The 55,184-nt window shown below is 45.8% G+C and carries 66 protein-coding genes and 1 riboswitch (2 of these 67 only partly in view); of the genes, 49 read left to right on the top strand and 17 right to left on the bottom strand.

Annotation, left to right across the window (positions count from 1 at the left end):
- Window positions 1-523, top strand: the 3' portion of a protein-coding gene (locus ACZ5LF_RS06310; protein WP_380569606.1) for an ABC transporter permease. The gene continues 440 nt to the left of window position 1, outside the view; only the last 523 of its 963 coding nucleotides appear in the window; its start codon lies beyond the left edge, outside the window; the stop codon is at window positions 521-523.
- Window positions 524-619: 96 nt separating this feature from the next.
- Here ACZ5LF_RS06310 and ACZ5LF_RS06305 read toward each other — a convergent pair whose 3' ends face one another.
- From ACZ5LF_RS06305 to ACZ5LF_RS06295, 3 genes are all read right to left on the bottom strand, one after another.
- The gene (locus ACZ5LF_RS06305) at window positions 620-1,681 is read right to left on the bottom strand and encodes an amidohydrolase family protein (protein ID WP_380569605.1); all 1,062 of its coding nucleotides are present in this window, start codon (window positions 1,679-1,681) and stop codon (window positions 620-622) included.
- Window positions 1,674-1,871: a hypothetical protein gene (locus ACZ5LF_RS06300; RefSeq protein WP_380569604.1), complete on the bottom strand. Its 198-nt coding sequence runs from the start codon at window positions 1,869-1,871 to the stop codon at window positions 1,674-1,676. The genes ACZ5LF_RS06305 and ACZ5LF_RS06300 overlap by 8 nt, the downstream gene beginning before the upstream one ends.
- A 63-nt stretch (window positions 1,872-1,934) precedes the next feature.
- The gene (locus tag ACZ5LF_RS06295) at window positions 1,935-2,294 is read right to left on the bottom strand and encodes a Lin0512 family protein (RefSeq protein WP_380569603.1); all 360 of its coding nucleotides are present in this window, start codon (window positions 2,292-2,294) and stop codon (window positions 1,935-1,937) included.
- 303 nt (window positions 2,295-2,597) lie between these two features.
- Here ACZ5LF_RS06295 and fdhA point away from each other — a divergent pair, with 303 nt between their 5' ends.
- A complete protein-coding gene (gene fdhA / locus ACZ5LF_RS06290) occupies window positions 2,598-3,806 on the top strand; it encodes a formaldehyde dehydrogenase, glutathione-independent (protein WP_380569602.1) in 1,209 nt (402 codons plus the stop codon).
- Window positions 3,807-3,899: 93 nt separating this feature from the next.
- Here the strand turns inward: fdhA and ACZ5LF_RS06285 are convergent, their stop codons facing one another.
- Complete coding sequence (locus tag ACZ5LF_RS06285; RefSeq protein WP_380569601.1) at window positions 3,900-4,388, bottom strand: small multi-drug export protein; 489 nt, start codon at window positions 4,386-4,388, stop codon at window positions 3,900-3,902.
- A gap of 168 nt (window positions 4,389-4,556) precedes the next feature.
- Here ACZ5LF_RS06285 and ACZ5LF_RS06280 point away from each other — a divergent pair, with 168 nt between their 5' ends.
- The 12 genes from ACZ5LF_RS06280 to nadX all read left to right on the top strand — a co-directional run bounded on the left by ACZ5LF_RS06280 (window position 4,557) and on the right by nadX (window position 13,581).
- The gene (locus ACZ5LF_RS06280) at window positions 4,557-4,838 is read left to right on the top strand and encodes a GNAT family N-acetyltransferase (protein WP_380569600.1); all 282 of its coding nucleotides are present in this window, start codon (window positions 4,557-4,559) and stop codon (window positions 4,836-4,838) included.
- A 78-nt stretch (window positions 4,839-4,916) separates the two neighbouring features.
- Entirely contained in the window at window positions 4,917-7,097 is a 2,181-nt protein-coding gene (locus ACZ5LF_RS06275) for a DNA topoisomerase III (protein ID WP_380569599.1), read from the top strand.
- Window positions 7,098-7,210: 113 nt separating this feature from the next.
- A complete protein-coding gene (locus ACZ5LF_RS06270) occupies window positions 7,211-7,540 on the top strand; it encodes a TIGR04104 family putative zinc finger protein (RefSeq protein WP_380569598.1) in 330 nt (109 codons plus the stop codon).
- Between the two features lie 217 nt (window positions 7,541-7,757).
- Window positions 7,758-8,159, top strand: coding sequence for a cytidine deaminase family protein (locus ACZ5LF_RS06265; protein ID WP_380569597.1), 402 nt, complete (start codon window positions 7,758-7,760; stop codon window positions 8,157-8,159).
- Window positions 8,160-8,210: 51 nt separating this feature from the next.
- Window positions 8,211-8,558 carry a carboxymuconolactone decarboxylase family protein gene (locus tag ACZ5LF_RS06260; protein ID WP_380569596.1) on the top strand — a complete coding sequence of 116 codons (348 nt, stop codon included), beginning with the start codon at window positions 8,211-8,213 and terminating at the stop codon, window positions 8,556-8,558.
- 215 nt (window positions 8,559-8,773) lie between these two features.
- Entirely contained in the window at window positions 8,774-9,718 is a 945-nt protein-coding gene (locus ACZ5LF_RS06255) for a PhoH family protein (protein ID WP_380569595.1), read from the top strand.
- 5 nt (window positions 9,719-9,723) lie between these two features.
- Window positions 9,724-10,188 (top strand): rRNA maturation RNase YbeY, encoded by a 465-nt coding sequence (gene ybeY, locus ACZ5LF_RS06250; protein ID WP_380569594.1) that lies wholly within the window; start codon window positions 9,724-9,726, stop codon window positions 10,186-10,188.
- 1 nt (window position 10,189) lies between these two features.
- On the top strand, window positions 10,190-10,534 hold the full coding sequence (locus ACZ5LF_RS06245; protein ID WP_380569593.1) for a diacylglycerol kinase family protein: 345 nt from the start codon (window positions 10,190-10,192) through the stop codon (window positions 10,532-10,534).
- A gap of 16 nt (window positions 10,535-10,550) precedes the next feature.
- The gene (cdd, locus tag ACZ5LF_RS06240) at window positions 10,551-10,961 is read left to right on the top strand and encodes a cytidine deaminase (RefSeq protein WP_380569592.1); all 411 of its coding nucleotides are present in this window, start codon (window positions 10,551-10,553) and stop codon (window positions 10,959-10,961) included.
- Complete coding sequence (gene era, locus ACZ5LF_RS06235; protein WP_344702118.1) at window positions 10,958-11,863, top strand: GTPase Era; 906 nt, start codon at window positions 10,958-10,960, stop codon at window positions 11,861-11,863. The genes cdd and era overlap by 4 nt, the downstream gene beginning before the upstream one ends.
- Before the next feature lie 6 nt (window positions 11,864-11,869).
- A complete protein-coding gene (gene recO, locus ACZ5LF_RS06230) occupies window positions 11,870-12,613 on the top strand; it encodes a DNA repair protein RecO (protein ID WP_380569591.1) in 744 nt (247 codons plus the stop codon).
- 191 nt (window positions 12,614-12,804) lie between these two features.
- Window positions 12,805-13,581: an aspartate dehydrogenase gene (gene nadX / locus ACZ5LF_RS06225; RefSeq protein WP_380569590.1), complete on the top strand. Its 777-nt coding sequence runs from the start codon at window positions 12,805-12,807 to the stop codon at window positions 13,579-13,581.
- Between the two features lie 101 nt (window positions 13,582-13,682).
- On the opposite strand, the gene ACZ5LF_RS06220 is transcribed toward nadX, so the two are convergent.
- A complete protein-coding gene (locus ACZ5LF_RS06220; RefSeq protein ID WP_344702124.1) occupies window positions 13,683-15,059 on the bottom strand; it encodes a glycine--tRNA ligase in 1,377 nt (458 codons plus the stop codon).
- A gap of 301 nt (window positions 15,060-15,360) precedes the next feature.
- Here ACZ5LF_RS06220 and ACZ5LF_RS06215 point away from each other — a divergent pair, with 301 nt between their 5' ends.
- The 7 genes from ACZ5LF_RS06215 to ACZ5LF_RS06185 all read left to right on the top strand — a co-directional run bounded on the left by ACZ5LF_RS06215 (window position 15,361) and on the right by ACZ5LF_RS06185 (window position 22,020).
- The gene (locus ACZ5LF_RS06215; RefSeq protein WP_380569589.1) at window positions 15,361-15,978 is read left to right on the top strand and encodes a helix-turn-helix transcriptional regulator; all 618 of its coding nucleotides are present in this window, start codon (window positions 15,361-15,363) and stop codon (window positions 15,976-15,978) included.
- Between the two features lie 12 nt (window positions 15,979-15,990).
- Window positions 15,991-16,815: a pyruvate, water dikinase regulatory protein gene (locus ACZ5LF_RS06210; RefSeq protein WP_380569588.1), complete on the top strand. Its 825-nt coding sequence runs from the start codon at window positions 15,991-15,993 to the stop codon at window positions 16,813-16,815.
- Window positions 16,816-16,820: 5 nt separating this feature from the next.
- Complete coding sequence (dnaG, locus tag ACZ5LF_RS06205; protein WP_380569587.1) at window positions 16,821-18,566, top strand: DNA primase; 1,746 nt, start codon at window positions 16,821-16,823, stop codon at window positions 18,564-18,566.
- 28 nt (window positions 18,567-18,594) lie between these two features.
- Window positions 18,595-19,704, top strand: a complete 1,110-nt coding sequence (gene rpoD / locus ACZ5LF_RS06200; protein WP_344702133.1) for an RNA polymerase sigma factor RpoD — start codon at window positions 18,595-18,597, stop codon at window positions 19,702-19,704.
- A gap of 112 nt (window positions 19,705-19,816) precedes the next feature.
- On the top strand, window positions 19,817-20,215 hold the full coding sequence (locus tag ACZ5LF_RS06195) for a c-type cytochrome (protein WP_380569586.1): 399 nt from the start codon (window positions 19,817-19,819) through the stop codon (window positions 20,213-20,215).
- Window positions 20,216-20,272: 57 nt separating this feature from the next.
- The gene (locus ACZ5LF_RS06190) at window positions 20,273-20,947 is read left to right on the top strand and encodes a tRNA (adenine(22)-N(1))-methyltransferase (protein WP_380569585.1); all 675 of its coding nucleotides are present in this window, start codon (window positions 20,273-20,275) and stop codon (window positions 20,945-20,947) included.
- Window positions 20,944-22,020 (top strand): Nif3-like dinuclear metal center hexameric protein, encoded by a 1,077-nt coding sequence (locus tag ACZ5LF_RS06185; protein WP_380569584.1) that lies wholly within the window; start codon window positions 20,944-20,946, stop codon window positions 22,018-22,020. The genes ACZ5LF_RS06190 and ACZ5LF_RS06185 overlap by 4 nt, the downstream gene beginning before the upstream one ends.
- 29 nt (window positions 22,021-22,049) lie before the next feature.
- On the opposite strand, the gene ACZ5LF_RS06180 is transcribed toward ACZ5LF_RS06185, so the two are convergent.
- On the bottom strand, window positions 22,050-23,012 hold the full coding sequence (locus tag ACZ5LF_RS06180; RefSeq protein ID WP_380569583.1) for a 4-hydroxy-3-methylbut-2-enyl diphosphate reductase: 963 nt from the start codon (window positions 23,010-23,012) through the stop codon (window positions 22,050-22,052).
- A 139-nt stretch (window positions 23,013-23,151) separates the two neighbouring features.
- Here ACZ5LF_RS06180 and ACZ5LF_RS06175 point away from each other — a divergent pair, with 139 nt between their 5' ends.
- The 5 genes from ACZ5LF_RS06175 (at window position 23,152) to ACZ5LF_RS06155 (ending at window position 27,540) form a co-directional block, all read left to right on the top strand.
- The gene (locus ACZ5LF_RS06175; RefSeq protein ID WP_380569582.1) at window positions 23,152-24,465 is read left to right on the top strand and encodes a DEAD/DEAH box helicase; all 1,314 of its coding nucleotides are present in this window, start codon (window positions 23,152-23,154) and stop codon (window positions 24,463-24,465) included.
- A gap of 17 nt (window positions 24,466-24,482) precedes the next feature.
- Window positions 24,483-25,394: a deoxyribonuclease IV gene (locus ACZ5LF_RS06170; RefSeq protein ID WP_380569581.1), complete on the top strand. Its 912-nt coding sequence runs from the start codon at window positions 24,483-24,485 to the stop codon at window positions 25,392-25,394.
- A gap of 112 nt (window positions 25,395-25,506) precedes the next feature.
- Window positions 25,507-26,289: a metal ABC transporter ATP-binding protein gene (locus ACZ5LF_RS06165; RefSeq protein WP_380569580.1), complete on the top strand. Its 783-nt coding sequence runs from the start codon at window positions 25,507-25,509 to the stop codon at window positions 26,287-26,289.
- The gene (locus ACZ5LF_RS06160) at window positions 26,286-27,137 is read left to right on the top strand and encodes a metal ABC transporter permease (protein WP_380569579.1); all 852 of its coding nucleotides are present in this window, start codon (window positions 26,286-26,288) and stop codon (window positions 27,135-27,137) included. Before ACZ5LF_RS06165 ends, ACZ5LF_RS06160 begins: the two co-directional genes overlap by 4 nt.
- A complete protein-coding gene (locus ACZ5LF_RS06155; protein WP_380569578.1) occupies window positions 27,112-27,540 on the top strand; it encodes a Fur family transcriptional regulator in 429 nt (142 codons plus the stop codon). The genes ACZ5LF_RS06160 and ACZ5LF_RS06155 overlap by 26 nt, the downstream gene beginning before the upstream one ends.
- A 118-nt stretch (window positions 27,541-27,658) precedes the next feature.
- Here ACZ5LF_RS06155 and ACZ5LF_RS06150 read toward each other — a convergent pair whose 3' ends face one another.
- The 4 genes from ACZ5LF_RS06150 to ACZ5LF_RS06135 form a co-directional block, all read right to left on the bottom strand.
- Entirely contained in the window at window positions 27,659-28,450 is a 792-nt protein-coding gene (locus ACZ5LF_RS06150) for an IS3 family transposase (RefSeq protein WP_380569632.1), read from the bottom strand.
- A gap of 14 nt (window positions 28,451-28,464) precedes the next feature.
- The gene (locus ACZ5LF_RS06145) at window positions 28,465-29,196 is read right to left on the bottom strand and encodes a helix-turn-helix domain-containing protein (RefSeq protein WP_115883934.1); all 732 of its coding nucleotides are present in this window, start codon (window positions 29,194-29,196) and stop codon (window positions 28,465-28,467) included.
- Window positions 29,197-29,279: 83 nt separating this feature from the next.
- Entirely contained in the window at window positions 29,280-30,395 is a 1,116-nt protein-coding gene (gene ispG, locus ACZ5LF_RS06140) for a flavodoxin-dependent (E)-4-hydroxy-3-methylbut-2-enyl-diphosphate synthase (protein ID WP_380569577.1), read from the bottom strand.
- 89 nt (window positions 30,396-30,484) lie between these two features.
- Entirely contained in the window at window positions 30,485-31,213 is a 729-nt protein-coding gene (locus tag ACZ5LF_RS06135) for a DUF1189 family protein (RefSeq protein WP_380569576.1), read from the bottom strand.
- A gap of 155 nt (window positions 31,214-31,368) precedes the next feature.
- On the opposite strand from ACZ5LF_RS06135, the gene ACZ5LF_RS06130 reads away from it, so the two are divergent.
- From ACZ5LF_RS06130 to ACZ5LF_RS06105, 6 genes are all read left to right on the top strand, one after another.
- On the top strand, window positions 31,369-31,971 hold the full coding sequence (locus ACZ5LF_RS06130; RefSeq protein ID WP_380569575.1) for a superoxide dismutase: 603 nt from the start codon (window positions 31,369-31,371) through the stop codon (window positions 31,969-31,971).
- A 117-nt stretch (window positions 31,972-32,088) separates the two neighbouring features.
- On the top strand, window positions 32,089-34,275 hold the full coding sequence (locus ACZ5LF_RS06125) for a peptidoglycan D,D-transpeptidase FtsI family protein (RefSeq protein WP_380569574.1): 2,187 nt from the start codon (window positions 32,089-32,091) through the stop codon (window positions 34,273-34,275).
- Window positions 34,276-34,422: 147 nt separating this feature from the next.
- Entirely contained in the window at window positions 34,423-34,995 is a 573-nt protein-coding gene (locus tag ACZ5LF_RS06120; protein ID WP_380569573.1) for a 5-formyltetrahydrofolate cyclo-ligase, read from the top strand.
- Complete coding sequence (locus ACZ5LF_RS06115; protein WP_380569572.1) at window positions 34,964-36,400, top strand: rhomboid family intramembrane serine protease; 1,437 nt, start codon at window positions 34,964-34,966, stop codon at window positions 36,398-36,400. Before ACZ5LF_RS06120 ends, ACZ5LF_RS06115 begins: the two co-directional genes overlap by 32 nt.
- A complete protein-coding gene (locus ACZ5LF_RS06110) occupies window positions 36,393-36,581 on the top strand; it encodes a YqgQ family protein (RefSeq protein WP_380569571.1) in 189 nt (62 codons plus the stop codon). Before ACZ5LF_RS06115 ends, ACZ5LF_RS06110 begins: the two co-directional genes overlap by 8 nt.
- 2 nt (window positions 36,582-36,583) lie before the next feature.
- Entirely contained in the window at window positions 36,584-37,543 is a 960-nt protein-coding gene (locus ACZ5LF_RS06105; protein WP_380569570.1) for an ROK family glucokinase, read from the top strand.
- Window positions 37,544-37,570: 27 nt separating this feature from the next.
- Here ACZ5LF_RS06105 and ACZ5LF_RS06100 read toward each other — a convergent pair whose 3' ends face one another.
- Complete coding sequence (locus ACZ5LF_RS06100) at window positions 37,571-38,299, bottom strand: SDR family NAD(P)-dependent oxidoreductase (RefSeq protein ID WP_380569569.1); 729 nt, start codon at window positions 38,297-38,299, stop codon at window positions 37,571-37,573.
- Between the two features lie 155 nt (window positions 38,300-38,454).
- Between ACZ5LF_RS06100 and ACZ5LF_RS06095 the strand changes: the two genes are divergently transcribed.
- Window positions 38,455-39,660 (top strand): argininosuccinate synthase, encoded by a 1,206-nt coding sequence (locus ACZ5LF_RS06095; protein ID WP_380569568.1) that lies wholly within the window; start codon window positions 38,455-38,457, stop codon window positions 39,658-39,660.
- A complete protein-coding gene (gene argH, locus ACZ5LF_RS06090; RefSeq protein WP_380569567.1) occupies window positions 39,653-41,029 on the top strand; it encodes an argininosuccinate lyase in 1,377 nt (458 codons plus the stop codon). Before ACZ5LF_RS06095 ends, argH begins: the two co-directional genes overlap by 8 nt.
- 53 nt (window positions 41,030-41,082) lie before the next feature.
- On the opposite strand, the gene ACZ5LF_RS06085 is transcribed toward argH, so the two are convergent.
- On the bottom strand, window positions 41,083-41,322 hold the full coding sequence (locus ACZ5LF_RS06085) for a DUF2759 domain-containing protein (protein WP_380569566.1): 240 nt from the start codon (window positions 41,320-41,322) through the stop codon (window positions 41,083-41,085).
- Window positions 41,323-41,412: 90 nt separating this feature from the next.
- On the opposite strand from ACZ5LF_RS06085, the gene ACZ5LF_RS06080 reads away from it, so the two are divergent.
- The gene (locus ACZ5LF_RS06080; protein WP_380569565.1) at window positions 41,413-42,036 is read left to right on the top strand and encodes an MBL fold metallo-hydrolase; all 624 of its coding nucleotides are present in this window, start codon (window positions 41,413-41,415) and stop codon (window positions 42,034-42,036) included.
- A gap of 47 nt (window positions 42,037-42,083) precedes the next feature.
- On the opposite strand, the gene ACZ5LF_RS06075 is transcribed toward ACZ5LF_RS06080, so the two are convergent.
- Window positions 42,084-42,323, bottom strand: coding sequence for a DUF2626 family protein (locus ACZ5LF_RS06075; protein WP_344702823.1), 240 nt, complete (start codon window positions 42,321-42,323; stop codon window positions 42,084-42,086).
- Between the two features lie 215 nt (window positions 42,324-42,538).
- Between ACZ5LF_RS06075 and comGA the strand changes: the two genes are divergently transcribed.
- The 11 genes from comGA to gcvPB all read left to right on the top strand — a co-directional run bounded on the left by comGA (window position 42,539) and on the right by gcvPB (window position 50,760).
- Complete coding sequence (gene comGA / locus ACZ5LF_RS06070; protein ID WP_380569564.1) at window positions 42,539-43,531, top strand: competence type IV pilus ATPase ComGA; 993 nt, start codon at window positions 42,539-42,541, stop codon at window positions 43,529-43,531.
- Window positions 43,497-44,549, top strand: a complete 1,053-nt coding sequence (gene comGB / locus ACZ5LF_RS06065) for a competence type IV pilus assembly protein ComGB (protein WP_380569563.1) — start codon at window positions 43,497-43,499, stop codon at window positions 44,547-44,549. Before comGA ends, comGB begins: the two co-directional genes overlap by 35 nt.
- Window positions 44,550-44,559: 10 nt before the next feature.
- A complete protein-coding gene (gene comGC / locus ACZ5LF_RS06060; protein WP_380569562.1) occupies window positions 44,560-44,889 on the top strand; it encodes a competence type IV pilus major pilin ComGC in 330 nt (109 codons plus the stop codon).
- The gene (gene comGD, locus ACZ5LF_RS06055; protein ID WP_380569631.1) at window positions 44,864-45,295 is read left to right on the top strand and encodes a competence type IV pilus minor pilin ComGD; all 432 of its coding nucleotides are present in this window, start codon (window positions 44,864-44,866) and stop codon (window positions 45,293-45,295) included. Before comGC ends, comGD begins: the two co-directional genes overlap by 26 nt.
- Window positions 45,285-45,557 carry a hypothetical protein gene (locus tag ACZ5LF_RS06050; RefSeq protein ID WP_380569561.1) on the top strand — a complete coding sequence of 91 codons (273 nt, stop codon included), beginning with the start codon at window positions 45,285-45,287 and terminating at the stop codon, window positions 45,555-45,557. The genes comGD and ACZ5LF_RS06050 overlap by 11 nt, the downstream gene beginning before the upstream one ends.
- Window positions 45,517-45,954, top strand: coding sequence for a competence type IV pilus minor pilin ComGF (locus ACZ5LF_RS06045; protein WP_380569560.1), 438 nt, complete (start codon window positions 45,517-45,519; stop codon window positions 45,952-45,954). Before ACZ5LF_RS06050 ends, ACZ5LF_RS06045 begins: the two co-directional genes overlap by 41 nt.
- Complete coding sequence (locus ACZ5LF_RS06040) at window positions 45,926-46,102, top strand: hypothetical protein (RefSeq protein ID WP_344702836.1); 177 nt, start codon at window positions 45,926-45,928, stop codon at window positions 46,100-46,102. Before ACZ5LF_RS06045 ends, ACZ5LF_RS06040 begins: the two co-directional genes overlap by 29 nt.
- A 4-nt stretch (window positions 46,103-46,106) precedes the next feature.
- Complete coding sequence (locus tag ACZ5LF_RS06035; RefSeq protein WP_380569559.1) at window positions 46,107-46,583, top strand: shikimate kinase; 477 nt, start codon at window positions 46,107-46,109, stop codon at window positions 46,581-46,583.
- 90 nt (window positions 46,584-46,673) lie between these two features.
- A riboswitch (glycine riboswitch) is annotated at window positions 46,674-46,762 on the top strand.
- A 74-nt stretch (window positions 46,763-46,836) separates the two neighbouring features.
- Window positions 46,837-47,922 (top strand): glycine cleavage system aminomethyltransferase GcvT, encoded by a 1,086-nt coding sequence (gene gcvT, locus ACZ5LF_RS06030; RefSeq protein ID WP_380569630.1) that lies wholly within the window; start codon window positions 46,837-46,839, stop codon window positions 47,920-47,922.
- Between the two features lie 20 nt (window positions 47,923-47,942).
- Window positions 47,943-49,286, top strand: coding sequence for an aminomethyl-transferring glycine dehydrogenase subunit GcvPA (gene gcvPA / locus ACZ5LF_RS06025; RefSeq protein ID WP_380569558.1), 1,344 nt, complete (start codon window positions 47,943-47,945; stop codon window positions 49,284-49,286).
- Window positions 49,279-50,760 carry an aminomethyl-transferring glycine dehydrogenase subunit GcvPB gene (gene gcvPB, locus ACZ5LF_RS06020; RefSeq protein ID WP_380569629.1) on the top strand — a complete coding sequence of 494 codons (1,482 nt, stop codon included), beginning with the start codon at window positions 49,279-49,281 and terminating at the stop codon, window positions 50,758-50,760. Before gcvPA ends, gcvPB begins: the two co-directional genes overlap by 8 nt.
- A gap of 37 nt (window positions 50,761-50,797) precedes the next feature.
- Here the strand turns inward: gcvPB and ACZ5LF_RS06015 are convergent, their stop codons facing one another.
- The 4 genes from ACZ5LF_RS06015 to ACZ5LF_RS06000 all read right to left on the bottom strand — a co-directional run bounded on the left by ACZ5LF_RS06015 (window position 50,798) and on the right by ACZ5LF_RS06000 (window position 53,094).
- A complete protein-coding gene (locus ACZ5LF_RS06015; protein ID WP_344702842.1) occupies window positions 50,798-51,184 on the bottom strand; it encodes a rhodanese-like domain-containing protein in 387 nt (128 codons plus the stop codon).
- Between the two features lie 203 nt (window positions 51,185-51,387).
- A complete protein-coding gene (locus ACZ5LF_RS06010; RefSeq protein ID WP_380569557.1) occupies window positions 51,388-51,609 on the bottom strand; it encodes an SA1362 family protein in 222 nt (73 codons plus the stop codon).
- Complete coding sequence (locus tag ACZ5LF_RS06005; protein WP_380569556.1) at window positions 51,610-52,515, bottom strand: DUF1385 domain-containing protein; 906 nt, start codon at window positions 52,513-52,515, stop codon at window positions 51,610-51,612.
- A gap of 18 nt (window positions 52,516-52,533) precedes the next feature.
- Window positions 52,534-53,094, bottom strand: coding sequence for a putative periplasmic lipoprotein (locus ACZ5LF_RS06000; RefSeq protein WP_380569555.1), 561 nt, complete (start codon window positions 53,092-53,094; stop codon window positions 52,534-52,536).
- A 170-nt stretch (window positions 53,095-53,264) separates the two neighbouring features.
- Between ACZ5LF_RS06000 and ACZ5LF_RS05995 the strand changes: the two genes are divergently transcribed.
- The 3 genes from ACZ5LF_RS05995 to accB all read left to right on the top strand — a co-directional run.
- Window positions 53,265-54,320 (top strand): M24 family metallopeptidase, encoded by a 1,056-nt coding sequence (locus ACZ5LF_RS05995; RefSeq protein WP_380569554.1) that lies wholly within the window; start codon window positions 53,265-53,267, stop codon window positions 54,318-54,320.
- Window positions 54,321-54,346: 26 nt separating this feature from the next.
- Window positions 54,347-54,904, top strand: coding sequence for an elongation factor P (gene efp / locus ACZ5LF_RS05990; protein ID WP_380569553.1), 558 nt, complete (start codon window positions 54,347-54,349; stop codon window positions 54,902-54,904).
- A gap of 103 nt (window positions 54,905-55,007) precedes the next feature.
- Window positions 55,008-55,184, top strand: the beginning of a protein-coding gene (gene accB, locus ACZ5LF_RS05985) for an acetyl-CoA carboxylase biotin carboxyl carrier protein (RefSeq protein WP_380569552.1). Its footprint extends 255 nt past the window's final position; the window shows 177 of its 432 coding nt (coding positions 1-177); its start codon is at window positions 55,008-55,010; the stop codon falls past the right edge of the window.

Below are 55,184 nucleotides of genomic sequence, written 5' to 3'. Positions count from 1 at the left end.
GCCTATCTCAAGACCAACGATATTGTTATCTAAATATATAGCTGTATTATTATTTGCACTGTTGACCATGCTGAGCTTGCTCTTGACGACCTTTATCATCGGTGCAATCACGTACGGATTGCCATCAGCTGGTTCGGAAGCGTTGGTGAACCGACCTGAGGGGCTGTCCCATAACGGCGTGCTGTCCGAAATAATGCTTCAATACGGGTTCAAGCTGATAAACATAATCGTGCTTGCAACTTTTGCATTTATGATATCAAGCATATTCAGAAGCAGCGCCTTGGCGATCGGCGTTTCAATGTTCCTGATGTTCGCCGGCACGACGGCCTCAGTGGCTTTATCCGAGTATGCCTGGTCTAAATTTGTACTGTTTGCCAATACCGACCTGGCGGTCTACTTCAACAGTATGGGGCCGATAAGGGAAGAGATGACCATAGGATTCTCAGTGGCGGTCATTGCCGTCTATATGCTCATCTTCATCGTTGCAGCGTGGAGTGTCTTCACTAAACGCGATGTCACATGATGAGCTGGCACCGGGCGGGATCTATTTCCCACCCGGTATTTTTATTGCATCTACCAGAAAAGGGCACCTGCCGATCGGCAGGTGCCCTTTTGGTGATTACAGGTCTTTCAGCAAATCATGCGCTACTTCATTCTTGCGCGGTGCTCTTTTGAAAAGGTATTCGCCATCACGTACAGAACACAGTACTTCTGCCCTTTCACGTATGGCTTCGTATGGGTCTCGCGCATCGAGTACGATGAAATTGGCCGGATTATCCGCTTCCAACCCGTACGCTTCAATGTTCATCACTTTCGCGCCATTATAGGTGATGAGATCGAATGCCTGGTTGATTTCATCGATGTGGGTGTAGTGGGCGAGGTGGATGCCATTATCGAGTATATTCATCATGTTCCCATTGCCGAGCGGATACCAGTAGTCGGCTATGGAGTCTTGGGCGAATGCGACCGTGTTGCCGTTTTCCAGGAGCTCTTTGACACGCGTCAGTCCCCGGCGCTTCGGATAGGAGTCCGCACGGCCCTGGAGGTGGGCGTTCTCGGTCGGACAAGAGATGAAGTTGATCTGGGAAGCCTTGAACAGCCCCATCATCTTCGACGCATATGACCCATCGACCGAGCCGAAGCTGCATGTGTGGCTCGCAGTCGTTTTAGGGCCGTACTCCCGTTCCATGACAAGTGCATTCAACACCTCCAGGAAGCGGCTGTTGGGATCATCATTTTCATCGCAGTGGATGTCTATCATGACGTCATACTTGACTGCCAGATCCACAATACGCCTCAATGATTCGACGCCATATTCATAGGAGATTTCAAAGTGGGGGATGCCACCGACGACATCTGCGCCCATGGTCAATGCTTTCTCGACCAGTTGTTCTGCGCCTTCGTAGCGGAAGAATCCTTCCTGGGGAAACGCGACAAGCTGGAGCGTGACAACATCTTTCAACTCTTCTTTGAGCTTCAGCAGTGCTTTCATGCCGGTGAGGTCGGGGGCGGTCACATCGACATGCGTCCGGATGTATTGTACGCCGTGGGCCACTTCTTTGCGGATCCCTTCCAGTGCACGCTCACGCACCATCTCCTCGGTCAATGATTTCTTGTTGTCGCTCCACCTCTGTATTCCCTCGAATAAGGTGCCTGACCGGTTCGCATTGCCTTCACCCAATCCAGAGAAAATGTAATCCAGATGCAGGTGGGGATCGACGTAGGGGGGGCAGTACGAGTTTACCTTCAAGATCGATGACGCTGTCGGCTTCCCCAACATCCGGCGCGATTGATTTGAACTTCCCGTCGTCGATCAGGATTTGCTGGAGCCCCTCTGTTTTGTAAATATTGGCGTTGATGAATTTCTTCATTGCGATTTACCTCATTTCTGTATTGCTCGATTGTATTCATCTGATGGACGTATTAATCACCGATCAATATCCGACTTCTACGACGGCATTGACGATATACATCAGATCATTTTTATCATTCTGATCTTCAAGATAGATGCCGCTTGAAGTGGCAAGGCCGCCGTCGAGCAGTTCAACTGTTACCGTCCCATATGGAATCATGTCCTTGACCGCTTCAACATCCAGGCGTTCATGATCCATTGGCAGGCCGAGCTTCACATTCACCTTCATGTTGGACAGGTTGTTCTCAGGCAGGATGTTTCTGATGCCCGGCATCGAATTATAATGAAGGGCATTCTCGACCGCGCGGCGGGTGGCCACATTGATATCCTGCCCATGCACGTCGGTGCCGGTGCCCGTTTCGATGAAAACAAGTTGTTCCATAGTCAACACTCCTTGAATCATTTTTTGTATCCACCATCACTATACCTTTTATGCTACGGCTTGGACAACTATTTCAGCAAGCGTCAGTCCCAAACAACCGCTCTATCATTTGACTGAATATTCAGAAGTGTATATGATGGATGTATGTTCCATATTTTGGACTTCTATAAAGCGGATAAAGCCATTGGGCTTATCATATAGAAACCTTGGAAAGGAGAAGAGTTCAAGCACCTTGTCGCTCTTGCATCCAGCTGTTCAACAAAACATATTACGCAGTGCATGTGCACTGTCAGGAGGGGTATCATGCAAGGAAACCGTGGTGTAGTCTATACAGGAAATGGTAAAGTGGAAGTTCAGGACATCAAGTATCCCGATCTCGTATTGAGGGATGGACCGGGTGTACCCAAGGAAAACGTCGGCAGAAAATGTGAACACGGCGTCATCCTGAAAGTGATTACAACAAACATATGCGGCAGTGACCAGCATATGGTGAGGGGGCGGACCACTGCACCGGAAGGAATGGTGCTCGGCCATGAAATATTGGGGGAAGTGATTGAGGTCGGCCGTGATGTCGAATTCGTCAAAAAAGGCGATATTGCATCCGTACCGTTCAATATAGCGTGCGGCCGTTGTGTAATGTGCCGTGAGCAGAAGACGCATATATGCCTGAATACAAACCCCGAACGGCCAGGTGCCGCATATGGCTATGTCGACATGGGCGGATGGGTCGGCGGCCAATCCGAATACGTGATGGTGCCATATGCCGACTTCCAGCTGCTGGTCTTCCCAGATCGGGAAGTCGCAATGGAGAAGGTGCTGGATCTGACGATGCTGTCGGATATATTCCCGACAGGCTATCATGGGGCATACTCTGCAGGCGTCAGGACAGGCTCGACCGTCTATATCGCCGGGGCTGGCCCTGTCGGACTGGCAGCAGCCCATTCAGCACAATTGCTCGGAGCATCCCGGGTAATTGTCGGTGACCTGCAGGACGATCGCCTCAAACAGGCAGAGAGCTTCGGCTGTGAGACAATCAACGTATCCAAGCATGACCGCCTTGGTGAACAGATCGAAAACATCCTCGGTACCGATCAAGTCGACTCCGCTGTGGATGCGGTCGGGTTCGAAGCTTACGGTCATGAAGGTGAAGATAAACCCGCAGCGGTATTAAACAGCATAATGGATGTCACCTCAGCCGGGGGCAGCCTGGGTATTCCAGGATTGTACGTTACAGAAGACCCGGGCGCAAAAGACAAAGATGCACAACAGGGCAGCCTGAAGGTCCGTTTCGGTCTGGGCTGGGCGAAGGCACATACATTCGTCACCGGACAAACGCCAGCAATGAAATATAACCGCGATCTGATGAAGGCGATACTATCAGGACGGGCGGAAATCGCGAAAGCCGTCAACGCAACCGTCATCAGCCTTGATGATGCACCAGGCGGTTATGAGGACTTCGACAAAGGGGCGGCCAAGAAGTTCGTCATCGATCCGCATGGATCACTCAAATAGATTATATTGGCTCCCATTAAAAAGACCTGGGTGAAGGTACCTTCACCCAGGTCTTTCTGCTTCTTCCGGGAGGATATGAAGCAGCCGTAATCGTTATTCGATGATTTTTTTTAGGAACTGCTTGTCTTCAAGCGCGAGGAAGTCGACGCCAAACAACACGAGGACGGAAATGCCCGCCGTCCACAGGATGACGCTGGCTGTCACCCACCAGAAGGTCGCTTTCCTGCTGCCTCCGAGAATGACCGCCATCAAAGCGGTGAAGTGACTGCCGACAAAGAAGGGCCCAATGAACGCGAGGCCCGGCAGACCATATTTATGCCAGATCTTCTCGGCACGATGTGATTTACCTGAGGTGTTTTTACCTTTGGCTTCCCGTCGTCTCAAGTACCAATTTTTGACCCGTTCGATTACTATGATGAGCAGCAGCAATGTGACCAGATTTCCTATTATGCCGATGAGCAGCGTCATCGTGAAATTCATGCCGCTCAATATGCCGAGTGGTACGATGATAAATGACTCGAAGAGTGGCACTGCAGAGAGTACAAATATGAAAAAGTAGGCAATCAGTAGAGATGGATTCATGACTTTCCTCCAAACCATGCACCACCTTACAGATGGCATCGGTATGTGTATTGCTGAAATTATACAAGAAAACATACCGGCTATCAAAAGAAGCCGCTCTGCTGCCATGCTTAACGAATTCTATAAAAGGGAATGGAGAGAGTATCATTCGGATAAGGAGGATGGATTATGGCAGTGGATATAAAAAAAGGTGAAGATATGCTGTTCGTCGAGGAGGATGAACTCAACCCCAAAGCTAAAATGGTCTTCGAAAAGGACGACGACGGAGACTATGTCGTGACACACACAGAAGTTTCAGGCGACCTGGGCGGAGAAGGCATCGGCACCCGGCTGGTAGAGACCATGGTTGATTTGGCAGCCGGGGAAAAACGCAAAATCACACCGCTCTGCTCCTTTACCAGGAGTGTCATGGAGAATGATGATAAGATGAGAAAAATGATCAAAGATTAAAATGTACGCCGGGGATGAATATTCCCCGGCATTTTATGTATAATGGAGGGCAGTGAAAAAATGAAAGGATGAAGGATAGTGGCAAAAAGTGTCGTACTCGCCGAGAAACCATCCGTAGCGCGGGATATAGGGAAAGTATTGAACTGTCATAAAAAAGGCAATGGATTTTTGGAAGGGGATAAATATATTGTGACATGGGCGCTCGGCCATCTTGTGACACTGGCCGACCCGGAAAGCTACGACCAGAAATATAAAACATGGAACCTCGATGACCTTCCGATGCTTCCGGATCCACTCAAGTTGACCGTCATCAAGAAAGCCGGCAGACAATTCAATGCTGTTAAGTCGCAACTGATGCGTAAAGACGTAGATAAAATCATCATCGCAACGGATGCTGGCCGTGAAGGGGAGCTTGTGGCCCGCTGGATCATCAAAAAAGCAAAAGTACAAAAGCCGATTGAACGGTTGTGGATCTCTTCTGTGACGGATAAGGCCATCAAGGAAGGATTCAACAACTTGAAACCCGGCAAAAATTATGAAGATCTCTATGAAGCGGCTGTAGCGCGTTCTGAAGCGGATTGGTACATCGGACTCAATGCCTCCCGGGCTTTAACGACAAAATTCAACGCGCAGTTGAATTGCGGCCGCGTCCAAACGCCGACGCTTGCGATCATTGAACGCCGCGAACAGGCAATCAAACATTTCAATCCTAAGACATACTACGGCATAGAAGCACATGCACAAGGCTTGAAGTTGACATGGCAGGATGATAAAGGCCAGACGCGCAGCTTCAATAAAGATGCTGTGGACCGTATTATGCGGGAGGTTGAAGATGAAACATTTAAAGTGGACGCCATCACACATAAAACGAAGAAATCTTCTGCACCTGGTTTGTATGACTTGACGGAACTGCAGCGCGATGCCAACAAGCAATTGGGTTTTTCGGCAAAGGAAACATTGAATGTACTGCAGAGCCTATATGAGCGTCATAAGGTCGTCACCTATCCACGTACCGACTCTAGATATATTTCTGAAGACATCATTCCCACACTTTCTGAAAGGCTCAAAGCGGCAGGCATCGGTGAATACCGGTCCATCGCAACCAAAATATTGCGCAGTGGCATAAAGGCTAATAAATCATTTGTCGATGACAGCAAAGTCAGTGATCACCATGCGATCATACCGACCGAAAATCATGTGCATCCTACAGACTTCAATGAAAGGGAAAGGCGCCTCTATGATATGATCATAAAAAGGTTCATGGCTGTGCTGCTTCCGCCATATGAATACGATCAGGTGACGGTGAAGGTGAGGGCCGGGAACGAACGCTTCACGGCCCAAGGCAATACCGTCAAGAAAGAAGGATGGAAAGCGGCCTATAAGAACCATCGTGAAGATCCAGGAGTCGAGCAGAAGCATCAGCAGCTCCCTGAATTGAGTGAAGGCGATATCCTTGAAACGGACCGCATCAATCAGACATCAGGACAAACTAAAGCACCTTCACGGTTCACAGAAGCCACCTTGCTGTCGGCGATGGAAAATCCATCCAAGTACATGGAGATGGATGATAAGAAGCTTAAGAATGTATTGGACGCAACGGGTGGGCTTGGCACGGTCGCAACACGTGCGGACATCATTGAAAAATTATTGAACGCCTTTATGATTGAAAAACAAGGTCAGGAAATTCGCACGACTTCAAAAGGGCGCCAGCTGCTGGAATTGGTGCCGGATTCGCTGCGCTCACCAGCCACTACAGCCATATGGGAAGAGAAACTTGAGCAAATCGAAAAAGGTCAGTTGAATAGGGAAGCCTTCATCAAAGAAATGAAGGTCCACACCAAAACGATCATCCAGGAGATAAGAGCAAGCGACAAGACGTACAGGCATGACAACATTTCAAGCAGATCATGCCCTGACTGCGGAAAACCGATGCTTGAAGTCAATGGCAAAAAAGGCAAGATGCTCGTGTGCCAAGATCGTGAATGTGGCTACCGCAAAAATGTGGCACGCATTACCAATGCCCGTTGTCCAAGATGCAAAAAGAAGATGACCCTAAGCGGTGAAGGTGAGGGGCAGATATTCACATGCACCTGCGGCTACAGGGAAAAATTATCAGCATTCGAAGCACGCAAAAAGAAGCAGGATCGGGGGAAAGTGGACAAAAAGACTGTGAAGAAGTATATGCAGAAACAAGATGACGAAGCACCGATCAATAATGCTTTGGCAGAGCAGTTGAAAGGCTTGAAGCTTGATGACTAGATAAGTGGTGGTTTGCGTTATCGTGATGTCTATGGCATAATGTCGTGCATGCATGGAAGACCATGGACTCATTCACGAGCCTCCATATGACGAATGTATAAAGGAGAGGTACCTTGACACAGTGTAACAATTGTGGAGAGAACTGGAATTTTAAACATGTCATGACACAATATCTGGCATTCAATCCATCAATGGACTGTCCGTCATGCGGTGAAAGGCAGTACTTGTCCAGCAAGTATGCCAAAAGATGTGTGGCCGCCACGTTGATGCTGCCCATCCTCATGCTGCTGCCCGCTTTTTTTGATATATCCGTCGTGGCGATGGCAATCATGTTTACGATTGCCCTGGTCGCCATAGTTTCCGTCCATCTGTTCACGATTGAATTGATGTGCGAAGATGAAAGATGGCCAGATCGTCTATACGACCGCATGGCAGACAGATGAAATAAATGAAGACAAGGAAGGCCCCCTTCCTTGTTTTTTTATTCATAAAAATACCGTCTTCGATTTGTTCCGGCTCATTATAGGGCTGATATGATCGGGACAGAAGAAGGTTACTCTCCTGAAATCAAATAACGCGTATATATATTAGGAGAAAATGAAGCTTCATCTATCGTTATTCATTCTGATATAATTAATCATGAATATGAAGAAGATTGGAATGACAAAGATGGAACGGGACACCTTGTACGAATCGGCTAGAGAAAGGCTCAATACTAAAAGGACCACCCGCAACGGTAAACTAGGCCATGTCGCGTGTGCCATTTTAACCCGCACGGGCAATATCTATACGGGAGTGGCCATGGATCTGCCTTCATCAATCGGCTTCTGTGCAGAACATGCTGCAGTGTCTGCCATGGTGACGGCTGGGGAGTATGATATCGCAAGCATCATCGCCGTCTACGAGAATGGTGATGTCATGCCCCCTTGCGGTAGGTGCCGTGAATTGATCAACCAGGTAGGGGAAGATAATTATGACTGCACAATCCATCTTCCTGACGGGCGCAGTGCATCCCTCCGGCAGTTATTGCCGGAACGCTGGGATGCGCGATACCTGAATTGAAGGGTGGACTATGCTAAAATTTGAGGGGAATTGAGCGAAAGGGGGAGAATGATGGCCAATTTCAATGACATAAATACAACGGCGCAAGGGAACACCAAACGTCTGGTGAAGAGCGTGCCGGAGGTGATGAAAAGCTTCAAAGATCTGCAGGAGGCAGCCTACAAGGACGCAGCACTTGATACGAAGACTAAAGAGTTCGCTGCTTTATCCTATGCCATAGCAGACAAATGCGAAGGCTGCATCGGTGCCCACGTCAACAAATTGATCAAACTTGGCGCGACCCGCGATGAAATTGCTGAGATTGCAGGTGTCGCCATTGTCATGGGCGGCGGCCCGGGCAGTGTATATGGTGGTAAAGCGTTACAGGCCTATGATGACTCCATGGAAAATCAAGAGTAATGAAACAAAACAGACCAGGGTATATACCTTGGTCTGTGTTTATTTTTTCGGCGCATGATGACGATCCTGATCGCGATATCAATTACCCATATATTTGCAACATAGGGATTGATCAGTGTATTTTAAGCGAATTTGTATGCTTGTGAATCAATTGCAGTCAAGGGGACTTAGTGGTAAATTAAATGGGAGAAACTTTCACAAAAAGGGGTTTATGAATGTCTAACACCATAAATATAGACAGCCTTGAAGAGGCGCAGGCACTGTTAGGTGCAAATGATCAGCACATCTCATTCCTGGAAGAGGAGTTCGGCGTCACCATCCATACACTGGGCAATGAAATCACTGTCGAAGGCAGCTCAGAAAACAATGTTGGAATGGCTGAAGATGTGCTGAGCAATCTATTGAAAATCATCCAGCGGGGTATGGCGGTTAATCTCCGGGATGTCCAGTCGGCCGCTCTTATGGCCCAAAAAGGGACAATCGAATACCTTGCTGATCTTTATAATGAAGAAATTGCACGCGATCAAAAAGGCAAGAGCATCCGTGCCAAAACAACGGGGCAACGACTCTATGTTGAAAATATCAAACGACATGACCTTACATTGGGTATCGGCCCAGCGGGTACAGGCAAAACGTTCCTTGCCGTTGTGCTTGCTTGCCAAATGCTCCGTGACAACAATGTAAAGCGCATAGTGCTCACAAGGCCGGCGGTTGAGGCTGGAGAGAACCTCGGCTTCCTGCCGGGGGACCTCAAAGAGAAGGTGGATCCATATTTGCGTCCGCTCTACGATGGTCTACATGCCGTACTTGGAGTGGAACAGACGGACCGTCTAATAGACCGTGGGGTTATAGAAGTAGCGCCGCTTGCATACATGCGCGGCAGAACGCTCAACGAGGCATTCGTCATCCTTGATGAAGCGCAGAATACGACTCAAATGCAGATGAAGATGTTTTTAACCCGTCTTGGCTTTGGTTCCAAAATGATTGTCACAGGTGATGAAACGCAGATTGACCTCCCTGGATCCACTAAAAGTGGATTGGTTGAAGCCGTCAGAATTTTAGGCGACGTCAAAGGGGTTGCGGTCAATAGAATGGACGAAACGGACGTCGTCAGACACCCACTCGTTTCCAAAATCATCAAAGCATATGAGAAGGAGTGAACGGAATGGTCAATATAGATTTTCTCGATGAACAGAATTTCACGGACGACACAGAAAAGAAAGAAATAGATTCACTTCTTAACTTTGCATACGAACATCTCGATGAAACCGATTCAGCTGAGATCAGCATATCGTTTGTCGACCAGGAGGAAATCAGGGCGCTCAATAATGAATACCGCGGCAAGGACAGGGTCACGGATGTCATCAGTTTTGCGATGGAGGATGAGGATGACAGCCTCATCCATGAAGATGCGCCAAGAATGCTTGGCGACATCATCATCTGTACTGACCGTGCAAAGGAGCAAGCGGAAGATTACGGCCACAGCTACAAACGCGAGTTGATGTTCCTGAGCCTCCACGGCTTTCTGCATCTGCTGAAATATGATCATATGGAAGCGGAAGAAGAAAAAGAGATGAACGAGACCCAAGATAGGATATTGGATGCTTTCGGCATCCCCCGTGAAAGCTGATATGAAATGGTTGGACCGCTTCAAGTATGCTGTAAGCGGCATACGGCAGCTACTTGAGAAGGATAGCCATTTCGCACTGCATACAGGCTTCGGCTTGATTGCCATTGCGGCCGGGGCAATCATTGGTATAGACAGGGTGGAATGGCTGTTCATACTCAGTGCGGTGTTTTTTGTATTGGTGGCTGAAGCCTTTAATACTGCGCTTGAGACCGCAGTGGATCTTGCTGAACCGGCCCATCATCCTCTGGCGGGTGCCGCCAAGGATATGGCAGCAGGCGGTGTGTTGCTCTCAAGCATATACGCTGCAAGCGTCGGATTGATTGTCTTCATACCTTATTTGATCTAAACAGGGAGAGATTGCGATGAATGATGGAATTTATAGAGAAGAGTGGCTGGAAGAGGTCAAAGTGGCGCAAAGTCGTGCCTATACGCCGTATTCAAAATTTAATGTAGGTGCATTGCTGGTTACACAAGATGATGAATATATTTATGGTGCCAATATCGAAAATGCCGCGTATCCCGCGACGATATGCGCCGAACGCAGTGCCTTAGTCAGTGCGTATTCCAACAACATCAAAAAATTCAAGGCGATCGTCATCATTACAGATGCAGATGAGCCAGCAAGCCCTTGCGGGACATGCCGCCAGGTGATGAAGGAACTGTGTGATGATGACATGCCAGTCTATATGACGAATAAGGCAGGGGAAGTGATCAAGCGTACGGTCGATGAACTGCTGCCGCTTGGTTTCTCAGGAAAGGATATGGATCTATGAGTGAAAAAGGGTTTAAATCAGGTTTTATAAGCATCATCGGACGGCCGAATGTCGGTAAATCGACTTTCATGAACAAAGTACTGGGGCAAAAAGTCGCCATCATGTCGGATAAGCCGCAGACAACGCGCAACAAAATCCAAGGGGTCCACACGACCGAAGACAGCCAGATGATCTTCATCGATACCCCAGGGATCCATAAACCAAAGCACCAGCTCGGTGAACACATGATGAAAGTTGCCCGTAATACATTAAGGGAGACGGAAGTCATCCTCTTCATCATCAACGCAGCCGAAGAAATCGGTCGGGGGGATGAGTACATCATCGACATGCTGAAAAACAATGACACCCCAATCATCCTCGTCCTCAATAAAATCGACCTGGTCCACCCTGATAAATTAATGGAACAGATTACAGTCTATAAGGATAAATTGAACTTCAGCGAAGTCGTGCCGATTTCCGCCTTACAGGGCAACAATGTCGACCATTTGTTGTCGGTCATCGAAAGTTATCTTCCTGAAGGCCCGATGTACTATCCTGAAGACCGGATAACAGACCACCCCGAACACTTCATCGTCAGCGAACTTATACGTGAAAAGGTTCTGCACTTGACCAGCCAGGAAATTCCGCATGCAATCGGCGTTGAAGTCGATAAGATGAAAGCAGATGACAATGGCACCGTCCATGTGACTGCGACAATCTATGTCGAACGCGACTCGCAAAAGGGCATGGTAATCGGCAAGGGCGGTAAGATGTTGAAAGAAGTCGGACAGCTTGCCCGCTATGATATCGAGAATCTGCTCGGCAGCAAAGTCTTCCTTGAGTTGTGGGTTAAAGTCCAAAAGGACTGGCGCAACAAAAGCCAGTTCATCCGTTCGCTCGGATACCGCGATGAGGAGTATTAGAAAGAAATGATTTTTCAGCAAAAAGGCATCATGATCCGGCAGACGAACTATAGTGAGTCCAGCCGGATCATTACTGTATTGACCGAAGACGGGACCCAAGTGCCGATGATGGCAAGGGGGTTCAATAAGCCAAAAAGCCCCTTTATAGTACTCAGGCAGGGGCTCAAGGAAGTCCTATTCACATACAACCGATTCAAAGGCATCGGCACGCTGAACGAAACCGATGTCGTCCAGCCCTTCAAGTACATCAACAATACATTTTCAGTCTATACCTATGCCTCCTATATCGTTGAGCTGATCATCCGTGCCCTTGAAGAAGATCAGCAACAGGAAAGTTTCTACCGGCTGCTCATCAAAAGCGCCTCCCTTCTGGAAGATAAAAGTACACCAGCTGCAGTAACGGCTTTTGCAGCAATTAAAATGCTGCCGTACTACGGGGGGCAGATGAATGTGGATGAATGTGCCATCTGCGGCAGTCGTGACCGCTCACGCTTCTCGCATTACTCATTCAGCTATCATGGCGTGATATGTGCGGGTTGCTTCAACGAAGACACGGGTGTGCGTTCGGTCCCAGTCAAAAGCCAGGTCTTGTATCTTGCAGGCTATATGAAGCATGTCGCCCTCCACAATGTTGAGTCCATCAATATTACTGATGAGAACGGCAAGGCGCTGCTGAAATTCGTGGAAATGATTTACGATGAATATACTGGGGTATTCTTCAAATCACGAAAACTCATTGAGACATTATAGAAAAAAATCCTACAGTAGCAGCCTGAATGGGGGAGATTAACAGACCTTCTGCCATTCAGGCTTTTTATCTACAATCAGTTCATGGCTGTGGCCGCACATTATGGATGACAGTACATGTTGGCGATATGAATTTCATGCATGAAGACCGCTTGGCAGGGTAGAGGTAAGGAAGAGAATAAAGGAGGGTTATAATGGATATTGGAATCATTGGCGCTGGCGCAATCGCAAACGTAATGCTCAAGCGAATCAATGGCGACCAGCATGAAAACCTCAAGATCAAAAGTGTATTTGTCAGGAATGAAGAGAAGTACAACCATCTGGAAGATGAATTTAGTGTGCAGCTGTACACCGATTTTGAAGCGTTTCTGGCATCGGACATCGATATTGTAGTCGAGGCGGCCGATGTGGCGGCTGTCAAGGCACGCCTGCCGGAAGTGCTCAAGCACAAAGACGCCATGCTGGTCAGCGTCGGTGCATTGGCTGATGGTGGGCTTGTAGCTGACCTCATGCAGACCGCGAAAAAATATGACCACACCCTACATCTGCCGTCCGGCGCCATCGGTGGCCTGGATTTATTGCAGAATGTCCAGTCACATGGCGAACTCGAACGTGTGCGGTTGACCACACGCAAACCAGCCGCTTCACTCAGCTATGAAGTTGTCGAGTCGGAGAAGGTGGTGTTCGAGGGCAAGGCGGCAGATGCCATCACCCACTTTCCGAAGAATATGAACGTCTCCGTCATCCTCGGGATGGCCGGCATGGGTATTGAAGAGACGGAAGTGACATTAATCGCAGATCCGGACGTCGACCGGAACATTCACCAGATTGAAATCGAGGGGACATTCGGCAGAGCGGAATTCAAAATAGAAAATCTTGCCCTGCCCGAAAATCCGAAAACGAGCCACCTTGCAGCCATCAGTATACTTGGTACCCTAGAACGCCTAAACAGACATTTCAGGATTGGATGATCATCCTAGGATATAAAGAAATCGCACTTGATTCCCCTGGAGGAATCAAGTGCGATTTCTTTATATGCTGGCGCGGCTTGCCATTTTGGCCGTTGGTTATTCTAATATTTCATTTTGTCTGCAAGGAAAGCGTTCAGATCGTCTATGCTGACCCGCTGCTGTTCCATAGTGTCACGGTCCCTTACCGTCACTTTCTGGTCTTCCAGTGAATCGAAATCAAAAGTGATGCAGTAAGGTGTACCGATTTCATCTTGGCGTCTATATCTTTTGCCGATTGACTGGGACTCATCGAATTCTATGTTGAAGTCGCCTGCGAGCTTCTCATAGACTTTGATTGCCTCGCCACTCAACTTCTTGGATAGCGGCAACACTGCTGCTTTATAAGGCGCAAGCTGGTGGTGGAATTTGAGCACCGTGCGTTTCTCGCCATTATCCAATTCCTCTTCATTGTACGCATCACACAGGAACGCAAGCGTGACGCGGTCGAGTCCAAGGGAAGGCTCGATGCAATAAGGGATATATTTCTCATTCGTCTCCTGGTCATGATAGGTCAAGTCTTCGTTCGAATGCTCCATGTGCTGACGCAGGTCAAAGTCCGTACGGCTTGCAATGCCCCAAAGCTCTCCCCAGCCGAACGGAAATTTGTATTCGATGTCGGTGGTGGCGTTGGAGTAGTGACTGAGTTCATCCTCATCGTGATCGCGGAGTCTTGTATTCTCTTCCTTCAAAGAAAGGTTTTTCAACCAGTCTGTTGCGAAATTTTTCCAGTAATCCTGCCACTCCATTTCAGTGCCCGGCTTACAGAAGAATTCGAGTTCCATCTGATCGAATTCACGTGTCCTGAATGTAAAGTTACCTGGCGTAATCTCGTTACGGAATGATTTACCGATCTGTCCGATGCCAAACGGCAATTTCTTGCGCATCGAGCGCTGGACATTTTTGTAGTTGACGAATATACCTTGTGCCGTTTCAGGTCTCAGGAAGATCTCGTTGGTCGAAGACTCCGTCACACCCTGGAACGTCTTGAACATCAAGCTGAATTGTCTGATATCGGTATAATTGTGCGCGCCACAGTTCGGGCATCTGATATCGCGGTCGTCGATGATTTTCTTCATTTCATCAAAGCTTAGGCCATCTGCAACGAATGAATCGTCTTCCTCTTGGAGTACGTCTTCAATGAGCTTATCTGCGCGGTGGCGAGTATTGCATTCCTTACAGTCGATCATCGGATCGTTGAAGTTGTTGAGGTGCCCTGAAGCTTCCCAAGTTTTCGGGTTCATCAGGATTGCAGCATCAAGCCCGACGTTGTACGGGGATTCCTGAATGAATTTCTTCCACCAAGCCTGCTTTACGTTGTTCTTCAGTTCGATGCCAAGCGGTCCATAGTCCCAAGTGTTGGCCAGACCGCCATAAATCTCACTGCCTGGGAACACAAATCCTCTGGACTTCGCCAAATTTACGATTGTTTCCATTTCCATTTGATTCGACTCCTTACTTTATCTTTTGTCATAGCGAAAGATGGTGAAAAATATAAACGTCCCCGGATAACAGTATTGTTATCCGGGGACGAGCCAAGCCCGCGGTTCCACCCCAATTAGTGTAAACACTCCGCTTTTATATATTTTCTGATCATCATATGCCAATTTCGGGTGTTAAGCTCGCACCATCCTTAACTCGCTTCACTATCATTATAGCCAGTCATCCACTTTTGTGCAACGATTTGCCTGTATTTCTTTATTTGCCCGAATGTATTATAATTATCCTGTTGGGAGTGAGCGCATGGAACTTAATGAGAGACAGGAAAAGATACTTAAAATCGTAAAGCAGCATGGGCCCATAACCGGCAGTAAAATTGCCGAACAGCTGTCCTTGACTAGGGCGACTTTGAGGCCCGACCTGGCGATACTGACCATGAGCGGCTATTTAGATGCCAGGCCGCGTGTCGGCTATTTCTATACCGGTAAAGAATCCGAGGAAGTAATGACTTCGAAAGTGCGCAACATCCTTGTCAGCGAGGTGCAGAGCGTACCGATCCTGATCAAACAGGATACTTCCATCTATGAAGCGATCGTCAAGATGTTCCTTGAAGATGTCGGTACATTATATGCAATCGATGAAGAGCAGTCGTTGGTCGGCGTAATTTCGAGAAAAGATCTTCTGCGTGGGACGATGGGGTCGAACGATATCGAAAAGGTACCCGTCAGCGTCATCATGACACGCAAGCCGAATATCACAATCTGTTATCCGAATGATCTGTTGATCTACGCAGCCAATCAACTGATCGAAAAACAGATTGATTCACTGCCCGTAGTCGAAGAACATGATGGTGTCGATAAAGTCATCGGCCGCGTCACAAAGACCACCATAACACGGGCATTCGTCAATCTAATGGAATAAGGAAGTGTTTCAATGAATAAAATCAAAGTGATCATCGCATCCGATTCGGTGGGGGAGACGGCCGAACTTGTCGCCAAAGCCTGTCTGTCCCAATTTGAAGTCGATGAATCAGAAGAGGTACTGATCAGGTACCCTTATATAGAGTCAGAAGAAAATGTGGATGAAGTGATAGACCTGGCCAAGAGTAAAGAGGCCATCGTAGTCTTTACGATCATCACACCGGAGATACGGGCATACTTGAAGAAGGAGCTTGAGGCTGAAAACATCTCCAATGTCGATGTCATGGGACCGCTTATGAATATCCTTAAAGAAGAGACTGAGGATAAGCCATATTACGAACCGGGAAGGGTGCACCGCCTCGATGAAGATTACTTCAAGAAGATAGAAGCCATCGAGTTTGCAGTCAAATACGATGATGGGAAGGATGCCCGTGGCCTTGACAAGGCTGATATCGTATTGATAGGCGTATCACGCACCTCAAAGACGCCACTTTCTCAATACTTGGCTCATAAAAAATATAAAGTGATGAATGTGCCACTCGTCCCTGAGGTGACACCTCCCCGTGAAATCTACAATATCGACCCTGGCAAATGTGTCGGCCTTAAAATAAATGCGCCCGCACTCAATAAAATCCGAAAAGAACGGCTTACCCAGCTCGGCCTGAAGGATACGGCCAATTATGCAGATGACCAGCGCATCCAGGAAGAACTCGATTACTTCAATGAAGTGATCGGCAAAATAGGATGTCCCGTAATAGATGTCTCGGACAAGGCGATTGAGGAAACGGCGAATGAAATTTTGGATTACGTCGAAAAAAGACTTGAATATAAGGATTGATGCAAGTGAGGATACCTGAAGAGACAGTGGAAGCAGTAAAGCAGGGGACCGACATCACCGATCTCGTCTCCAGTTACATCAAACTGGAGAAGCGGGGGCGGAACTATGTCGGTCTCTGTCCGTTCCATAATGAGAACACCCCATCCTTTACAGTAAGTCCGGATAAGCAGATATGTCACTGCTTCGGCTGTAAGAAGGGCGGTAATGTATTCCAATTCTTTATGGAAGCCGAAAATGTCGCTTTTTCTGAAGCAGTCCGCCGTCTTGGGAAACCGCTCGGCATCGAAATAGAGAAGCAGGAAAGCAATGTCGACGATAATGAAATGCAGTTCATCAAAATGCATGAATATCTGACTGACTTGTATCATCATGTCCTGATGCACACAAAAGAGGGCGAGACCGCACTCGAATACCTGGAGGACCGGGGCTTTACGCCGGAAATCATCCGCAGGGAAAAAATCGGCATCGCGCCAAGCATGAAGGATTTCACTAAAAACGCATTGACTGAAAAGGGCTTCAGCCTCGAAATGGCTTATCAGGCAGGCCTCATTTCAAGGAATGAGGAAGCATTCACCTACTACGACCGCTTCAGCAGCAGGATAATGATTCCCATCCTGAATCATCAGGGCTATAATGTCGGCTATACCGCACGGAGCCTCGATGGACGCGAACCGAAATACCTCAACACCCCAGAAACAGCAATCTTCCAAAAAAGAAGGTTGCTATACAACCTGAATGATGCGCGCAAGGCGATCAGAAGTCATGATGAAGTCATTTTGATGGAGGGACACCTGGACATCGTCAAAGTCAAGATGACGGCTGTGCAGAATGTAGTCGGGCTGATGGGTACTGCGCTCAGCGATGAGCATATCCGGATGCTGCATCGGCTCGCCTCGAACGTGACGCTTATGTTCGATGGGGATGGGGCTGGGCAAAATGCCCAGTTGAGTTTGGGTGAAACGTTGTTGGAAGCAGGTCTCGATGTATTCATCATTTCGCTGCCAAAAGGTATGGACCCTGATGAATATATTGAACAGAAAGGTTGCGAGGCCTTCGAAGATCTGGTGCGCAGTGAAAAGCGCCACTATATCCATTTCAAAGCGGAGCATCTGTTGGAAGAGAGCATGAATAATGACATGGCATTTTCAACCAACTTGAAGACACTCACTGGCCATATGAAATTCGTCAAAGATGAAGTCATCCGTGAAAGGCTCATCCAGCACATAAGTCAACTCTATAAAATAGATGCCAAATCACTTGGACAGAACATTCCCGCACCGGCGAAAAAAAGCAATGGTCCAGCCCGCATCCAAAGTAGGCAGATTCCATTGCGCGAGCGTAAAGAGCGATATCTTCTCAGAGCATTGATGCAGGACGTCGGCTTGTTTAAACGTTTTCAGGAATCAATTGATGCGGAAGTGTTAACCAGTCCTTCTTATTATGGTATATTTAAAGGGTTGTGCACTTACTTTGACAAACATGAGGCCTTTGATATATCATCATTCAGCCAGTATATTGATGGCGATTATTTCAGTGATGCCCTCGAAATTGATGGCCTGCTGATCCATGACGATATCACGGGTGATGAAATCAATGATTACATTGAAGATCTAAGTGGTATTAGAAATAGTGAGAAAGAGAAGCGCTCTCTCTATCTGCAGCTCCAGGAAGCAGAAAACAGCAATGATATAGAGCTTCAGGTAAAACTAGTGCAGCAATTGAATGAATTGAACAGTCGCTATAAAAGATGATTGTGAAGTCTGAATAGGAGGGCTTTAAATGGCAGATAAAAATGTACAAACGACCGATACAAAAGAAGTTGAACTGCTCACGACCGTAGAGCAGGTCAAGAATCATCTTGTTGAAAAAGGGAAGACCCAGGGCCATCTGTCGCATGAGGAGATCGCTGACAAACTGTCCAGTTTCGAGTTGGATGCGGATGCGATGGATGAGTTCTTTGACGAGATAAACGAAAATGATATCCAGCTCATCAATGAGAAGGATTCAACGGATTCCGACGAGAAACTCAACCTCCATGATATGAGTGCGCCGCCAGGCGTCAAAATAAATGACCCGGTCCGGATGTACCTCAAAGAAATCGGACGTGTGGATCTTCTCAGTGCGCAGGAGGAAATTGAACTGGCCAAACGCATCGAAACGGGTGATGAAGTTGCGAAAAGCCGTCTGGCAGAAGCCAACCTGCGTCTTGTGGTCAGTATAGCGAAGCGTTATGTCGGCCGTGGCATGCTCTTCCTCGACCTCATCCAGGAAGGTAATATGGGGCTCATCAAAGCAGTGGAAAAATTCGACTTCTCCAAAGGATTCAAATTCTCCACTTATGCGACTTGGTGGATCCGCCAGGCAATTACGCGCGCCATCGCCGACCAGGCGAGGACGATACGTATCCCAGTCCATATGGTCGAAACGATCAACAAGCTGATCCGTGTACAACGTCAGCTGCTCCAGGACTTGGGTCGCGAACCGCTGCCTGAGGAAATTGGTGAAGAAATGGATCTTCCAGCAGAAAAAGTCAGGGAAATCCTGAAGATTTCACAAGAGCCCGTTTCCCTTGAAACGCCGATTGGGGAAGAGGACGACAGCCATCTTGGAGACTTCATCGAAGACCAGGAGGCCCAGAGCCCTTCAGACCACGCGGCATATGAACTGTTGAAGGAACAGTTGGAAGATGTACTGGATACACTTACCGACCGTGAAGAAAATGTGTTGCGTTTGAGGTTCGGCCTAGATGACGGTAGGACACGTACACTGGAAGAAGTCGGGAAGGTGTTTGGCGTGACCCGCGAGCGGATCAGACAGATTGAGGCGAAAGCGTTGAGGAAATTAAGGCATCCAAGCAGAAGCAAGCGCCTGAAAGATTTCATGGACTAGGAAAACTGTCAAGAGTGTAATATTTTAGAAAAAAGCTTTTGACTTTACGCATATTTAATATACAATTATATATGTGAATATGTATATGGAATGACATTAGGGAGGTTGTTTTATGAATCGTAATCCGATCGTGCCTTTTATACTTATCATTTTCCTCGGCATCGGCTTGATTTTCCTGCTTTCTTCCCAGGGCGCCAACAGCGATGGTGGCGAAGGTGAAGGCGAAGAGACGGCCAGTGAAGAAAATGGAAGTAGTGAAGGCGGCGAAGAAGGTGGCGAAGCATCTTCTGGAGACTTTGACGCTGAAGGTTTTGCAAAGGATAACTGTGCTTCTTGTCACGGCCAGGACTTCTCAGGTGGCATGGGCCCTGCACTAGCAGGTACAAGCCTTTCTGAAGAGGAATTTTCTGGTACAGTAAGGGAAGGGCCAGGATCCATGCCAGCATTCAGCGAAGACCAGATTGGTGATGAAGACCTGTCTTCTCTCCACAAGTTCTTCTCAGAGCAATAATTAAACGGAACTTCCACACAGAGTGTGGAAGTTTTTATTTTGAATGGAGGAATTTTGATGCTTGATGCACGTCTTGGTGCAGTACTCGGGTATGTCGAGGGAGAGGTTTTGCTTGATGTCGGTTCGGACCATGCACACCTTCCGATAGAAGCAGTCCGTCAAGGGAAAGTTTCATCAGCAATATGTGGCGAAGTGGTCGAAGGGCCGTTCAAATCCACAACGAGGAATATCGCCGCTGAAGGCATGACAGGACAGATTGAAGCGAGATTCGGGTCTGGTCTTCAAGTTGTTTCAGAAGGGGAGATAGTGGATACGGTATCTATCTGCGGCATGGGTGGCCCCCTGATTGCAGAGATATTAAAAGAGGGACTTCACCGCTTGGCTAATAAACCGCGCCTGGTCCTTCAGGCAAACATCCATACTTATCCGATCAGAAAGGTGCTCGCTGGATCAGGCTACAGAATCATAGATGAAACCGTAATCCAGGATGGCCATCATTTTTATGAGATCATAGTCGCCGAAGCGGGTGAAGTCGAATATGATGAGCAGTCACTTACATTTGGTCCTGTCCTTCTAGAAAAACGTGAAGCTGCGTTTATAGAAAAATTACAACGGGAATTAAGTCATCAAGAGAAGATATTAAAAAACCTTCTTGAAAATTCCAATGATGCCAAGAAGATAAAGGAAGTCTCACTTAAAGTGGAACAGCTGAAAGAGGTGCTTATAAAATGAAAGTTAAAGAACTCATGGAAGAACTCGATCAGATAGCGCCATTTGCCGAAAGTGAATCATGGGATAATACAGGATTGCTTGTCGGGGACATGCAGGATGAGGTGACAGGTATCCTGACGACACTAGATTGTGCCAAGGAGACGGTCGATGAGGCGATTTCAAAGGGTGCGAATGTCATCATCGCCCACCATCCCCTGATTTTTGCCAAAATGGGCGCGGTTGTCGAATCGGGCATAGGTCGTATCGTACGTCAGTTGATCAGAAATGACATCAATCTGATTGCCATGCACACCAACCTGGATCATCAGCCTGATGGTGTCAGTCATATGATTGCAGAAAAATTGGGGTACACGGACACAGAAGTCCTGATCAGTAATGAGCGGGACTATAAGAAACTGCGTGTGACCGTACCGAAATCGTCTGCCGAACAGCTGAAGAAAGATCTTGCCGCTGCCGGAGCAGGCAACCAGGGAGAGTACTCCGAATGCTTCTTCGAGCATCCTATAACAGGTCAATTCAGACCAAGCGAAGGGGCAGATCCACACATTGGTGCATCAGGTCGGCTTGAGCATGTCGAAGAATACATGATTGAGGCCATATTCGAAGTGCAGGATGAGAATAAGGTGATCCAGGCCCTGCTTCAGTCACACCCTTATGAAGAACCTGCCTATGATGTGCTGTCGTTGAAGCTTCCGAGTGACAAAGGCCTTGGCGTTTCATTCGATTTCAACGGTTCGCTTATGCAACTGGCGTCGCTGATAGAGGAGAAGACCGGCACTCCAATCATAAACATGGTGGCTGCCGACCAAAATCAAATAAGCAAAGTCGGGATCATCGGCGGGTCAGGCATGTCGTATGTAGAAGAAGCTTTTGGACAGGGGATAGATGTTCTTGTGACTGGAGATGTCAAATATCACGAAGCCTATGATGCAAAGCTTGCCGGCCGCAACATAATAGATGGCGGCCACTATATGGAAAGCGTTATGGCCGAAGGGCTAAAGGCACTGATAGAAGACCGCATGACAGTTGAAGTGCAAGCCACTGAAGTATCCACCAATCCTTTTGCAGACTAAAAAACGGGGCACATCGTATGCCCCGTTTTTTAGTCCATAATTTTTACTGGTTTTGCTTTTTTGATCTTAGGCAGTATTTTGGAAGTCGGCACCGTGGATTGCGGTGCTGTTGCATTCGCCTTATCATATTCTTTGATGTAGTCGATCACTTCTTTAACGATTGGAGTTGGCGTCGAGGCGCCTGCAGTGACTGCCACGCTATCTATATTTTCAAGCCACTCATTCTTCAATTCATCAAGTGAACTGATGCGGTAGGCATTAGTATGGGCGATTTCTTTGGAAACCTGGGCCAATCTGTTCGAGTTGTTACTTTTCGGGTCCCCGACGACTATGAGCAGATCAGCCTCCTGTGCCTGCTCGGCAACTGCCTCCTGACGGACCTGGGTCGCCATGCATATCTCCTTATGCACCTCGATGTGCGGGAACTGAAGCTTGAGCTGATCCATCAGATGACTGACGTCCCACGTGCTCATCGTAGTCTGATTGGTCACGATGAGCTTCTTGTCCTTGAGGGATTCCGGCAATGTTTTGACATCTTCTATTGTTTCCACGAGATGTACGTTATCCGGCGCGACGCCGATGGCCCCCTCCGGTTCAGGGTGATTTTTCTTACCGATGTAGACAACGTCATAACCATCAGCAGTGCGTTCCCGGATGAGTTGGTGGGTGACTTCGACGTCTGGGCATGTTGCATCAATGCACGTCAGCCCTTTTTCCTTGGCCCGTGCCTTGACCTGAGGCGAGACACCATGTGCTGTAAATATTACAGTGCCTTCATCTATGCCCTCCAGAATTTCCAGACGGTTGGCACCGTCCAATGTGACGATACCTTCTTCTTCAAACGCATCCGTCACGTGTTTATTGTGCACTATCATTCCCAGTATATATATCGGGCGAGGCAGAGTCTTGTCCATGGAAGCATTCTTGGCGATCACCATTGCATCCACAACACCGTAACAGTAGCCACGCGGGCTTATTTTAATTATATCCATGAAGTTTATTCCTCCCTTACAGGCATTATAACTGAAACCAACTGAATTTGAAATCAACACGTAGTATGAATGGTGTAGATTAAGGGAAATGTTTCAGTTATAATAAATGTTGAGTTTATTTAAGAAATCAGGTGAAGCAATGAGTAATGCATTCAAAAGATTCAATTTCAGCGACAAGATGCTGGATGCAATCGATCGTATAAATTTCACGCACCCGACACTGGTGCAGGAACGCGTTATCCCGAAAGTGCTGAAAAAGGACAATGTGGTTGTCCAGTCCGAAACGGGAAGTGGGAAATCCCATGCCTTCCTGCTACCGATCATACATGAAATCAACCTCGAAAGTCCCCGCACACAAGCTGTGATCCTGGCACCGACCAGAGAGCTGGCGAAACAGCTCCATCAAATGACACTCGGCATATTGGAAAGCTATCCGGAAATTACCGCCAAGGCGTTTATAGGCGGGACAGACATAGAACGGGACACACAAAAAGCAACTCACGCGCCCCATATCGTAATCGGTACTCCGACAAGAGTCAAGGACCTGCGGGATAACGGGGGGTTGAACTTGCGTCATGTGATGCGCCTCGTCATAGATGAAGCGGACTTGATGATCGATCTCGGTTTCCTGGAACAGATAGACAGCATTTCTTCTACAGTCGATGAAAAGTCCCAGTTCCTCGTATTCTCCGCAACAATACCCGAGGCATTAAGGAATTTCCTCAGAAAATATATTGGCGACACAGAAGTGATTGTCATAGACCAGCCGAGGAATAAGGCTTCCATCCACTACAGCCTTGTGCCTGTCAAAGGGGATGATAAAGCCAAGAAAGTGTTGGAGCTCACCGAAAACATCACGCCCTACATTGGTCTCATCTTTGCGAATTCCAAAGAACGTGCAGATGAACTGTTTGGTTACCTAAACAGCAACGGGGTGAATGTCGGTTTGTTCCACGGTGGCCTAAAGCCTCGTGAACGGACGAAAGAAATCAGGAAAATACGGAGTCTTGAATATGAATGGATTGTGGCGAGTGATTTGGCTGCCAGGGGCCTTGATATAGATGGTGCCTCCCACGTCATCAACTACGATATTCCAAAAGATATAGAATTCTTTACGCATCGCATTGGACGTGTGGGACGTGGCAACTATACAGGTACTGGAATCACCATCTACACACCGGAGGATGAGCATCTCATCAACCTACTCGAGTCCAAAGGCTATGCATTTGTGCATGAAGACATCAAAAATGGTGAACTGACCGAAATCAAATCCAGAACAGAGCGTGCCAGACGTAAAAGGCGCGAGTCCCATCTCGAAAATCAGCTCGTAAATAAAGTCAGGAAACGTAAGAAAGTCAAACCAGGCTATAAAAAGAAGATGAAGTCCGAACTTGATGCGCTGAAAAGGGAAGAGCGCATGAAACATGCCAAACGCAATAAGAAAAAAAGATAGATTAGAAAGGTGATACAATGCTTATAGGATCACATGTCTCGATGAGCGGAAAAAAGATGCTGGAAGCAGCCAGCATCTCAGCTGCAAGTTTTGGAGCGAGTACTTTTATGATCTATACCGGTGCGCCCCAGAACACAAGAAGAAAGAAGATAGAAGACCTGAATATCGAAGCCGGCAAACGGCACATGGCGGATAACGGCATTTCGAACATCGTCGTCCACGCGCCCTACATCATCAATATCGCAAATTCCGAACGGGAAGGGGTCTTTGAACACGGTGTAGAATTCCTTCAGGAAGAAATCGTCAGAACAGAACATCTGGGTAGCAGACAGATTGTCCTGCATCCCGGGAGCCATGTTGGAACAGGGGCCGAGCGCGGCATCCAGTCGATCATCGATGGATTGAACCAGGTGCTCGAGAATGACCATGATGTACAGATAGCTCTTGAGACGATGGCCGGAAAAGGAACGGAAGTCGGCCGTACATTTGAAGAATTGGCTCAGATCATCGATGGTGTGGAACATGATGAACGGTTGAGCGTCTGTTTCGACACATGCCACGTCCACGATGCCGGCTATGATATCGTCAATGATTTCGAAGGCGTGATGGAGGAATTCGACCGCATCATCGGCAAGGATAGGATTAAAGTCCTTCATATCAACGACTCTAAGAACGAGCGCGGTGCGCATAAGGACCGCCATGAGAATATCGGTTTTGGATATATCGGTTTTGACGCCCTGCACCATATCGTGCATCACCCTGATTTCAAGGATATCCCTAAAATACTTGAAACCCCATTCGTTGGTCCGGATAAAAAGAATAGGGTAGCGCCCTACAAACATGAAATTGAAATGCTTAAAGAGGGCACATTCAATCCATCCCTTAAAGAAGAAATAAATCCTATGATCGCAGATGCAGAAGTAAAATAAAGAGGAAGGCCTGGGCCTTCCTCTTTATTTTATTTCGTAATCATTCCTATTTACAAACCGTAATGATTCTTTTATAATATTATGATGATCATAAATCGAAGGAGCAACCACCATGGAGCATCCCATTTTCGAACTGAAAAATATTTCATATGAATATAAGGACAAGATGGAAACGACCCAAGCTTTAAAAGACATCAATCTGAAAGTACACAAAGGGGACTTCGTAGCACTCGTAGGACCAAATGGGTCGGGTAAGACGACCCTCATCAAATTAATCCTTGGAGTATTGAAGCTTCAGACTGGGGAAATTTACATCAACGGTAAAAGCCTGCGCCACTTTCAGGCATGGCAGGAAGTCGGCTATGTATCGCAGAAATCCAACAGTTTCGCAAAAGGATTCCCAGCGACTGTCAGCGAAGTCATACTGAGTGGCCTGACGAAGTCCAAGGGACTGTTCAACCGTTTCAAAAAAGCAGACTACGACAAACTGGATGAAGTGCTTGCGCTTTTGAACATAGTAGAGCTGAAGAATAAGAACATTTCCCAATTGTCGGGCGGCCAGACCCAGCGTGTCTTCATCGCGCGTGCACTGATCAATAGGCCAAGCATACTCGTGCTTGATGAACCGACTGTCGGTATAGATGCCAAGCATGTGAAGGAATTCTATGACGTGTTGCTCCGCCTTAAGGAACAAGCCGTGACGATACTTCTGGTCACCCATGACATCGGTGTAGTGGTGGACCATGCCAACGAAGTGGCGTGCCTAAATGAACACCTTCACTTCCATGGCAGCAATCATGAGTTCAAAAATCTTGGGGAAGCGGAACTTTCGAAGATTTACGGCTTTCCGCTACAGTTGGTCTCCCACGATCATGAGAGGAGCTGCTGTGAATGATTCAGGCGTTCTTTGAATATGACTTTATAAGATACTCAGTCATCAGTGGCCTCATTGCCGGATTGATTGCGCCGCTTATCGGTACGTTCATCGTCATCAGGCGCCTTTCACTGATTGCAGACGCACTCAGCCATGTGACGCTTGGTGGCATCACATTCGGAGTCTATCTGTCTTCCCTTATCGGCACGGCCATAAATCCCCTGGTTACCGGTATACTATTTTCGATACTCGGTGCCCTAGGCATTGAACGGCTCCGTACAGTCTACAAGCATTATCAGGAGCTTGCCATCCCAATCATCATGAGCTTTGGTGTGGCATTGAGCGTGTTGTTCCTGTCACTGGCGGACGGCTTCAATCAGGATCTCTTCGGCTATCTATTCGGGAGCATCAGTGCCGTCAACTTGTTCGACCTTACATTAATCGCTTCAATCGGGGTCATAGTATTGGTCTTCATATTCTTCCTATACAAAGAGATGTTTCTAGTGTCCTTCGATGAAGAATATGCAGATGTGATGAACATCAGCAAATGGATCCATTTCCTGTTCATCGTGGTCGTTGCACTCGTCATCAGCGCTTCAATGAGGATTGTCGGCATACTGCTTGTCAGTGCTTTGATGACCCTGCCCGTCGCCTCTGCCATGCGTGTCACGTCAAGCTTTAAGCAGCTTATGGCAATGAGCGTCATATTTGGTGAAATCGCCGTCATCATCGGACTTTTTATAAGTTTTCATCTGGATATTTCGCCAGGTGGCACCATCGTACTTGTATCATTAGCTATCCTAATGGGTGCCATTATACTGGATCACATAGGAGTGAAAAAAGATGGGGAACAAGCTGAATCAATATAAAGATAAATTAAGAAGGAATAAGCTTAAAGTAACTGAGAAAAGGATGCGCATGATTGAAACGCTTCTTGAAGCGGACCGCTACATGAGTGCAAAAGACATCCAGGAGATGCTTAAGCCAGAGTACCCTGGCATGAGCTACGACACCATCTATCGAAATTTATATACACTAAAAGATATTGAAGTCCTTGAGCAGACGACATTATCCGGGGAGATGCACTATAAGATAGCCTGCACGACATATCACCATCACCATTTCATCTGTGATGAATGCGGTGAGACGAAAGTCATCCGCTATTGCCCAGTGGAAACATGGCAGAGCGAGTTGGAGGATGTTGAAATAAAAAATCATAAAATAGAGCTCTACGGTTTGTGTGGAGCATGTAAGGAGACCAAGGTTTCCTGAAAACTTGGAATATAAAAACAACGCCCCCGCTGCATGATGAACTGCTCCCTGTCAAGTAGACAGGTAAAAAAACAAAATAGTATTTTGGTCGCACACGACGATTGTCGTGTGCGTTTTTTTATGCGGGTATCTTTAAGCCCATCTTCAATGTGACACGCTGCGTATTGTAAAATTTAATGTACGCACTGATATCCTGTTTAAGCGCTTCAACGGTGTCGTATGAATTTAAGTAATACTTCTCAGATTTAATAATGCCCCAAACATTTTCAATCGGTCCGTTATCAATGCATTTTCCAGGACGCGACATACTATGAATGGATTGGGTGTGTTTAATAAAATGATGAAATGCATGAGAAGTGTATTGGGAACCACGGTCTGTGTGAATAATCGTTTGGCCTTCAATAATCTGAGGCTCTATTTGTTTGAATGTTTGAGTCACCAGAGATTGTTCGCTGTGTGTGTCCATGTGATGCGCAATGATTTTATTCGTGCATAAATCCAACACAGCACTTAAATAGACTTTACGCCCATCGGTCGTACTGAATTCAGTAATATCTGTCACCAGTTTCTGCATGGGTTTGGCTGCGTGAAATTCACGATTGAGTATATTCGCAGCGATATAGTCGGGTTTGACTGTTTTATATCTGCGTTTCTTTCGTCGAATCACCGATTTCAAATTCATCATCTTCATCAGTCGATACACATGTTTGTGATTCACCTTAGCCTGTCTGAAATGATTCAGGTATATCGTCATTCGACGATAGCCATAAATGCCATCTAACGCATTATATGTCTCTAACATCATGGTCATCAATGATTGATCTCTATTTTCATACTGTGCAGGTTTTCGATGCAGCCATTTATAATAGCTCGCTCTGGAAATCCCCAGCACCTGGCAAAGATGAACAATCGGATATTTATGTTTTAACGCTTCGACCGTTTGGTACGACGCTTTTTGGCGGATTCTTGTTTGATCAACTCTCTTTCCATTTGTTCCTGCTTTTTTAGCGTCTCAACTTCCATTTCTAACCACTGATTTCGGATTCTGAGCGCTTCAATCTCAGCTTTCAACTGTTCTTCACCCGTCTGAGCTTCCGTCGTCTTCTTCTTACCTCGATTGTCTTCGAGTGCTTTCGGTCCAAATTGTTTATACTTTCTCGTCCATGAATAGACGTTAGTGTAGCTGACCTTAAATTTTTCTGCAGCGTCTTTATAAGATAGTTGGTGATTGATGACATACTCCACAATCTCGATCCGTTCTTCGTATGTTGTCTTTCTACTTTTCATTTGATAGACCTCCGGTTTTGGAGAATACGTTCGATTCTCTTTGCCTTCAGTATATCGCATCGCCCAGTTTCTAATCGTATGATCACTCGGAATATTATATTTAACAGAGAGACCTTTGTAGGACAAATTACTATTGAAGTATTCTTGAACCACTTGATGTTTGAATGCTTTTGAATAGTTGCGATTCTTTTGTGGTCTCAGTAATCCAGTCGTCCCATGCTTCAAGTATTTATCTAGATAGAGTCGGAAGGTTGATTCGTTTAAATCTAGCTCATAATCTTCACGGAGTGCTCGAAATGAAGTGCCATCTAAATATAACTCGATGTATTCAATCAGTTCATTCGTTGAATACCTTATGTTTGATTTCAAGAGAAAACTCCCCCTAAAGTAGTTTACTTTTTTAAGTGTCTACTTTAGGGGGAGCATATCATGATGCAGGGGGGGCGTTGTTTTTATTTATTTGCCGCTTCTTCTTTGGCTTTACGTTCTTTTTCGTAATGTTCTTCAGCCAGTATGTCGATTTCCTTCTTGAGCTCATCGACCATCGTTTCTTCCGGCACTTTTCTGACTGTCTTACCGTGCATGAAAAGAAGTCCTTCTCCGCGCGCACCTGCTATGCCGATATCCGCTTCACGAGCTTCGCCCGGCCCGTTTACAGCACAACCAAGTACGGCCACTTTAAGCGGTGCCTTGATGGATGAAATATATTCTTCCACTTCATTCGCGATTGAGATCAAGTCGATTTCAATACGGCCGCATGTCGGACACGCAATGAGAGTGGCTGCGTTACTTGCGAGACCGTAACTTTTCAGCAGTTCTCTTCCGACTTTGATCTCTTCAACCGGGTCGGCAGATAGGGATATGCGCATCGTATTGCCGATGCCACGTGAAATGATGGCACCGAGACCTGCGGAACTCTTCACAGTACCGGCAAATAGGGTACCACTCTCAGTGATGCCTAGATGCAGCGGATAGTCAAAGGCTGCTGCCGCTTTCTCATACGCTTCTATCGCCAGGTTGACATCCGATGCCTTCATGGAGACGATGATATCGTGGAAATCAAGGTCTTCCAAGATCTTGATGTGGTGCAGGGCACTTTCCACCATACCGTCAGCTGTCGGATAACCGTATTTTTGGATGATGTGTTTCTCAAGGCTTCCGGCATTGACGCCGATGCGGATTGGAATGCCTTTTTCTTTACACGCCTTCACCACTTCTTCGACTCTCTCCCGGCGTCCGATATTGCCTGGATTGATGCGGATTTTATCTGCGCCGCCTTCTACAGCGAGAAGGGCAAGCTTATAATCAAAATGGATGTCCACAACGAGTGGAATATTGATCTGCTTTTTAATTTCTGGAATGGCAAGTGCATCTTCCTCTTTGGGACATGCAACACGTACTATTTGGCATCCTGCTTCTTCAAGACGATTGATTTCTGCAACTGTTGCTTCGACGTCATGTGTCTTTGTCGTCGTCATGCTTTGGATGATGATCTGATCGGAACCGCCGATCGTCAAATCGCCAACCTTTACAGGTCTTGTATTAGTACGGTGTGTTATTTGGGACATAATCAAGCTCCTCATGTATATGATGATACTCTAAATCACTAGTAATTATACTAGAAAGCAGGCAGAAATGTAAATGTAATGCCTGCTGATTACGTTTTCATTACCGGCAGTTTCCTGAAGTAATGGATATAGAACGGTAGCGTCAAAAGATATAGGGACCAGAACATGCTCCCCGAAAGCAGTTCAATCAGAGCCATCGGCAGTAGGATGAACGCTGTTGCAAAGGATATGAACTTGTACCAGTTCATAAAACGCGACTTTCTCTTCAGCAATACTGATGATGTATGGAAGAGATAGGCGATGACCGACATGAAAATGACGCTAAAGAACATGATAACAAGTAGAAAGATGACTACATATACCGATACATAGAAATAAAGGCTTGAAGATTGCTGGGATATAAATGTCTTGAGCCCTTCGTCATCCTTTACGTCACCGAGATAGGAATAATCGAATCCAGTGTTTTGTACATCGCGGATGTATATACCGTCTTTTACGAAACCGATCAGAACATTGCGTTCTTCTATTGAATCGGTTGCGACTTCACTGCTGAAGAGGATGTCATTTCCATTTATTGAAACTGTTTCATCCTCACCGACGTATTGGTCATCTATAATGGAGAATTCCGGGATTTCCGATTCGATGTCTGCAAGTCCAGCTGCAGCATTGGCACTTTGAAAAAGCGCAATGATGTTTGGTAATGAAATAAGTAATGAGATAACGAATATATTCAACAGCATGTGTTTGAAGTTTGCCGTTCTAAAAAGAGGGTATTTCTTAAATGTAAGCAGACGCTTGTAAAAAGTGAAAAGTTTCATCGTGTAACGCTTCCTTTTGTACTAATGTATTGTAGTGCAGGCGTCACTCAGCCCTTAGGCTGAATAATCCATACCAATGTGCAATACATTTGTCATTTTATCATTGAATTGATATATTTGGTATGTAAACAAATCACTATGGAGGGGAATTTACTATGGCTTTTGAACTACCAGAACTACCTTATGCATATGATGCGTTGGAACCACACATCGATAAAGAAACGATGGAAATCCACCACACAAAGCATCATAACACCTATGTAACTAAACTCAATGACGCTGTCAAAGGCACAGACCTTGAGAGCAAATCCATTGAAGACATCATTAAAAATCTGGATTCCGTTCCTGAAGACAAGAAAACAGCAGTGAGAAACAACGGTGGCGGACACCTTAACCACTCACTATTCTGGGAGCTCCTCACTCCAGAAACAAAAGAACTCTCTGGTGAACTCAAAGAAGCAATCGAATCTAAATTCGGTTCTGTAGACAAATTCAAAGAAGAATTTGAAGCAGCAGGTGCTGGACGCTTCGGTTCCGGTTGGGCTTGGCTCGTTGTAAACAACGGTGAGCTTGAAATCGTATCTACACCTAACCAGGACAACCCAATGACAGACGGCAAGACACCTATCCTCGGTGTTGACGTTTGGGAACATGCTTACTATCTGAAATACCAAAACAAACGTCCAGAATACTTGAAAGCTTTCTGGAACGTCGTCAATTGGGATAAAGTAAGCGAATTGTACAGCAATGCTAAATAATTCCAAGCAATAGTAAAGGGACGGGCAACCGTCCCTTTTTTAATTTCCAGAACTAAAGACTCCATAATATGATAGAATGACATTACATATTTTTCAGGTAAAAGAGGATGAGTTTTATTGAAAAGAGCCAAAACCAAGAGTCTTGAAACCATAAATAATCAAGTGATGAAATCCAGGATAAACATAATCATGCTGGTTGTCTTTCTTCTTTGCCTGGCACTCATATTCCGCATAGGTTATCTGCAGATCGTCAAAGGGGATATGTACCAGGAAGAGGTGGAGAATGCCCAGTATGTAGAGATCAACCAAAATGTGCCGCGCGGCGAAATATACGACCGGAATGGCAACTTGCTTGTCGGCAATGCTTCCAAGAAAGCCATCTATTTCACCCGTCACAGGAATATGTCCTCCGGTGAAATAATGGATGTCGCCCTGAAGTTATCGGATTACATCGAGATGGATACTGAAAACATCTCCCTTAGGGATAAGCAAGATTATCTGATCAACCGTTATCCGGAAGAAGTAGAAAAGATAATGAAAAAAGAGCAGACCTTACTCGATAATGGCAATATTTCACAAAAGCAGTTCAATGAAGAGTTATATAGGCAAATCGATGACCAACAACTATCAGACATTCTATCAGAAGAAGATCTCAACACGATCGCCGTCTTTGTCGAGATGGTCAACGCCCGTGAACTCAATCCTGTAGTCGTTAAGAGTGAAGATGTGACCGAGGCAGAGTTCGCGGCTGTAAATGAATCGCTTGATTCATTGGAAGGCATTTCCACCGGGATGGACTGGGAACGCGAATACCCATATGACTCCACCCTTAAGACCGTTCTCGGAGAAGTATCCTCATCAGAAGAGGGATTGCCAAAAGAACTGCTCGATTACTATATGGCAAGAGGGTATTCACGTAATGACAGAGTCGGTAAAACTTACCTTGAATATCAATATGAAAATGTCCTGCGCGGTGAAAAGGCACAAGTTAAATATTCCACCGACAAATCAGGGAAAATACTTAAGCAGGAAACGGTCAAGAAGGGGGAGCCGGGCGATGACCTGTATCTCACCATCGATATCGAACTTCAACTTGAACTTGAAGCGATTGCCGAACATCACCTGACATCACTCAGAAAGATGGCTGAGGAAGTGGCGGCACGCAATAATAGGACCGGGGAACTTGATTACACGATCATCCCTGAATATTTGAACACAGTCGTTCTGGTCGTGCAGGACCCGAATAATGGTGATGTGCTGGCCATGGTCGGAAAACAGCTCGATGAAAATGGTGAAATCGTCGATTACCATTATGGTGCGCTTACTTCAACCTATCCGGTGGGTTCCTCCATAAAAGGTGCCACTGTTACAACCGGCTATCAAAATGACATCATCGAGCCGGGGGAAGTGCTGATCGATGAGCCACTTAACTTTGCAGGGGACCAGGGTACGAAATCGTCATTCTTCAACCGCGACAGCAAGGTTGCGATAGATGACCAGGAAGCGTTGATGGTATCTTCCAACGTCTACATGATGAAGATTGCGATGGGACTGGCTGATTTCAGCTATACACCGGGAATGTCATTGCCGACCGATATTACAGGTGGCGCGAACAAATTGAGGAATGGCTTGAATCAATTCGGCCTTGGGGTGTCGACAGGCATCGATCTGCCGAACGAAGCCACCGGACTCAGTCCGGATCTGGCAAACAACCCTTCAAGCTTTTTGAATTTGGCAATCGGACAGTATGACACGTATTCTGCACTGCAACTGTCCCAATACATGTCCACCATCGCCAACGGCGGAAACAGGGTAGGGCTTCATATGGCAAAAGAGGTGCGCAGTGGAGATGCCAACGGGGAAGGGACACTGCTGCAATCCTTCGATGGTGAAGTGCTGAATACTGTACTGTATTCTCCAGAAGAGCTGGAGCAGATCCATAAAGGGTTCTATGATGTGTTCAACACGCATGACACCGCAACAAATCGATACGGCACCGGCTGGGATGCCTATCATGAGCTCGAACCGAAGGCTGCAGGCAAGACCGGAACAGCTGAGGCTAAGTTTGAAGGAGTAGACGTCCTGAACCAGACTTATACAGGCTACGCGCCGTATGATGAGCCGGATATGGCGTTCGCCGTCATCTTCCCGAACATGCCTTATACGGTGCCTTTCTTCCCTGGACAGTACTTAGGCCGCGATGTCGTCAATAAGTATTATGAACTCTATTATGAGCAGTCACCTAAGCCGAATTATCAATATAATACGGATACTTTTTATCCGAAGCTCGTATACGGACAGTAAGGCACCTATAAGGGTGCCTTATTTTTTGGATTTATAGTGCTTGAGATGATGGTGTATAACAGTTATTGCAACTGACGGCTTTTGATTTGACGGTGGAATGATTATAATGAAAGATAGAAATGAAATGCGGAAAGAGAGGCTTTTGAAATGAATAAGAAAGATATGCGAAAAGAGATGATGGACAGGCTGGCTTCGCTCGGTCCTTCTGACAAGAAGCGCAAGGAGGAAATTTTAAAAACCAAACTGCTTGAATATATCAGTCAATTGAACATCACTTCAGTCGGCATCGTGCTGTCGATGCCGCATGAAATGGATACCGATGGCATCATCAGTCAATTGAAATCGCGAGGGATAGAAATCTATACGCCCGTATGCAACTACGACCAGAAAGTGATGAATTTCTGTGAGTTCTCTTCTTTTGACGCAGTTGTAAAAGATGAAAAGGGATTAAGGGTGCCAAAGGATGCCGAGCGCGTCAACAATGCACCTGACCTCATCCTGGTCCCGGGCCTCATCTATTCCCAATCCGGCTACCGGATCGGATATGGGGGTGGATATTATGACAAGTTTCTGGCAAACTATACCGGCTTGAAGGTATCATTACTTTTTGAAGAGCAGCTTGGCGAAGTCATTGTTGAACCCCATGATATCCCTGTAGATATATTGATTACCCCAGAGCGTACGATAGATGCAGCAGAGAAGAGAAATGAAGATGCCTGATATATGGCGCACCGCCTACGAAGTGACCCGTTACACAGATTATACGTTTTACGATTTCGACCAGAGTCGTGAAGTGATATGGCTTAAAAACGATAAAAAAGCGAGTATGATGTGCCTGCATGCCACAAATGTAGACACATCATCTGAGGACGCCGTCGACTATATATTACACCGCTTATTTATACAAGGTCAGCATGGGGTGGTGCGTCATGTTGAAAGTTATTATCCTGATGCGGACGGGGCGTCCGAACGATTCGAAGCGGATGGAGTGGAGATCATCCACGAAGGGGTCAAAGACTACGGCACTCTGATCGATAATCCTTTCTATAGATTAGACTTGAAATATAAACAATCCAAGCCTGCTGCGCATTACCAGAAACGATTGTTGAGCCGGCATCCTTTTGAACGCTACATGGTCCGCTTCACTCCGATGACTTATTTATTGACTGCGATCAATCTGGTTGTGTTTCTGCTCAATCTCATCCTTATCCATATAGTCGGTTCCTTCCAACTTACAGAGCAGCTTGCTGTCAGCCACTCTGCAGTGGTTTCCGGGGATTTATACAGACTTTTGAGCAGCAGCTTCCTCCATGTCACCGTCGAGCATTTCCTGTTTAACATCTTTGCTTTATTCATAGCCGGGAAATTCATAGAGGTGCTCTATGGAAAGTGGCGCTTGGCCATCGCCTATGTACTGACAGGCATACTATCAAGCCTCTTTTCACTGGTGTTCATCACTGAAGGGGCTTCCCTCGGCGCAAGTGGGGCAGTATACGGCCTGATCGGCATTCTGATAGTACATCTGTTGATAAGAGGGAAAATCGACTTGAAGCTGCTTCTGCAGATCGCCATATTATTTGTGGTATTATCATTCATCTCCCAAATCATGGCAAACATCAATCATTATGCGCATTTCGGGGGACTTCTGTTTGGAGGACTACTCGGCGTACTGTTTAACCGTCAAAGTTTCAAACGGGTGTGGACCATAGTATCCATTTCTCTTCTGGTGTTAATTGCAGCAATCTCATATTTTATGGTGATGGGTTCCAACGCTGAACCGGCATACAACCAGGAAGCAATGTCCAAGCTCCAATCCGGGGAATATAGTGCAGCACTTGGGATCGTCACTGAAGCGGTTAATGAAGGCGATGACACAGCCGGCACCTACCACGTACTCGGACTTATTGCCGAGTACACGGGAGACTATGACCTTGCTGAACAGTACCATGAGAAAAGCTTTGAAATGAATCCGAAACATGAGTGGGCAGTGAAGCATAAGCTGATTAAACTCAGAAAGGATAAAGACTATGAAGCCATGGGCCAAATTCTGGACGACTTGAACATTAAGAGAATTAAAGACGAAGAATTGAGGCTCATCGCCAAGGAGTATTATGGAAATGAATAAGGATCTAAGCCACATCAATCAACTGCTGAGGCGTTTTGGCATATATGTATATGATAGGGATAGGAGCAATATGCTCCTCATGATGGAAATGGAAATCAAGGAATTATACAAGGCCGGGCTGCTCGATAAGAAAGAATATGCCGAAGCCCTGTTGATTCTAAGAGACAGAAAGGAAGGCTGAGAATGGCTAATATATTGGCGGCAGATATAGGGGGTACGACCTGCAAACTAGGATTATTTTCGGATGACCTGGAATTACTCCACAAATGGGAGATTCCAACAGAAACATTTCCAGACGGGGGCAAGATACTGGAAGATATCCATGAGGTTTTCGTAAAAGAGACAGCGAACCATGGCTTGGACCTGACGGATATTATTGGTGTCGGTCTCGGAGTCCCAGGGCCGGTTGATTTTAAAAATGGCATTATAAATGGTGCAATCAACTTGAATTGGAATGGCAAAAAGCCAATTTCATATGAATTTGAGAAGATGAGCGGCATTCGAACGATCGTGGATAACGATGCCAATATCGCAGCGCTCGGTGAGCAGTATAAAGGAGCTGGAAGCGGTTATGACGATGTGGTCATGATGACGCTCGGTACAGGAGTTGGAGGCGGCATCGTCGTCAACGGGCTGCTTGCTCATGGTCATGGAGGCGCCGCAGGCGAGATAGGCCACATCCATGTCGATACAAAGAGAAGGTTCCAATGCAACTGTGGCAAGAAAGGGTGCCTTGAGACGGTGGCCTCTGCCACAGGTATTGTGAACCTTGCCAGACATCATTTTCACAATGGTGTGGAAACCAGACTCTCAAAAACCTTGGAAGAAGGCACGGTAACATCCAAGGCTGTTGTTGACGCGGCAAAGTCCGGGGACGCGCTCGGCATTAAGGTGCTTGATGAAGTCGCCGGGTTCATTGGCCTTGCATTGAGTGATATATCCGTCCTCACCAACCCGAATTACTTCATAATCGGTGGCGGTGTCAGCCGGGCTGGCGACATTCTTATGGACAGGATACGAAAGCATTATAAGCGGCTTACTTTCCCGCCGGCCCATGAAAATACTGAGATTGTCTTTGCTGAACTCGGTAACGATGCAGGAATACACGGAGCCGCACGTCTCGTAAAACAATATTTAACATGAAAAAAGCAGCCAAGGCTGCTTTTTTTATTAGAGGAAATCACTGATGCTGTAGCTTTCGGAAAAACCGAAATTGTCTGATGTGATGATGCGTTTTGCGACGTAGGCTGCGACTTTCGGTGGATATAGGCGATTGGAAGATTTATGCTTTTTGAAGGTTTCAAGGTCCGGAAACTCTTCAGGGTCCGCAGAACGGATTTCCCCCTGCATATCCGTATCGACAACTCCAGGCCTATAGGTGGCGGTGAATATCGGGTAGTCCAACCGATCCATCTCTTGGCGCAGAACATCACTCACCATATTTACTGCAGCTTTAGAACTGCAATATGCTGACCATCCTTCCATCGGATTCAGAGCAGCACCACTGGAAACCGTAAGGATGCGTTTCGCAGCTTGAATGTCACTAAAAGCGTTTACATAGCCCTTCATCAACAATGCTGGCGCCAGGACATTGATTTTATAGTTTTTCATGAACCCTTGAGCATCCATATTCGCAATGGAATGGACCGGTCCTACGATGCCGGCATTGTTGATCAAATATATCTCGTCCCCTTTTTCCGGCGAGATGGAATTGAATATTTCAGGCAACATCTCTTCCAACTTCTGTTCATCCAGGAAATCTACATGAAATTCTTTATAAAGCTCTACATCCGTTTCGACCTTGGAACGGGAGATGCTGATGATCCGATCTTCCCTGAAGATGTCAAGCATTGCATGACCGAGGCCACGGCTTGTTCCGGTTATAAATACATATCTCATAGTAAACGCTCCTTTTATTCAGTTACTGATGATTATAGAGTCAACTGAAATATTTGTAAAATGCTGAAATGCAGATATATGAATAAATATACTTGATTACGAATGTTTATAATGATATTATTTAAATTATTCTAATGGTGAGGAGATGTATGAAGATGAATGAAAAAGTAGTGTTGGCCTATTCAGGCGGTTTGGATACAAGTGTGACAATCCAGTGGTTTATAGATAAGGGATACGATGTTGTGGCGCTGTGCCTAGATGTTGGAGAAGGAAAAGACTTAGATAAGGTCCAACAAAAAGCATTGGATATGGGAGCAATTGAATCATATGTGATCGATACTACAAAAGAGTTTGCAGACGACTTCGTTTCTTATGCAATTTATGCAAATTCTATGTATGAAGGAAAGTATCCGTTAGTATCTGCATTGAGTCGTCCTTTAATCTCCAAGAAACTTGTGGAAGTCGCACATCAATCCAATGCAGACTATGTCGCCCATGGCTGTACAGGCAAGGGCAACGATCAAGTCCGCTTTGAAGTGGCCATCAAAAGCCTTGATCCTGCACTTAAGGTCCTTGCACCAGTACGTGAATGGACATGGAGTAGGGAAGAGGAAATCGATTATGCAAAAGAAAAGAATATCCCGATTCCGGTCAACCTAGACTCACCTTATTCGATAGACCAGAATCTGTGGGGCAGGAGCAATGAATGCGGTGTACTTGAAGATCCGTGGGCCAAGCCACCGGAAGATGCATATGCTCTGACCAGAAACATCAAAGAAGCCCCTGACGAAACGGAAGAACTTGTGTTGCATTTTGAAAATGGACTGCCAAAAGCCCTCAATGGTGTGTTCTATGAACTGGATGAACTGATCATTAAATTGAATGAGATTGCCGGAGTCCACGGAATCGGGAGGATAGACCACGTCGAAAACAGGCTAGTCGGCATCAAGTCGCGTGAAGTTTATGAAACACCGGGCGCGAAAGTAATTCTTACAGCAAAACATGATCTTGAAACGATCACATTGACAAAAGACATCGCGCATTTCAAACCATTCATCGAACAAAAGTTCACTGAACAAATCTATAACGGACTATGGTTCTCCCCTCTATCCGATTCGCTTAGGAAAATGCTGAAGGATATGCAGCAGCCAGTTAACGGAGAAGTGCGCCTTGAATTGTACAAAGGCAATGTGACGGTCACCGGTAGGCGTTCCGACAACAGCTTGTATGATGAAAAACTTGCAACCTATACCAATGAAGATGCTTTCAATCAGGATGCTTCTGTAGGATTCATTGAAATTTTTGGATTGCCGACCAAAGTAAAGGCGATGCTTGATAACGGTGTGAAGCTTTATGACTAAAAAGGCATGGGGCGGAAGATTTCAAGGCGAGCCACTCGACTATGTGGAAGCATTCAATGCTTCCATCCATTTTGACAAGATACTCATCGAGAAAGATATAGAAGGTAGTATTGCACATGCAACCATGCTGGAGAAGAAGGGGATTTTAAGCGAAGTTGAAGCAGAACAGATCATCTCCGGATTAAAGGCGGTGCTGGAGGACTTCAATGCGGGGCGGATGGAACTGTCCGTACAGCACGAAGACATCCATATGAATGTCGAACGCGCACTGATCAATAAAATCGGGGAAGTAGGCGGCAAACTGCACACAGGGAGAAGCCGTAATGATCAGGTGGCGACAGATATGCATCTATACATCAAAGAACAAGTAGAACATATTATAGAAAGCATCAATAGTCTAAAAAAAACCATACTCACGCTTGCCGAGGAAAACATTCATGTCATCATGCCTGGCTACACCCATCTTCAGAGGGCACAGCCAGTCCTCTTTTCGCATCATATCATGGCGTATTTCTGGATGTTGCAAAGGGATGGGGAGCGCTTCAGCGAATCATTGAAGCGCATCGATCTATCGCCTCTTGGAGCTGGGGCGATCAGCGGCACGACATTCGATATTGATCGCGAGATGTCCGCCGATCTCCTTGGCTTTTCCGATATATACCAAAACAGTATGGATGCCGTAAGTGATCGTGACTATATTATTGAAACCCTTTCAAATATCAGCCTCGTGATGATGCATCTGTCGAGGTTATCAGAAGAAATCATCTTCTGGATGAGCGAAGAAGCGAATTTCATTCAGCTATCCGACCAATTCACTACCGGGAGCTCCATGATGCCGCAAAAGAAAAATCCTGACATGGCAGAACTGATCCGCGGAAAAAGCGGACGGACGACCGGTGCCCTGATGGGCATGTTGATGTTGGTCAAAGGTCTCCCCTTAACCTATAATAAAGACCTCCAGGAAGATAAAGAAGGAATATTCGATGCGGTGACAACTGTTTTGGGGTCCCTCGAGATAATGAACGGCATGTTGGAGACTCTGTCCATAAATGAAGAAGTGCTGGAGGAGACGGTATCAGAAGATTTTTCAAATGCTACAGAACTGGCTGATTATCTGGTGCAGAAGGGAGTGTCTTTCAGAAAGGCCCATGAAGTGGTAGGGAAACTTGTTTTAAAGTGCATCCATTCCGGCAAGTATCTCAAAAATCTTAGCCTAGAGGAATTCAGGCAACATCACCGTTCAATAGAGGACGACATCTATGATCAACTCTCCACCCGCACATCAGTTGACAGAAGGAACAGCCGGGGTGGCACCGGCACAGAGGCAGTAATCGAACAGATGAAACGTGCCGAAAAACTACTGAAATGACAAAAAAGGCAAATCCTCTAGAGGATTTGCCTTTTTTATATAAACGGTCCAGCCTAGTGTCCGAGGTCTGGATAACCGTATGTAAATATAGTCGCGATTGCGAAGAAACCAAAAGTGGCAACTGTTGCTAGACTGAAAAGTACCGCCAACAGATTTTTATTTTTGACTGCCGCCACCAATCCCCAAACACCGACGATTGAAATCATCAGCATCAGCAGGGAAAAAGTGTTGATCCCGATATGGATCGACACGCCGCCAATTTCAAAAAGCTTACCCGTATCAATGAATGGCATGATGCTCAACCTCCCATAATCTCTTTATTCTCATATATATTGTATAATTAAAAATGTACTTTGTCGAGGAGATTTTAAGGAGGATCATTTATGGAAATAAGAACTTTACCCCTTGGGCCATTGGAAACGAATTGCTATCTGCTGTGTGAAGGAGAAGATGTACTGATCGTCGACCCATCTGGAGAGCCTGAAAAGATCAGGGAGGCTATCGGTTCGGATCTGACCGTCAAAGGGATCTTGCTGACCCATGCCCATTTCGATCATATCGGAGCACTAGAAGATATCGCCGATTATTATGATGCTAAAACCTGGATGGGGCGCCCAGAGCTTGAATGGCTTGCCGACCCGGCAAAGAATGGGTCGGCTAAGTATACGGACATGGGCTTGCCCATTATAACAGCCGATATACAACCCGCACCCCTAGAAGAGGGTCGCCACTCGATTGGCAAATTTGAGTTCGAGGTCCTTTATACACCGGGCCATTCACCTGGAAGCTTGAGTTATCTTTTTAACGACTTCATCGTTTCAGGTGATGTTCTGTTCAACGGTGGGATAGGAAGGACAGATCTATATCAAGCAGACCATAGCACATTGATCGACAGCATCCGCAACAAGATGTATATGCTCGATGATGAGATCGTTGTATACCCAGGGCACGGCCCGGAAACCACCATCGGGTATGAAAAGAAGACAAATCCTTTTGTGAGGAAATAGAAAAAGGACCGTACAGATTTCAATCTGTACGGTCCTTTTAAACATGATCAACCAAATCTCGGCTCGAGTAAAAATGTAGTGAAGTACGTAAAACCTACAAAGAAAAGGACGAGGTATGCAGCAAAAACGTACATGTACATCCTTTCTGTCAATTTCATGTAACCGAGGAGAATGAAGAATCCGGTTTGCGCGAGAAACAGCAATGTCATCGCCATCATGTCACCGACATAGAAGAGGATTGCAAATACACCAGTCCAAAAGCCGAGTGTCTTGAATACTTTATCCATAAGAACAGTCCTTTCATCCTTACTTTACATATCATAGTCAATTATAAATAAAGAAGATATTAAAGTAAATACTAAATAAATCAAATGGTTTGGAATCCATTTCCATTATTCCCTATTATACAACAAAAACTGTGCCAATAAGGAGAAATTCATCAATTTATTTCAGAAAAGATCAATTCCTTCACTTTTCCCCATATATAAGGTGGAGGTGAAGAATGAAAAAGCTTATAGAAACGATTTTAAAAGATGCAATACTTGAGGAGGCCACGGATGTCCACTTGACATCTGAAGGTGAAAAGGCGCATGTGAGGATCCGTTGCCTAGGAAAGATGCAGCTGCTCGAAGTGATCGACATTGAAGTCTATAGGCGAGCCATCAACTATCTGAAATTCATTGCAGATCTCGACATCAACGAACATCGTGTCCCTCAGAGTGGCCGCACCGCAATTCTGATTGATGAAGAAGTCGTCAACTTAAGGGTCAGTACACTGCCAGTCTCACTTATGGACGAAGTGGTCGTCATACGGATCCTCAACCTGATGGAAGATAAGGCGTCGAATGAATTATTCAGCACCACTTCTGAATATGATTTCTTCCAGGACTACATCAACCGGCAGCAAGGTCTGATTCTGTTTACCGGGCCCACCGGTTCCGGGAAATCGACACTGATGTATCGGTTGGTCAGGGATGTCGCAGCAAGAGGGGAACGGCAAATAATCAGCATTGAAGACCCGATTGAATATGAGCAGGAAGGAATTGTACAGGTTGAGATCAATGAAAAAGCCCAAATCGACTACGAGCCTCTGCTAAAAGGTGTGTTGAGGTGTGATCCGGATGTCATAATGTTCGGGGAGATAAGGGATGCAAATATAGCGTCCAACCTACTTAGAGCAAGTTTATCGGGACACCTTGTATTCAGTACATTCCACAGCAAATCTGCTGTAGCCGCACTCAGTCGCCTTAAAGATTTTGGACTCTATGATGAAGAGATGATACAAAGTATCTCATTAATCATAAACCAGCGTCTCATCCATACTCAAAAAGGATCTTATATCATTTATGAAACGCTTGGGAACTCAGAGATACAAGAGTTTTTGAAGACCGGTTCCGTTGTTTATGGGACACTGCACGACCGTCTGATCCATATGCTTGATGAAGGGGGACTGAATGCGGATGAGTTTAGGTTTTACGAGGATAAATTCAAATAAACTCGGGAAATATGATGCCCACTTTCTGATCAAACTCGCTGATTTGCTTGAAACAGGCTTTACCATGCAGCAGTCACTGCTTTTTCTGTTGGAACAATATGATGTGCTGAAACCAAAAGATCGACTGCAGATGATAGAGGCCGTACGAGAAGGCAAAAGTCTTGGAAAATTACTTAAGGATATGGGGTATGGCAATTCAGTCATTATCCAAATTGCATTTTCTGAAATACATGGGAAAGTATTGGAGACGTTGCGGGAATCTGCAAGGTATATCGAATACGTGAGGAATACGCGTTCGAAACTGCTTAAGGCGTTGCAGTATCCTTTGTTGCTGATAACGATCTTTGTAGGACTCCTATTAACCCTCAATTTTACAGTCATCCCCCAATTCAAAAGCCTTTACAGTGCTATGGGCACACAATCCGAAGGGATTGTGGCACTGCTCATCAAAGCGCTTGATGTGTTGCCTATAGCACTCCTGCTGTGCTTTATAACCGGAGTTGTGGCTTGTACCGTTATATCAGCTATCTTTTCCATCAAGGACGTGGCATTGAAATCTCGTATATTTACCAAGATACCTTTAGTGAATTATTTTTTTACCGGCTATCAGACATATAGGTTTTCACGGGAGTTCGGCTATTTTCTGAATAATGGACTTGAAGTGAAAGAGATTCTTGACCTTTTCATTCATCAGGAAATAAATGGCTATCTAAGATATATGTCAGAGTCCATAAAGGACGGCTTGATGAATGGTGAAAGCCTGTCACTTGTCTTGGGAGAGGTAGATTTGCTTGATGCCAAATTGTCTGTGTTCGTCAGTCACGGCGAACAGAACAGCAGCGTCGGCAAGGAACTCATCATGTTCAGCGAATACACGTTGGAACGTCTTATCATGTATGTGGAAAATATAACTAAGAAGATACAACCCGTAATCTTCGCAATACTCGGAGTCCTCATCATCTGTTTATATCTGATTATAATATTACCGATATTCCAGATGATGTCTGCGATAAACTAGGAGGAAACAGATGAGAAAACATTTTAAAGATAAAATGAAGGCAAACGGTGAAGAAGGATTTACTCTGATTGAAATGCTGTTGGTGCTATTGGTCATATCAGTGCTGATCATACTGATCATTCCAAACATAGCGGCCCAAAGTGCAAACGTCCAGGACACAGGGTGTGAAGCGCAAGTAAGAATGGTCCAGAGTCAAGTGGAATCCTATACATTGAACGAGGGCGCGCCGCCTGCTTCAATCAATGCACTCGTACCTGAGTATTTGACCGACGATCAAGTTACATGTGCGAATGGAGACACCATTGTTGTCACCAATGGCAAAGCAGCACGCACGCCATGATGGTTTTACGCTTCTTGAAATGATGCTGACATTATTCATCGTCAGCGTCATATTGCTTATTGGCGTAGTCAGTATACCTGATTACGAAGCAGGCGGGACACAAGGGGACATAGAACGGATAAGCCATTTCTTCTATAACGCCCAGACGGAGGCGATGGCTTCAAAATCTTATAATATTGTCGATATCGACCGTGCCGGCAATACTTTTCATCTACGTAGCCGGGATGGCAATATACTTAACTCCTATATACCTGAGCGGTGCCAGCTCAATTCAGGCGGGCTCGAGCGCATCATCTTTAAGCCAGATGGTGATGCGAACAAGTTCGGCACCATAAGTTTAGACTGTCCGGATTCTTCTGTAAGATTCATTTTCCAGATTGAGAGGGGGCGGTTCCGTGTCGAATGAAAAAGGGTTCATGCTGATTGATGGACTGCTTGCGATGCTGTGCCTCAGCATCATTGCCGTCACTCTGGTGCCGGCAGTCACTACAATTCAAACTGCAGCCGAAGAAGCGCAGATCCAACTGGAATTACATCGGACGTTGTACATTGAATTACTCTCCTACGATGATCGGGAGGCTTTCATCAGTCAGACCGAGAACTGGGTTGTCGAAGGAGGTAGAATATGTGGCAAAGCGAGCGGAGAATGCATCAAAATCAAAAAATGATTCAGGATTCACTTACCTGGAAGTACTTGTCAGCTTAGGCATCGCTGCTTTTATAATGGCTCTATTGCCTTCATTACTCGCGCTATTCAATTATGAAGAAGAGGAAATGGAGTTCGAACATGATTTTTTCATAATCGATATCAGCCAGTCATATAAGGATAGTACAGCCACTGATTATGAGCCGAGCCAGGAATCCATTGTTTTTATGGATAAGACAAATAAAGTACGCTATAGAAGACATGGCTCGAGAATCATTAAGACAGTGGGGGACAAAGGTTACGTTACGGTAATGTTCAATGTCACCGAATTTAAAGTTGAAGAGACGGATGAGTCCGTCATTCTCTCATTTCTCGGAAAGGGAATGGAAAATGAAGAACAGATTACATTTATCAAATGAAGGTTTCTTCAGCTTCTCGATGTATATTGTATTGATATATATGGCAGGCGTGTACTATCATTATCATAACCGCTTCATGATGATCATTGAAATACAATCCAATTTCATCGAAATCTATAATACGCGGATACAAGATATACTGGGGTGAGGATATGATCCTTATAGGTTTTATGGGGAGTGGGAAGACTACGATCGCAAAATTGCTTGGTGCACATATGGGGAGGGAAATCCTCGACCTTGATGAAGAAATCGTAAAATCCTCAGGGATGGCCATCCCCGAAATATTTGCAGCTGAAGGTGAGACAGGTTTCAGGCTACGTGAATATGATGTCCTAAAAGCACTGCCTAACCAGCACATTCTTGCGACAGGCGGAGGCGTGGTAACCTATGCAGCCTCAAGAAGGCTTCTTATGGAGATGGATCAGCCGATCATCTATCTTCATGCAGATTTTCCAACGCTTTATAATAGGATCCGTGAGGATATGAACAGACCTTTAGTAAAAGATAAGGAATCGGTGAAGAAACTATACGAAGAACGTCTTGATCTATACCGCAGCACTTCAACAATTGAGGTCGATGCCACTTCAACCCCAAAAACCATCGTCGATCAGATAATGCAGAGCCTTTAATGCACTTTCCTAGACAATGAATTAAAGCGCTTGCTATTTTCTAAAAATTGGGGTTATAATGTAGTCGTAAAGACAATTAAAAATTTGCGAATGAACAATGCTCGAGAGAACGAGTTATCGTCGCCGAAGGAGCAAACCGTAAAGGTGAATCTCTCAGGCAAAAGAACAGCATTGGGACGCATTCCTGAAGGCATATCAACAGGGCAGCTATTGGCTGTCCTGTTTTTTTATTATCCAAAGGAGGAATAGAAATATCATGTCTGAACTTAAAAAGACGCCGCTGTATAACTATTATAAGGAGGCCGGGGCAAAAGTCATCGACTTTTCGGGTTGGGCTCTGCCGGTCCAATTCAGCAGTATAAAAGAAGAACATAAGGCAGTAAGGGAGAGTGCAGGCCTTTTCGAGGTGAGCCACATGGGCGAGATTCTTGTAGAGGGAAAGGAGTCTGAAGCTTTCCTCAATTATGCACTGACGAACAATGTCGAAAAACTTACCGACACAAAAGCCCAGTACACCATGCTATGCAACGAGTCAGGTGGCGTCATAGACGACCTCGTCATCTATAAATTGGAAGATGAGAAATATCTTCTGGTAGTCAATGCCGGAAATACTGATAAAGATTATGAATGGCTGACCTCCATAAAAGGATATGATGCGACTGTCAAAAATGTCACTTCCGACTATGGACAGATCGCCATCCAGGGGCCTGATGCACGTGAAATCGTGCAGAAGCATACCGATGAAGATATCAGCGAAATGAAGATGTTCCGTTTTAAAAAGGATGTTGAGATCGGTGGCTGTAATGTAATCCTTTCACAAAGTGGCTACACAGGAGAGGATGGCTTCGAGATATACTGCGACAGCTCAGATACGGAGAAACTCTGGAAACTTTTCGTCGATGAAGGCGTTACCGAATGTGGACTCGGGTCTAGGGATACCCTCAGACTGGAGGCAGGATTGCCACTTCATGGTCAAGACCTCACTGAGGATATTTCACCGATTGAAGCTAAAGCAGGCTTTGCCGTGAAAACCGACAAAGAGGACTTCATTGGAAAAGAAGTGCTCAAGCAACAAAAAGATCAAGGGGCTCCAAGAAGGCTCGCCGGTTTTGAACTGCTTGAGAGGGGAATTGCGAGAACCGACTATGAGGTGACGGATGAAGAAGGAAACAAGGTGGGATATGTAACGAGTGGAACGCAATCTCCAGTTACCAAAAAATCCATCGGCTTTGCTCTTGTGGATACTGACTTCTTTGAACTCGACAAGACGTTCAACGTCAAAGTCCGCAGCAAAGATGTGCCGGCTAAATTCGTGAAACCCCCGTTCCATAAAAATTAAAAACAGAAGGAGTGTATCAAGTGAGTCACCGCTATTTGCCATTAACTGAAAAAGATAAGAATGCAATGCTCGAAACGATTGGCATAAAAGATATTTCCGAATTGTTTGAAGACATCCCTGAGAGTGTCCGGTTCAAAGGTGAATTGAACATCAAAGAAAAGAAGAGTGAGACTTCGCTTTTGAGGGAGCTCACAAACGTCTCCAAAAAGAACATTACTACAGAAACCCACACATCATTCCTGGGTGCAGGCGTCTACGACCATTATATCCCGACAGTGGTGGATCATGTCATCTCGCGTTCGGAATTCTATACTGCCTATACACCTTATCAGCCAGAAATCTCCCAAGGGGAACTGCAGGCGATCTTTGAATTCCAGACCTTGATTGCAGAACTCACCGGCATGGACGTGGCAAACTCTTCTATGTACGATGGACCAACTGCCTTTGCTGAGGCCGCAACAATGGCTGCCGGCCAGACAAAGAAAAAGAAAGTAGTCGTATCGAAGGGTGTTCACTATCAGGCGATTGAAGTGCTTAAAACTTACTGTAAAGGCCAAAACATCGAAGTAGTGGAAGTTGATCTCAATGGGTCCTATACCGATCTTGAAAAACTCGCTGAAGCGTCTGATGAAGATACGGCAGCGGTGATGGTGCAATATCCGAACTTCCTCGGTTCCATTGAAGACCTGGAAGCGATGGAGGAGATCGCCCACAAGCATAAGGCATTGTTCGTCGTAAACAGTAATCCGCTTGCACTGAGCCTTCTTACACCTCCAGGTGAGTTTGGCGCGGACATCGTCACTGGTGACACACAAGTATTCGGCATACCGGCACAATTCGGCGGCCCGCACTGTGGTTATTTTGCAGCCACTAAAAAACTGATGCGTAAAATGCCAGGACGCCTCATTGGGCAAACTCAGGATGACGAAGGCAACCGTGGATTCGTACTCACGCTTCAAGCCCGTGAACAGCATATAAGGCGGGATAAGGCAACAAGCAACATCTGTTCCAACCAGGCACTGAACGCGCTCGCATCTTCGGTTGCGATGAGCGCCTTGGGTAAAAACGGTGCATTAGAAATGGCTGAACAGAATATCCAAAAGACCCACTATATGAAGAATAAGCTGAAGTCTGCTGGATTTACAATCCTGGATGGCCAGTCTTTCAATGAGTTTGCAGTAAAACTCTCAAAAGATGTCGACGAAATCAATGATGAACTACTTGAATACGGCTATATCGGCGGTTATAACCTGGAGAAGGTGGACGCTGATTTTGCTGGCTATATGCTCGTAGCTGTTACAGAATTGCGCACTAAGGAAGAAATAGATGGATTTATCGAAAGGTTGGGTGAATACAATGCTTAAGGGATCCAGTCCTTTGATTTTTGAAAGAAGCATAGAAGATCGCTTTGCCTATTCGCTTCCGGATCTGGAAGTGGAAAAGGTGGATATCAGTACGATTATAGACGATAAATTCGTCCGGAAGACAAAGGCCGAGTTGCCAGAAATCAGTGAACTTGACCTGATGCGTCACTATACTGAACTATCCAATAAGAACTACGGCGTCGACTCCGGATTTTATCCGCTTGGTTCCTGTACCATGAAATATAATCCGAAAATCAACGAAAAAGTTGCCAGGATGCCAGGTTTTGCACTCAGCCATCCACTCCAGAGCGACAAAACGATACAAGGTTCCCTTGAAATCGTCTACGATATGCAGGAGCACCTCAAAGAGATTACTGGAATGGATGAAATCACATTGCAGCCTGCTGCTGGTGCGCAGGGCGAATGGACGGCATTGATGATGATCAAAGCCTTCCATGAAGACAATGGAGACTTCAACCGTACTAAAGTGATCGTGCCGGACTCGGCTCACGGAACAAACCCGGCAAGTGCGGTAGTAGCAGGGTTTGAAGCAGTGACTGTAAAATCCAATGACAAAGGGCTCGTTGACATCGAGCACCTGAAGAGTCTGGTAGGCGATGATACAGCTGCAATAATGCTCACGAACCCGAATACCCTTGGACTGTTTGAAGAGGATATTCTGGAAATGCGTGATATCGTCCATGAGGCGGGCGGTAAACTTTACTATGATGGCGCCAACTTGAATGCCATCATGGCAAAAGTACGCCCTGGGGATATGGGCTTCGATGCGGTCCACTTGAACCTGCACAAAACATTTACAGGTCCGCATGGCGGTGGTGGCCCTGGCTCAGGACCAATCGGAGTCAAATCAGAATTGGCGAAGTATCTTCCTAAACCGCTCGTCGTCAAGAATGAAGATGAGTCCTACAAAGTCGAGCAGGATGTACCTAAGAGCATCGGACGCGTAAAACCATTTTTCGGTAACTTCGGCATATTCCTGCGGGCATATACGTATATTCGCACCATGGGGCCGGACGGTCTCAAGGAAGTATCGGAAATTGCGGTCCTTAATGCCAACTATATGATGAGAAGGCTTGAAGGTACATTCGAACTTCCTTACAAGCAACATTGTAAACATGAATTTGTCATAAGCGGTTCCAGGCAGAAGAAAATGGGAGTGCGTACACTCGATATGGCAAAACGTCTGCTTGATTTCGGATATCATCCGCCGACGATCTACTTCCCACTCAACGTTGAAGAGTGCATGATGATAGAACCGACAGAGACAGAGTCCAAGGAAACACTGGATGGATTTGTAGACACCTTGATCGGTATCTCCAAAGAAGCTGAGGAAAATCCAGATATCGTCCTTGAAGCCCCTCATACTACTGTGGTCGGTCGCTTGGATGAGACTCAGGCTGCCAGAAAACCAGTACTGAGGTTCCAACGTGATGACATTGTAGAAGAGAAATAAAATAATGGCCCCGGCTCGATGAGCCGGGGCCATTATTTTATTTGTTTTTGGACTTGATTTTGCCAGTCCATTTGCTGATGCCGTTTTTCAGCATGTAGACATCCTTAAATCCTGCTTTCTTCAACATCTTCCCAGCCCTGTAGGGCAACCGTCCCGTCTGATCATACAGATAGACAGGCATGTCCTTCCTAAGGGAATTCATCTTCATGGAGAAATTCATCATGGGAATATTCCTTGCACCCATAATATGTCCATATTCATATTTTTCTTTATCCCTCAAGTCTATGAGCTGAACTTTCCTCAAATCTTTTTTAAATTCTTCCTCCGTAAGAGGTTTGACGCTCTTCATATTCCTGTAGCCGTTCACTACCAGAAGAAGGATGATGACGATTGACGCCAATAGAATAATCAACCAAGTATCCAATTTGTATCTCTCCTTAAAAATTTCACATAAGCTTATTATAAAGATGTTCGACACAATTTAAAAGAGAAAATGATGAGGAACATCTAGTGGGGAAAATCACTGAAGCGGGGTGGAGGGGGCGGTGTATGAACTTAGGGTGGTCGGTTGATTGGCAGACAATATTTAAAGATGATAAAAAAACTGCCCAATACCGGGCAGTTTCATTATTTTCGATTTCTATATTTACGTTTTGATTTTCTGAGTGCGCGTTTATATTTTCTTTGGCTCGGTGTCAATATAAAGAAATAATATATTCCATAGAGGATGAGGCCGATGATCAGCAGGGTCACCAGCGAATTGAGTATCATTCCCATGAAATAATCCAGGTTGGTTACAAGGCCGATTGCAGCTATGGCAAGTACCAGGTACATCAAAAATCGTTTCATTCATTCCACACTCCTTAATAATCTGTTGAATGAGGCGATGGCCACTTCAACTTGCTTATGATCGGGTTGTTTTGTAGTCAGCAGCTGCAGCAATAATCCAGGTATGCCGAACCATTTAAGGACCGGCACGTGCCTCACCTTATTCGTGAACTGGAGGAACTCGAAGGACAATCCGATGACTACCGGTATCAATGCCAATCTGTTGAGGATTCTGACATAGAAGGGATCGACCGGCACGAACATATAGACGATGAATCCTATGAGTACGGTGAAGAGTATGAAGGAACTGCCGCATCTATAGTGCAGCCTTGAATGATGCTGGACGTTCTCCACCGTCAATGGTTCATTATCCTCGAAAGTATTGATGACTTTATGTTCGGCGCCGTGGTACTGAAACAGGCGTTTGATCATGGGGGTCATTGAAATGGCGTAAATATAGAGGAGCAGCAGAATAAGCTTGAAGAAAGATTCCAGGGCGACTTGCCCAGCATGGGAAGTGACGACCCCTGAGAATACCTCAGCTATGAAGACTGGTATGAGGGTGAAAAGGGTTTTCCCGAGCAAAAAGGAAAGTATGCCTATCAGAACGGTGGACAAGACGATTTTGGACTTGTTTGCTTCATGCTTCTCCGCTTCAATGTTCATGTCATCTGATGGATGCCTTTCATATCTTTCAGAGGCGAAGTCCATATGTTTCATCCCATATATGCTTGATTCAATGATGGCCACATTCCCCCGTAAGATAGGGATTTTCTTTAGTTTCTGAACCCAGTCCTTTTGCGGACGGTCCATTTCGAAATAATCTATGGAATCGTCATTGCGGCGGATGGCGGTCACCATCTTCCTGGGCGACTGGAACATCACCCCTTCGATGACGGCTTGACCGCCATATTTCGTATTGGTCATCAGTTCACGCTTCCCTCATCAATAGTATTCATTTACTTGCTTAAGCTGATCGAGGCCTTCCTTGAACAGATCGGAATCATCATTCTCTATACCTCTGTTCAAGATATCGATTGCTGCAAGGATTTCGTCGTTGGCCAGCAGAATGGATTCATGCCGGCGTTTCAGGTAATCATCCAACTCAACATCAGTGGTTTCATCATTATAGTCTTCTATCGTACGTGATATCTGTTTTTCGACTTCTTTGAAATTGGACTGGAGATTTTGGGGCGATTCTTCGTTTTCCCTTATCATTTTGTCCAGCTCATCAAAAGAAGATTCCATTTCCGAAGCATAGGATTCGATATCCTGCACATACTTGCTTATGTCGGGATTACCCCTTATTTCTTTCATTTTGGAAATTTCCTGCTCCAGATTCTCAAGGCGCTGTGAATTCTTCTGCAGCGAGACTTCCTCAGTCTGCAGAAGACGCTTCAACTCCTCGTTACGCTCATTCGCCTCTTTTAAATCCTGTTCTACCGGGTTCCCGCTACAGGCACTCAGGAACATCACCGACAGTATGATCGACGTCATTCGTTTCATAATCTGACTCTCCTAATTTTCATTGTATAATGATATCATGTTACATCAAAAGATGATATTGTTTTGCAAATTACAAAAAAGTCGGGATATAAGCGACATTGGATGATTCTATTACTGAAATAAAGGTTATTTTGATGTAGAATGTAATCTGAAAGGTGGAGTATAAACATATGATTAAATTTGATAAAGTGAACACCCTTTTAGAAGAGAACAGCTTGGATGCACTGCTCATCATGAGCGACTACAACAGAAGATACTTGAGTAACTTCACAGGGTCAAGCGGTGCTTTAGTCATCACGAAGGAGAATCGATACCTGATTTCTGATTTCAGGTACGATGCGCAGGCCAGGGCACAAGCTGAAGGTTTTGAATTCATCCTTCAGGATAAAGGTCTCCTTGATTTCACAGTGGAATTCATCAAAGGGAAAAACCTTCGCACCCTTGGTTTTGAGGGCCATCATATCAATTACAATACTTCTGAAAAGCTGCCTGAAAACTTTGAGATTGTACCTTTGACGAATGAGATTGAAAAAATCCGCATGTTCAAGACACAAGAAGAGGTTTCCATAATCAAAAAAGCGTGCGAAATAGCCGATGAAACCTACGATCACATATTGAAGTACATTAAGCCAGGGATGAGTGAACTCAACGTGCGCAACGAAGTTGAGAATCATATGCGTAAACTTGGAGCTGAAGGTTCGAGTTTTGATATCATTGTAGCCAGCGGCTACAGGGGTGCACTCCCGCATGGTGTGGCTTCTGATAAAATCATAGAGGCCGGCGAGATGATTACACTTGATTTTGGCGCATATTATAATGGGTATGCATCTGATATAACCCGCTCGTTTGGCGTCGGGCACGTATCAGAAGAAATGGAGAAAGTACACAACATCGTCCTCGAGTCCCAACTGGCTGCACTTGATGCAATCAAAACAGGGATGACCGGCCGTGAAGCGGATGCGGTTGCACGTGATATCATCACGAAACACGGCTATGGAGATAACTTCGGTCATTCGCTTGGACATGGGTTCGGTTTGGAAGTGCATGAAATGCCGAGCTTGGCGAAGTCCAGCGAAACCGTTCTCGAGAAAGACATGTGTGTTACAGTAGAACCGGGCATCTATATTGAAGACGTAGGCGGCGTAAGGATTGAAGACGACTGCCTCGTTACAGATCAAGGTCTTGAGAAACTTTCACACAGCAGTAAAGAGCTGTTCATCATCTAAATCAATGAGAATACAGGAGGATTATTATGATTTCAGTCAACGATTTTAAAACAGGGCTTACAGTAGAAATAGAAGGGGGCTTGTGGCGTGTGGTCGATTTCCAACATGTCAAGCCAGGTAAAGGCGCCGCTTTCGTCAGAAGCAAACTCAGGAACTTGAGGACAGGGGCCATCCAGGAAAAAACGTTCCGTGCAGGTGAGAAGGTGGGCAAAGCCCATATCGATAATTTGAAGATGCAGTATCTGTATGCAGATGGAAACAACCACGTCTTCATGGATAACAATACATTCGAGCAGGTCGAGTTGGATGCTTCGGCACTTACTGATGAGCTCCAGTACCTGAAAGAGAACATGAATGTTTCCCTGATCATGTACGAAGGGGAGACACTCGGTGTCGAACTGCCTAAAAACGTAGAACTCAAAGTTGTTGAAACGGAACCGGGAATCAAAGGCGATACAGCAAGCGGCGCGTCTAAATCCGCGACTCTTGAAACAGGACTTCAGCTCCAGGTGCCACTCTTTGTAAATGAAGGGGACACACTTGTCATCAGTACTGATGACGGTCATTATGTTTCAAGAGCCTAGAAAGTGAAAGCAGGGTAGCCTCTGCTTTCATTTTTTACTTGAATTGGTATGACCACTTGCGTAAAATACAAGACAGAAATTTTGAAAGTTAAGGAGCCTGAACATGAAACATGAATATATTGACTCACTGATAGGTAAAATGGAAAAAGCTTCACTCACCGAATTGACATACAAGGATGAGGAAGTTGAAATCAAACTTAAGCGCGGAGGAGAACCAGAACAGTCTGCAAGACCGGCTACTGCGCCTTCAACACCGGCTGCAGCAGAAGCACAGCCGCAG

The organism is Salinicoccus siamensis (genome assembly GCF_055391965.1).
The sequence above is the reverse complement of the archived record's forward strand: the minus strand, read 5'-3'. Positions and strand labels throughout refer to the sequence as shown.

What these genes read in the sequence shown, in the direction of transcription:
- ACZ5LF_RS06300 (WP_380569604.1), bottom strand. Translation starts at nt 1,871, where the DNA reads ATGAAGAAATTCATCAACGCCAATATTTACAAAACAGAGGGGCTCCAG.
- ACZ5LF_RS06295 (WP_380569603.1), bottom strand. Translation starts at nt 2,294, where the DNA reads ATGGAACAACTTGTTTTCATCGAAACGGGCACCGGCACCGACGTGCAT.
- fdhA (WP_380569602.1), top strand. Translation starts at nt 2,598, where the DNA reads ATGCAAGGAAACCGTGGTGTAGTCTATACAGGAAATGGTAAAGTGGAA.
- ACZ5LF_RS06285 (WP_380569601.1), bottom strand. Translation starts at nt 4,388, where the DNA reads ATGAATCCATCTCTACTGATTGCCTACTTTTTCATATTTGTACTCTCT.
- ACZ5LF_RS06280 (WP_380569600.1), top strand. Translation starts at nt 4,557, where the DNA reads ATGGCAGTGGATATAAAAAAAGGTGAAGATATGCTGTTCGTCGAGGAG.
- ACZ5LF_RS06265 (WP_380569597.1), top strand. Translation starts at nt 7,758, where the DNA reads ATGACAAAGATGGAACGGGACACCTTGTACGAATCGGCTAGAGAAAGG.
- ACZ5LF_RS06260 (WP_380569596.1), top strand. Translation starts at nt 8,211, where the DNA reads ATGGCCAATTTCAATGACATAAATACAACGGCGCAAGGGAACACCAAA.
- ACZ5LF_RS06255 (WP_380569595.1), top strand. Translation starts at nt 8,774, where the DNA reads ATGTCTAACACCATAAATATAGACAGCCTTGAAGAGGCGCAGGCACTG.
- ybeY (WP_380569594.1), top strand. Translation starts at nt 9,724, where the DNA reads ATGGTCAATATAGATTTTCTCGATGAACAGAATTTCACGGACGACACA.
- ACZ5LF_RS06245 (WP_380569593.1), top strand. Translation starts at nt 10,190, where the DNA reads ATGAAATGGTTGGACCGCTTCAAGTATGCTGTAAGCGGCATACGGCAG.
- cdd (WP_380569592.1), top strand. Translation starts at nt 10,551, where the DNA reads ATGAATGATGGAATTTATAGAGAAGAGTGGCTGGAAGAGGTCAAAGTG.
- era (WP_344702118.1), top strand. Translation starts at nt 10,958, where the DNA reads ATGAGTGAAAAAGGGTTTAAATCAGGTTTTATAAGCATCATCGGACGG.
- recO (WP_380569591.1), top strand. Translation starts at nt 11,870, where the DNA reads ATGATTTTTCAGCAAAAAGGCATCATGATCCGGCAGACGAACTATAGT.
- nadX (WP_380569590.1), top strand. Translation starts at nt 12,805, where the DNA reads ATGGATATTGGAATCATTGGCGCTGGCGCAATCGCAAACGTAATGCTC.
- ACZ5LF_RS06220 (WP_344702124.1), bottom strand. Translation starts at nt 15,059, where the DNA reads ATGGAAATGGAAACAATCGTAAATTTGGCGAAGTCCAGAGGATTTGTG.
- ACZ5LF_RS06215 (WP_380569589.1), top strand. Translation starts at nt 15,361, where the DNA reads ATGGAACTTAATGAGAGACAGGAAAAGATACTTAAAATCGTAAAGCAG.
- ACZ5LF_RS06210 (WP_380569588.1), top strand. Translation starts at nt 15,991, where the DNA reads ATGAATAAAATCAAAGTGATCATCGCATCCGATTCGGTGGGGGAGACG.
- rpoD (WP_344702133.1), top strand. Translation starts at nt 18,595, where the DNA reads ATGGCAGATAAAAATGTACAAACGACCGATACAAAAGAAGTTGAACTG.
- ACZ5LF_RS06195 (WP_380569586.1), top strand. Translation starts at nt 19,817, where the DNA reads ATGAATCGTAATCCGATCGTGCCTTTTATACTTATCATTTTCCTCGGC.
- ACZ5LF_RS06190 (WP_380569585.1), top strand. Translation starts at nt 20,273, where the DNA reads ATGCTTGATGCACGTCTTGGTGCAGTACTCGGGTATGTCGAGGGAGAG.
- ACZ5LF_RS06185 (WP_380569584.1), top strand. Translation starts at nt 20,944, where the DNA reads ATGAAAGTTAAAGAACTCATGGAAGAACTCGATCAGATAGCGCCATTT.
- ACZ5LF_RS06180 (WP_380569583.1), bottom strand. Translation starts at nt 23,012, where the DNA reads ATGGATATAATTAAAATAAGCCCGCGTGGCTACTGTTACGGTGTTGTG.
- ACZ5LF_RS06175 (WP_380569582.1), top strand. Translation starts at nt 23,152, where the DNA reads ATGAGTAATGCATTCAAAAGATTCAATTTCAGCGACAAGATGCTGGAT.
- ACZ5LF_RS06170 (WP_380569581.1), top strand. Translation starts at nt 24,483, where the DNA reads ATGCTTATAGGATCACATGTCTCGATGAGCGGAAAAAAGATGCTGGAA.
- ACZ5LF_RS06165 (WP_380569580.1), top strand. Translation starts at nt 25,507, where the DNA reads ATGGAGCATCCCATTTTCGAACTGAAAAATATTTCATATGAATATAAG.
- ACZ5LF_RS06160 (WP_380569579.1), top strand. Translation starts at nt 26,286, where the DNA reads ATGATTCAGGCGTTCTTTGAATATGACTTTATAAGATACTCAGTCATC.
- ACZ5LF_RS06155 (WP_380569578.1), top strand. Translation starts at nt 27,112, where the DNA reads ATGGGGAACAAGCTGAATCAATATAAAGATAAATTAAGAAGGAATAAG.
- ispG (WP_380569577.1), bottom strand. Translation starts at nt 30,395, where the DNA reads ATGTCCCAAATAACACACCGTACTAATACAAGACCTGTAAAGGTTGGC.
- ACZ5LF_RS06135 (WP_380569576.1), bottom strand. Translation starts at nt 31,213, where the DNA reads ATGAAACTTTTCACTTTTTACAAGCGTCTGCTTACATTTAAGAAATAC.
- ACZ5LF_RS06130 (WP_380569575.1), top strand. Translation starts at nt 31,369, where the DNA reads ATGGCTTTTGAACTACCAGAACTACCTTATGCATATGATGCGTTGGAA.
- ACZ5LF_RS06120 (WP_380569573.1), top strand. Translation starts at nt 34,423, where the DNA reads ATGAATAAGAAAGATATGCGAAAAGAGATGATGGACAGGCTGGCTTCG.
- ACZ5LF_RS06115 (WP_380569572.1), top strand. Translation starts at nt 34,964, where the DNA reads ATGCAGCAGAGAAGAGAAATGAAGATGCCTGATATATGGCGCACCGCC.
- ACZ5LF_RS06110 (WP_380569571.1), top strand. Translation starts at nt 36,393, where the DNA reads ATGAATAAGGATCTAAGCCACATCAATCAACTGCTGAGGCGTTTTGGC.
- ACZ5LF_RS06105 (WP_380569570.1), top strand. Translation starts at nt 36,584, where the DNA reads ATGGCTAATATATTGGCGGCAGATATAGGGGGTACGACCTGCAAACTA.
- ACZ5LF_RS06100 (WP_380569569.1), bottom strand. Translation starts at nt 38,299, where the DNA reads ATGAGATATGTATTTATAACCGGAACAAGCCGTGGCCTCGGTCATGCA.
- ACZ5LF_RS06095 (WP_380569568.1), top strand. Translation starts at nt 38,455, where the DNA reads ATGAATGAAAAAGTAGTGTTGGCCTATTCAGGCGGTTTGGATACAAGT.
- argH (WP_380569567.1), top strand. Translation starts at nt 39,653, where the DNA reads ATGACTAAAAAGGCATGGGGCGGAAGATTTCAAGGCGAGCCACTCGAC.
- ACZ5LF_RS06085 (WP_380569566.1), bottom strand. Translation starts at nt 41,322, where the DNA reads ATGCCATTCATTGATACGGGTAAGCTTTTTGAAATTGGCGGCGTGTCG.
- ACZ5LF_RS06080 (WP_380569565.1), top strand. Translation starts at nt 41,413, where the DNA reads ATGGAAATAAGAACTTTACCCCTTGGGCCATTGGAAACGAATTGCTAT.
- ACZ5LF_RS06075 (WP_344702823.1), bottom strand. Translation starts at nt 42,323, where the DNA reads ATGGATAAAGTATTCAAGACACTCGGCTTTTGGACTGGTGTATTTGCA.
- comGA (WP_380569564.1), top strand. Translation starts at nt 42,539, where the DNA reads ATGAAAAAGCTTATAGAAACGATTTTAAAAGATGCAATACTTGAGGAG.
- comGB (WP_380569563.1), top strand. Translation starts at nt 43,497, where the DNA reads ATGAGTTTAGGTTTTACGAGGATAAATTCAAATAAACTCGGGAAATAT.
- comGC (WP_380569562.1), top strand. Translation starts at nt 44,560, where the DNA reads ATGAGAAAACATTTTAAAGATAAAATGAAGGCAAACGGTGAAGAAGGA.
- comGD (WP_380569631.1), top strand. Translation starts at nt 44,864, where the DNA reads ATGGCAAAGCAGCACGCACGCCATGATGGTTTTACGCTTCTTGAAATG.
- ACZ5LF_RS06040 (WP_344702836.1), top strand. Translation starts at nt 45,926, where the DNA reads ATGAAGAACAGATTACATTTATCAAATGAAGGTTTCTTCAGCTTCTCG.
- ACZ5LF_RS06035 (WP_380569559.1), top strand. Translation starts at nt 46,107, where the DNA reads ATGATCCTTATAGGTTTTATGGGGAGTGGGAAGACTACGATCGCAAAA.
- gcvPB (WP_380569629.1), top strand. Translation starts at nt 49,279, where the DNA reads ATGCTTAAGGGATCCAGTCCTTTGATTTTTGAAAGAAGCATAGAAGAT.
- ACZ5LF_RS06010 (WP_380569557.1), bottom strand. Translation starts at nt 51,609, where the DNA reads ATGAAACGATTTTTGATGTACCTGGTACTTGCCATAGCTGCAATCGGC.
- ACZ5LF_RS06005 (WP_380569556.1), bottom strand. Translation starts at nt 52,515, where the DNA reads ATGACCAATACGAAATATGGCGGTCAAGCCGTCATCGAAGGGGTGATG.
- ACZ5LF_RS06000 (WP_380569555.1), bottom strand. Translation starts at nt 53,094, where the DNA reads ATGAAACGAATGACGTCGATCATACTGTCGGTGATGTTCCTGAGTGCC.
- ACZ5LF_RS05995 (WP_380569554.1), top strand. Translation starts at nt 53,265, where the DNA reads ATGATTAAATTTGATAAAGTGAACACCCTTTTAGAAGAGAACAGCTTG.
- efp (WP_380569553.1), top strand. Translation starts at nt 54,347, where the DNA reads ATGATTTCAGTCAACGATTTTAAAACAGGGCTTACAGTAGAAATAGAA.